Source organism: Actinoplanes sp. NPDC048967 (genome assembly GCF_040649415.1).
Taxonomy (GTDB): domain Bacteria; phylum Actinomycetota; class Actinomycetes; order Mycobacteriales; family Micromonosporaceae; genus Actinoplanes.
In genome coordinates, this window is sequence record NZ_JBEZFL010000017.1 from 1 (window position 1) to 57,671 (window position 57,671).

Genomic DNA, 57,671 nt, shown 5'->3' on the forward strand with positions numbered 1-57,671 from the left:
GACATCAGCCACGGAGACCTGGTCCGCACCAACCCGGACCAGACCAAGACCGTCGACCCCTGCAACCTGCAACTGCTCTACCAGGGCAAGGACCCCAACGCCGGCGGCGACTACAACAACCTGCCGTGGCGCCCGGGCGTGCTCACCCTGCGGCGATAAGGCTGTGACCCGGCGGGCTCGGCATCACGCCGAGCCCGCCGAGGGCCGCCAGAAGGTGTCGGGCAGGGTCTCGACGTCGGTCGCGGAGCGTTCGAGAAGTTCCGCGATGGGCAGCAGCGCGATCGACGCCGGATCCCCGGCGCCGGCCATGCTGCGGATCACCCCGGCCTGCCGCCGGGCCCGCTCCGGCACCACAGCACCGAACGCGAGCCGATCGCCGTCATACCCGTACGCGTCAAGCAGAAGATGGAGCCGCCGCGACCGCTCCCGAAGGTCCGGGCCGCTCAAGCCGGCGCCGTCGCGCGGCGACGCGAGCGGCACCCAGGTGAGCGCGGAGAACGCCAGGTCCCACTCCCGCGACGACGGGCCGGCGATGTCCCAGTCACAGAAGCCGACGAGCCGGTCGCCGTCGACCACCGCGTTGTAGGGAGCCGCGTCCTGGTGCCCGACGACGAGACCGGGACCCATCGCGCCACCGATGAACCAGCACTCTTCCGCCGGCGCCGTGAAGCCGGCGGTCAGGTCATGCAGCCCGCGCAGCCACCGGCCGACCTGGGCCAGCATCGAATCGGCCGACGTCCAGGCCGGCGATGGCTCCCGGTCACCGATCGTCTCGCCCGGCAGAAAGGTGAGCACCTCCCGGCCCTGGTCGTCAAAGCCGAGCGCGCGCGGAGCGCCGGCAAAACCGGCATCTTCCAGATGCCGCAACACAGCATGCACGGTCGCCGTCCACGGTGAGGCCCGCTTGTGGACAAACCCGTCGATGAGTACGGCACCAGTGGTGTTACCGCCGGCCAGGGTCTCTTCGCGCATCTACCGTGTGTATCGGGCCCGGCAAGATTGTGATACCGAGTTTCAGTCGCCCAGCGGGTACGCCGCGTAGTAGCCGAGCATGTTCGTGGCCACCATGAACATGGCGAACAGCAGCGCGGAAACCGTGACGGCGACCGCGGAACGGCCACGGATCCAGCCCGCGACGACGAGACCCACGCCCCACGGCAGCGAGTAGGTCAGGGTGGCGATCTGGGCCAGGCCGGTGATGTCGCCGGCTTCGTCGGCTGCGTTCCACAGCTGCGGCAGCAGGCCGAGCACCGCCACGCCGGCGCCGACAAGCATGGGCCGGGCCGGGACGAGGCTGCGCCACCCGTCGACGGGCTCGCGCCACACCAGGCCTGCGGCCGACACGGTGGCGGCGGCCGCGGCCAGCGCCGCGGCGGCCGCGCAGGTGATGTGCGTCGCGGTGAGGCTGCCCGATCCGCCGAAGCCCTTGATGGCGAACCAGGCCCGGATGGCGATCAGCCCGATGCCGGCCAGCTGCGCGGCCACGACGGCGGCGAGCAGCGCCGCGGCGCGCGCCCACCGGTGATGGGCCATGACCGTCACACCGGCGACTGCCAGTGCGAGCAGCAACGGCCAGGTCGCCGCCGGGTAGTCCAACCGGCGGGCCGGACCGTCGGGTGTCAGCACGTGATCAGTCGCTACCACCGCGCCGGCGATGACCACGGCGCACACCAGGATGAACGCGCCACCGACCGCGGCGGTCACCGGCCGCCGCGCCTGCGTGCCGGTCGTCAGGGACTCGTCGGTGCTCAGGTCGCTCACCGGTGATCAACGCTGCCACGACCAACTGGACGTGGTCGGGCAGTCAGGCGACCCGCGAGCGCTACTCTGCCTCGGTGGCTCACCCTCCGCTCACCGCCGAGATGGTGGTCGACGGCCGTGTGCCACGCACGGTGACGCTGTCGCCCGACGGCAGATGGGTCGCGTACGTGGTCGCGCCGGTCGGGCGGGCCGGTGACCACCCGATCGGCCAGCTCTGGGTGGCGGCGGCCGACGGCAGCGAGCCGCCACGCCGGCTGACGTCGGGGGAGAGCAACGACGCGGCACCGCGGTGGGCCGCGAACTCGCTGCTGATCTACTTTCTCTCCGACCGGGCTGAGCGCGGCACGACGCAGGTGTGCCGGGTCGGGCTGTCCGACGGAGTCGTGCAGACGGTCACGTCGTGGCCGGGCGGAGTGACGGCCCACCTTCCGCTGACCGATCCGGACCTGATCGTGGTGATCGCGGCCCCGGCCGAGGACGGGCCCGACCGGCTGCGGCTGCTCGACGTCCGCAGTGGGCAGATCCGGACACCCGCTGCGTTCGGCGATCGCCATGTCGTCGAGGTGGTCCAGCGGCCCGGCGACGGCATGCTGGCCGTGCTCACCTGGTCGACTCCCGACGTGGACCCGGGTCTGATCGAGCCGGCCCTGCACCTGCTCGACCCGGTCGGCGGCACGGTGCGGGATCTGGGTCCGGCCGCCGCGGACGCGTCGTCGCTGGTCTGGTGGTCCGCCGAGGACGGCTGGCACCTGGCGTACCTGGCGAAGACCCCGCCTTTGCTGGTGGGCGGGCAAGCGGTTCTGGAGGTCGCCGTACCGGTGGGCGAGCACCGCAGCGTGACCGCCGGCACCACCGTCTGCCCGATCGGCCTGGTCCAGGTGGACACCGGTCCGCCGCTGGTGTTGGTCGCCGACGGCCTCGACACGGCGATCCACCGGCTGGATCCGGCCGGCCACCACCTCGTCGAGGTCTCCCGGATCAAGGGCCACGCAACATCACTGACCACGAGCCGGAACGGCGAAACCGTTGCGGCGGTGGTCAGCACGTCCTACGAGCCGGCCGACGTGCACGCCGGACCGGTCGGTGGGCCACTGACCCGGCTGACCAACCTCCGCCCCGAGCTGGAAAACGTCCGGTGGGGCGTTCAGCAACGCTTGTCGTACAAGGCATCCGACGGCCTGGACCTCGACGGCCTGCTGATCCTGCCGCCCGGCCGATCCGGGCCCTTCCCCCTGGTGACGCTGGTCCACGGCGGCCCGTACGCCCGGCACGCCGACCGGCTCCAACTCGGCTGGGACCCGTCCGGCCAATGGCTGGCCACCGCGGGATACGCGGTGTTCCTGCCGAACCCGCGCGGCGGCATGGGCCACGGCCACGACTTCGCGGTCCGGGTCGCCGGGGCGGTCGGGCTGGCGGAGTGGACCGACATCGGCGCCGGCATCGACCGGCTCATCGCCGACGGGGTGGCCGATCCGGACCGGCTGGGGATCGGCGGCTGGAGCCACGGCGGATTCATGGCGGCCTGGGCGGTCGGGCAGACGAACCGGTTCCGGGCCGCCTTGATGGGGGCCGGCATCAGCGATTGGGCCATGCTGGCCGCAACCGGGGAGGAGGGCCGGTTCGAGGCCGCCCTCAGCGGAAGTAACGGCCGCCAGAGCCCGATCTCGTACGCCGGTGAGGTGCGCACGCCGGTCTTGATCCTGCACGGCGAGAACGACACCAACGTTCCGATATCGCAGGCAGAGCTCTTTCACCGGGCGCTGCGGGGGTATGGGGTAGAACACGAGTACGTGGTGTACCCCGGGGAGAAGCACGCGATCCGGGAACGTGGTCACCAGCTTGACGTGCTGCGGCGTACCCGTGCCTGGTTCGACCGGTGGCTTGCCTGACCCCGACGCCGAGCATCCGTCGGAGGCTCGGTTTGCGAAGCAACGTATGTCGGCGCATCGTCCTTGGCCACCGTGCGGACTGAAGCGGAATGCGAACGCCGGCTCTTCGCCGGCCGTCAGCAGCCACAACGCCCGGTGGGGGTGGCGACGCACCACAGTCGACGGCAGGGAATGAGGCGGCTTCGCGGCGTCCGTGCGGCCTCGGTGACCGCCGGTCCCTGTCCGCTGGATGGCGGGGTGAGCGGTCGATGTGGTCATTGACTGCTGTCTCATCGTCCGGGTGATCGGCAGGTGTGGTTATTTACTGGTTCGGCGTGGTTGTAGGAGTGTGGAGCGGTGCGGCCACGATGCGGGGTGGTGGGTGGATGTTGCGGCTTGAGGTGTTGGATTTCGCGGGGCCGACGCGGTGGCGGTGGCGGCTGAGCGACGCTGATGGTGGCCGGTTTCTGGCCGATCATGTGGTGGAGTTGGATGCCCGGGAGTGGCAGTACGAGGCGTTCACCGGCCTGGATGAGTATTTGTTGTGGCATGCGGCGCCGGATCGGCGGTTGGCCAGTGAGGCTCAGCTGACCGCGCAGGTGGGGGCGTGGATCGGGGAGCAGGTGCTGGGCCCGGTCGGGCCGGCGTTGGTGAAGGCTCGCCAGCCGGTGCGGCTGGAGGTGCCGGCCGGGGCGGAGGTGTTGGCCTACCGGCCGTGGGAGCTGGCCGCGGTGAACGGTCGCCCGTTGGCGATGCAGCGGGTCACGGTCGTCATCGATCAGGTCGGTGGTGAGGTGTCCGACAAGCTCGCGGTGGGTGAGCGGCTGCGGATGTTGGCGGTGTTCAGCCTGCCGGAGGATGCGTCGGCGTTGAATCTGCGCCGGGAGCGGTATGCGCTGGCGCAGTTGGTGCAGGAGTTTTCGGCGGCCAATGGCCGGGCGGTGCAGTTGCGGGTGTTGCAGTACGGCGCGACCCGGGCCCGGTTGGAGGATGTGTTGTTGGAGGAGCCGGGCTGGGACGTGCTGCATATTTCTGGGCATGGGCTGCCGGCCGGGTTGTTGTTGGAGGATGATGCCGGCCGCCGGGATTTGATCTCCAGTGCGGACTTGGTGGATCTGCTGGATCTGACCGGGGAGCAGTTGAAGTTGGTCACCTTGTCGACGTGTGAGTCGGCGGCGGTGACCGCGGCGGAGCATCTGCGCCTGCTCGGCCTGCGTCCCCCGGTCGCCGGGAACGGTGCCGACGGGCACGGCGCTGACGGCGTCGCGCCTGGCGACGGCTCGGACCAGTCGGAGGGGTCGTTGCCGGCGGTGGCTACCGAGCTGGTACGCCGGCTGGATTGTGCGGTGCTGGCGATGCGGTTTCCGGTGGTGGATGATTTCGCGATCGCTCTTGCGGGCTCGTTCTATCAGCTGGTGTTGGGTAAGGGGCAGCCGGTGGCTCGGGCGTTGGGGTTGACGATGCCGCGGGTGGTGCGGGATCCGCCGACGGCGGGGGCGCCGGCGTTGTCGGTGACCACGCCGGCGTTGTTCGGTGCGCGGGCTGCTGATCTGAGGTTGGACGCGCCGCCTGGTCAGCCGGTGGTGTTCCAGGCTGAGCAGCAGAAGTTGGCCCGATTCGACCCGCAGCCGCAGCGGTTCGTGGGCCGGGTGGGGCCGATGACGCGGGCTACCGCCGCGCTGGCTCCGCGTAGCGGCCGCAGCGGGGTGTTGTTTCACGGGATGGCGGGGGCGGGCAAGACCGCGTGTGCGTTGGAGTTGGCGTACACCCACGAGGACGGGTTCGCCCGGCTGGTGTGGCATCAGGCTCCGCCGGAGGGCCATGACATCACTGCCGCCCTGACGAACTTCGCACTGGACCTGGAGGCGCAGCTGCCGGGAATCCAGCTGGCGCATCTGGTCGACGACACTGCCGCGCTGGCCGGCTTCCTGCCGACCCTGACCGAGTTCCTGGAACGGCAGCGGGTGTTGCTCGTTTTGGACAACTTGGAGTCGTTGCTGACCGACACCGGCGGTTGGCGCGACCAGCGGTGGCAGCTGCTGATCGATGCGCTCACCGGCCACCGCGGCCTGTCTCGGGTTGTGCTGACCTCTCGCCGCCGGATCGCCTCGCTGCCGGCGGGGGTGTTGGTGGAGCCGGTGCACGCGCTGTCGCTGACCGAGGCGGTGTTGCTGGCCCGGGAATGGCCGCACCTGCGGACCCTGCTCGACGGCGCCAGTCCCGGCCTCGACCTGGGCACGGCCCGGGCGCTGGCCGCCCGCACCCTCGCCGTGGTGCAGGGCCACCCGAAGCTGATCGAGCTGGCCGACGGGCAAGCCGAGGATCCGGCCGCTCTGCTTGCCCGGCTGGAGGAGGCGGATCAGACCTGGCTGGACACCGGCACCCGCCTGGATACCTTCCTGCAGCACCAGGAGGCATCCGCCACCGGCGAGGACTATCTGCGGGTGCTCGACGGCTGGACCCGCGGCACCACCAGCACCCTGCCCGACGGGTCGGCGACCCTGTTCGGGCTGCTGTGCTGCCTGGAACAAGACGACCGCATCGGCCTCGTGGTCGAGGCCAACTGGGCCGACCTGTGGCAGCGGCTGAACAAACCCGGCCCACCCCCCGCCCTGGACGCCGCCCTGGCCCCGCTGCTGGAGCAGGCCCTCGTCGCCGTCGACCGCGACCCGGACACCGGCCAGCCCCTGCGATTCCACCTGCATCCCGGTGTCGCCGAGTCTGGCCGCACCACGGCCGGCCCCGATCTGTCCACCGCAGTCGACACCGAAGTCGCCGCCTACTGGCTGGCCCTCTTGAACGCTGCTCGGGAGCGGGAGGGGGAGGAGCTGGGCTGGCTGGTCCGCCGGGCGGCCCTGGCCGCCGCCCCCTACCTGATCCGGCAACGCAAGTGGCAGCAGGTGCTCTACCCGATCGAGACGCTCCTGTTCCGGGACCAGTCGCTGGGGACCGGGGCGGCGGTGCTCCCATGGCTGGACAAGGTTCGCGAGGGCGGCCGCGGCACCGACGTGGAACTTGAAGCGGGGCGGCTCCACGCTGGAGCCATGGCGTACATCCGCCCCCACGACGCCGCCAAAGAGATGCGTCACCTGCTCGACACCGCGGTCACCCGCCAGGACTTCCCGACGGCCTCGCTGGTCGCTTCGGACCTCCTCAACCACTACCGTAGGCGGGGTCGCTTTGACGAGGCACTCAGCCTTGCCGAGGACAAGAAGGAGTACACCCGTCGAGCCGGATGGGGCCCCTGGACCCAGCTCGGCGACGAGGGGCGGCGGCTGCAGATCCTCAACATGCAGGGAAACGCCGAACAGGTACTTGCCTCGGTGGAACAGCTCCGCCCGGCGATGGCGGCCCTCCCCGAGTCCTCCGATATACCCGAGGCCACAGCCCCCTGGAACGTCCGGGAAGCGATCTTCGACCTCGGCCGGGAGGCGGCACGGCGCCTCGGCCGGTGGGAGCGGGCGCTGGACCTCAATGCCGAACAACTCGCCTCCCTACGGGGGCGGGGGGCCAGCGACGCCGACCAGGCCTTCTCTGCATTCAACGACTACGGGCCGCTGCTGCGGCTGGGCCGCGTCGGTGAGGCCCGGACACTGCTGCAGCGGTGCCGGACGGTCTTCGACGCGGACCACAACGTCACCGTGCTGGGCAAGGTCCTGTCCGCGCTGGCCGACCTAGAGGACGAGCTGGGTCACGGCGGCCCGGCGATCGAGCTGGGCAAGGACGCCCTGCGGCTGGGCTACACCGCCGACGATCCGAACGGTATCCAGGTCAGCCACGCCAACCTTGCGATCTACCTGGACCGGTACGGCGGCGAGCCGCAGCAGGTGTGGGCCCACCGCCTGGCCACTGCAGTGATCGATTATCAGATGGGCGACGGCGATTTAACGCAAGACGTCCGCGCCCTCACCCGACTGCTCACCCGGGACGAGGCGCCGCCCCCGACAGCGTTCGCCGACGTGTGCCGCATCGTCGACCAGGTCGAAGGAGTACATCTGTCCGACCTCGTGGCCCGGCTACCCGCCCGCGCCCCGGACGGACAGGCGGCGATGGACGAGGTGCTCCGCCAGGCGCGCGCCCTAACTTCGGAGGAAGCCTTGGAGGTCCAGCGGCACCTGACCTGGTGGGAACCGGTGATCGCCGCCCTGGTTGCCGCCCATCGCGGTGACTCCGACGCCGCCGCCGTCGCCGAACAGGCCCTCACCACCCGCGGCGAGCAAAGCGACTGGCGGCAGCTGGTCGCGGTGCTGCGCGACATTGCCGCGGGCGACCGCACCCCATCCTTGGACGGGCTTGACCCGATCGACACCGCCGTAGTACGCCGCCTCATGGACGTTCTCGCCGGCACCGTCACCGTCGACCCCGACGCCTGGCACACCCTCACCGACCCCAACGACCAAGACGACGCGATCAACGCGCTCAACGCGCTGATCGAAGCCACGGTTGTCGCCGCCGGCGGCGACCCCGACATGAGCGCCGCGCTGCCACGGGCCCTCGACGCTCTCGCCGCCAACCCGCAAGCGGCGGCGTTCGCCGCGGCGCTACGCCGCATCCTGGCCGGCGAGCGCAGCGCCACCCTGCTCGACGGGCTCGATCCCGATACCGCCGCGGTGGTCACCGCGATTCTGGACCGGCTCAGGCCAGCCGCGGCACCGCCTACCGATCCGCCCACCTCGCCCGCTGCCCCTGAGGATTCATGACGGACCCCGCCGTCACCGACCAGGTCGGCGCCCGGCCCGACGAGCAGGCCGTCACCGTGCTCGCCCTGGTCCTCAACGCCGAGGGGCCACACCGTCGACCCGTTCACCTGGCCACAGACCGAGGGCCCTCCGCGGTCGTCAGTCGTACTCTTGATCAGCTACTGGCGGAGTGGGGAGTGGGGAGTGGGGAGTGAAACTCTCCCGGCTGACGAGCTCGTCTCCCCAGATTTCCCCAGTGGGTCCGGGCATAGAAATCGGGTCCCGTCCCGATGGGACGAAACCCGTTCTGACCTGCCATTTGCTTGGTGGACCATAGTTGGCAGAATAAGAACCGCATTTTTCCTGTTCAGGGCCCATCTGTAGCGGTAGCAGCGGTTCGTCAGCGCGTCGCGTCCGCATCGATTTGAGCGTCCGCCGAATGCGGTCACACTAGGTGACGCTGCCGCTTAACCCCGGCTGGGCTTCGGAGAGTCCCGCCCGGATCGAGGATCTTGGCCAGGACTCGAACCGCTGGGCCCGAACCAACAGGATGCGAAAGGTGATCTGAGCCTGGCCGGTGGTCCACTGCCGGTACAGTCCGCTAGATCGATCAAGCGCTAAAACCCTGAAAGGCCATGGCACCGGCGAGCGCTGGAGCAGGCGTTGCCGGGTGCTTCCGTGGTCCGCGAGCCGGTCCATCAGCTGGGAATTCGGCCGGACTCCGTCCGCCGTCCGGAAGATGGCGTGCTCGATGGTGTCGACGCCAGCGTCCAGTGCACGCTCGATAGCGCTGACGGCGTGGGCGTGGGCGGCGACCGGCACCCCGGAGCGGTGCGCCTCGGCGACCACCGAGCGCAGGTCGCCCACGGTGTACTGGGCCTGCCAGGACCGGCTGCCTGGGGTGATCTCGCCGCCGCTTGCCATGAGCCATTTTCATCCTGCGTAGCGGTTGGCTTCGACGTGGTGCAGAACGAGGATGGCCTGCACGATCGCGGTCGCGCGGCGCGGGCAGCAGCGCACCTTGGCCAGAATTTTCCAGGTCTTGAGCGTGGCGATCGCGCGCTCGCCGCGGGCGCGGATCTTCGCGTGTGCCCGGTTGACCGCCTTCTGGCGGCGGGACAGCTTCGGCCGGAAGCGGCGCCGCTTGAACGGGGTGCGCACGCTGCCACGGGCGCCCTGGTAGCCCTTGTCCGCGAAGGTCATCACGTCGGCGCTGGTTAAGGCGTCGATGATGCCGTGGCTGCGGGCGGCGGTCAGGTCATGCGTCGCGCCGGGCAGAGCGGCCGAGGCCCTGGTACGTCGGGAGGACCGCTCCGCGTTCCTCGATCGGGAGGCGGCCGAGCAGCTGGTCGATCATGGCGCCGCTGCCCGGCGTGTAGAACCAATCGTGGGTGTCGAGGGCGCAAGGGCCGAGCCGCTGAGCCACATGGATGCGCAGCTCGGCTTCGGGGTTAACGACTGGGCCGAGATCGTTCGCCGCAATCAGCTTCTCCACCCACGCGTGCCACTCACGCGGGTTGTTGCAGAGAGTCATCGGCAAAGTAGCGGATCATGACGCGGACGGATCCAATTGACCTCCCCGGGATCGGCGGTGGCAACGCCACCGCCCCGGGAACTCTTTCGCGGAGCGGTGAGTGTGTGGGGGTCGGGGCCGCGGTGATGCTCGGCTTCGGAGGCGTGAGCGTTCGCGCACGTGACGGTCACTCCGGATACAGCTCCGCGGGGTGGCGACGCGACCGCACTGACACCTAGGCGGTGACCGAGATTGTCCAGACGGGCGAGGGTCGGAGCGGGCGTCAAGCCCGGGCAGTTCCAGCAGTTGTGGGTGTCGCTCGACTCGCTGCCGGACGCCGACTTGATCGAGATCAAGGCGCTGCAGGCGTGTTCGAACGGCGAAATCGTCCGCTGGATCGACGACCCGCCCCCGGCCGGCCACGACGAGCCGGACCACCCGGCCCTGATCTTGACCCTGGTGAAGAGCGACGACGGCGACGTCGCGCCGGCCAGTTCGGCCCCGCCGTGGCCGTCCTGACAACCGCGGCCCGGCGCCGTGGCCGCCGCGCCGGTCGCCAAGACCGACAACGGGCCGGCTCTGACCGTGGGCGCCATCGGCCAAACGAGGATGACCGCACGCTACCCGTATCCACGCCACCCCGAGCACTTTGGATGGCTGCCGTCATGTCGGCTGAGGATCTACTGTGTACCTCGGGAAGGGGCCATCCCGAGGAGACGGTGTCCTTCAGCGTGGGCTCCGGATGTCCAGACTCCTCGCCGGTGTAGCGACAGATTGGGATGTCGCCGTTACACTACGCAATATCGCTAGGCAATTTGCCGGAGCGCGGATGCCTCTGGCCAGCGTGGACCGCGCTAGAGCATGGCTCGATCACCAGAAGCACAGAGATCTTCACAGACCAGAAGAAGTAGTGAGTTGAACTTAGGGGACGCACGCTTGTGAAGTCGATACAACAAGGGTCCATCGGAGTGATCGGCGCGGGCCGCCTGGGAACTGCCCTCGGCCAAAAGCTTGTTGCCATGGGAGACAATCTCGTCGGCGTCTCCGCGCGCTCGGAAGCATCTCGCGCCCGAGCAGGGGAGCGCCTGCCTGATGTAAAAATCATGGCACCTGCGGAGATAGCGCGCCAAGCTGACTGTGTAATCCTGGCGGTGCCTGACGACGCTATACGACCAATGGCCGAGAGGCTGGCTGCCGACGGCACGCTGGTTGCAGGGCAATACATTATGCACGTTAGCGGTGCGCACGGGCTAGCATCCTTAGAGCCTGCTTCCGCGCTCGGCGTTATGCCCGTGGCCATGCATCCGGCCATGACCTTTGCGGGCCAGCCTGATGATTTCGAGAAATTCGAGCAGACCCCTTTCGGAATCACGGCGCCGGAACAGTGCCGCCCGGTAGTTGAAGATTTCGTCCGGCATCTGGGTGGCGCTCCGGTATGGATTTCGGATAACAAGCGAACGTTGTACCACGCGGCCATGGTGTTCGGAGCGAATAATCTCATCTCTCTAGTAGCCGGCGCCATGGAAATTGTCGAGCAGGCGGGCGTCGAAAGTCCTGGGGATCTACTCGGACCCATCCTTCGTGCGTCATTGGAAAATACTCTAAAGTTTGGCGACGCGGCATTGACTGGGCCTGTGCGCAGAGGGGATCTTGGCACCGTTCGGGCTCACCTTTCCAGCTTGCAAAGTGATGCGCCTACTCTAGTGGGCCCGTATGCCAGCTTCGGCGCATATACGGCCGACAGGGCGATATCCCATAAGCTTAACGACGAGAAAACAATAGCACTGGTCCTTACTGAACTAGTCAATAGGGGCCCAGCGACGTAATAGGTAAGGCGCGCGGCGACGCAACTTCAGGGCCAAACGCAGGGGATTCGTATGATTCTGAAAAAGCCTAGCCTGTCCATCGCCCGTCAGAAATCGAGAGCGCCGGCCAGACTCGACTTCAGGATCGCAGCAGCCGGAACGCTCTGCGTCGTGGCAGCCATCGTGGCAGGAGGAGTCGAAGCGGCCGGTGTCACTCTACCGGCCGTCAGCTCAGTCGCAAGGCAATTGATACTGGGCGGCTTCGGCATCGTCCTTATCATTCTCAGTGCGATATTTCGTACGCAGGGGAACCAGAAAGAAGAGGTCACGGTGGTGGAGGACAGAATGCCGACTGGAATTCCGCGACCACGACTGACTACGCGGTTCACCGGCCGCGATCGGCTTATTGAAGAGGTGCGCGCGACCCTGACAACCGAACGGCGAATCGCCTTGGCCGGTTTGGGCGGTGTAGGGAAGACCCAACTTGCGCTCGCCTACATGGAAAGATTTCGTACCGAATACAACATCATTTGGTGGGTGCGTGCCGAGGACAGCGCTGTCCTGGGCGAAGACTTCGTGGAACTCGCAGGAGTCTATAACGTCGAACTGGCCGCAGGGCAGCCTCGCGATGAACAGGTAGAGATTGTCAGGCGCTGGCTGGCTAGCCGCACCGGCTGGCTGTTGGTATTCGACAACGTCGAATCGGAAGAAAGTATTCGTGAATATCTTCCTGATTCCAATGAAGGTCACGTCATCGCGACCACGCGCGGGACCTACTGGCGAGACTTCTCAACCTTGATCGTCAATCCATGGTCCCGGGCGGAGTCGGTTGATTTTCTGCGTCCTGGCCGGGGAGAGGAAAACGACGCCAGTGAACTCGCAGGATTCCTCGGAGACCTTCCGCTTGCGCTGGATCAGGCCCGTTCCTACATGGAGGAGACGTCAACCGGGTTCGGCGAGTATCTCTCTCTGCTGAAGCAGAGGACGTCTGAGGTCCTTGCGCTGGGATCAGTGTCGAACTATCCCCGCACGGTGGCTTCCACCTGGCTGATGGCCATGGAGGCTGTTCGCAAGGCGATGCCGGCCGCCCAAGACGTGCTCAACCTGTGTAGCTTCTTTGCGCCGGAGGGCGTTCCCCATGCTCTCCTGCGGACCGAAGTGCCTTCCCTGCCTCGACGCACACGTTCACTCAGCGAGGACCGGCTGGCGTACAACAAAGCCGTCAGCTTGTTGAGCCGATACTCATTGATTCAGGCCTCGCGTGACAGTGTCTCTTTACACAGGCTCGTACAGCTAAGCACCCGTTTGTCCATGACTGAGGGTGACCGCCGACGTTGGGCGTCGATTGCGGTAGGTATGGCACGCTCATTCTTCCCGGCCGAGCCGCACGCCACGCACAGCTGGCCCATGTGCGCTGTCGCCTTACCACACGTGTTGAGCGCCGCCCGCTTCGCAACGGAGCTGCGTGTCGCCTTGCACGAGGCCGCGGTGATTCTCGATCGTTCCGGAACCTACTTGCGGGTTACGGGTAGGTACATCGAAGCCCTCGCCATATTCGAGGAGTTGGTAGGATTGCTACGGCAACCCCACGACTTCGTGACACCGGATCTCGCAGATGTCCTCAACAAGACCGGCACGGTTCTGCGTGCTCGGGGCGAGCTGAGCCAGGCCAAGTTAGTTTTGGAGGAGGCCGTCGCGCTCCAGACGCAGAGCCGGGGCACTTCTCACCCCCGCGTCGCCGTCGCGCTCAATACCCTGGGTACGGTGCTGAGAGGCTTAGGCGAGCTGGAGCAGGCCAAGGAGTGTCACCAGCGAGCCTTGGACATTGAGTCATCAACGCTCGGCGACGAGCATGTGCAGCTCTCCGTCACGCTCAACAATTTGGGCAACGTATCTCGAGGGCTTCGAGACTTTGCGAGTGCCCGTAAATTTCATGAACGAGCCCTTACTATTCGGCAGACCTACCTCGAAGCCGGCCATCCCGACGTTGCGACGTCACTTAATAACCTAGCGAACGCTCTGGCTGATGCTGGTGATCTGCAGGGTGCCCGTGTGTCCTTGACACGAGCACTCAGCTTCGATGAGGACGCTCTAGGACGGTCACATCCCGCTGTTGCGTCCGATCTCATTAACATCGGCGCTGTGGCAGCTGATCTCGGGGACCTCGCTTTAGCGCGCGAGGCGCTCGACAGAGCGCTCGCCGTTAACGAGGTAGCCATGGGCCCAGCCCATCCGGATACCGGGGTGACCTTGAACAACCTCGCGGTGGTTCTGTTTGAACTAGGAGAATTTGACCGGGCGTCGGCGCTTCTGCGCCGCGCTCTAGCAATCAGCGAGCAATCGCTGTCACCCGACCACACCGACGTCGCATCGATCCTAACGAATCTGGCACAACTGGCCGAATCGCTCGGGGAAAGCGACCGCGGGCGTGACTGCCGAGAACGAGCAGCAAGGATTTGGTCAAGCGCTTATCCAGACGCACCAACATCAGGCGACATTCCTCGATGGATCCGGCTCGACAAGGACGTCGCCACCGCCGAAGTTGACATCGAAATTGACCACGCTGGCCCCTCAACGGCCTGACATGCCGCTCGCGTAGCTCGCTGTGGGCCGCTATGTCGATGCCTGGCGCCCAATTACATAGCGGTGTTGTAGTCAACACCCATGCGAGCGGGCCACGCCTCGCTACACACTCCCATGGGCGCTTAGGATCAGCTTGACGCATAGGTGGCGATCGTACGTGCAAATGCTGGAACCCGCGACATATGAAGTCCGAAAAACCGTACAGGAGCCACCGCCTCAACCTCGAGCAGGAGGAGTCCGGGATCGCTTTCTGGATCGATGATGAAATCCATTCGTACTGAGAATGGCGGTGGGGCGTTCGGCTTACGCTGCGCAAGGAAAGCTTCATACGCCTTGCTTGCCGTATCACGTTGCCGTGCAGTCAGTATGTGCGGCCGCGGGTCGGGGTGAAAGGCTCGTTCTTCGTTGCCGGGCGTAATAATCGCGCGTTTGGTAATGGCATGTGATATCTCACCGGCCAACGTCAAAACCCCGAGCTCACGGTGCTCATCAATGGCTTCGATGTACGGCTGTACCAGTGCACCGCTGCCTGCGGCAATAAGCCGTTGAGCATGCGCCACCGCGTCATCGATGCGATCGCGGCCGAACTCGCAGGTACCCATCGCGCCACCCGAAGAGAGTGGCTTGACGACGACAGTGCCACGGACGGAGGCCTGTGCAGGGAAGGCCTGTTCAATCTGTTGCGGTAGGTGTTCTACTTCGAGGATGGTCGTGGGCACAGTGGCGACTCCGGCAGCCGATAGCTTAGATAAGTAGCGCTTATCGCTGCCGATGCGGACGATGTCCGGCGGGTTGAGTAAGCGCTGACCACGTTCCTCGCAGTCAACTAACCAGCGGTCGAACTGACGCCGTTTCTGCCACATGCTCCATGGCGATTGCAGCACCAAGGTGTCGTACACCGACCAGTCGACAGGATTATTGGAGTCCCATGCCAGCATGGACGTTGTGATGCCTGCGCGCTTGAGTTCCGCGGCGAGCAGACCGGAGTCGCCGTCGTACCAGTGGGCCCGGGGCATACGCTCCGATGTGACGAGCGCAATATGCATGCCCCAACAGTAATGCTGCCCGGGCATTCCACCTCCGGAGAAGGACAAGCCGAGATAACCACGCCTCGATCCCGACAGCCCATCTCGGAGCGTCGTCGAACCCATGCCCGGCCAGCCTCGGACAGTGGGCCTACCCATACCTCGATACAGCGATCGTTTGCCGCTTCAGATGCCTGCGTAGCTTCCCCCAACGACTTCGGCGTTTCGGTCAGAACTTCCGTGTCGGCCAGCCGATCGAGCCCGAGGTTCAGTAGCCGCCCCTGGTCATCTCGCTCTGCCTGAGATGGAGGGTACGGACAACGCGGGTGACGAGCGTTTAGGCAGCGTCGTCGAGACGGATTAGCGCTCGGCTGAAGGCAGCCAAGATCCGCTGGTGGGTCTGGCGGGGCAGCGATCGTGATCCTGGTTCGCCCAGGGGTGTACCGGGGCGAGCCGATGCCCTGGCCAGCAGCTCGTCTAGTCCGCCGCGGGCGACCATGAGCAGGCCGTGCGTCGCCCGGGTGCAGGTGACGGCGAGGCGCCCGAAGGCGGAGTTGAACTCGTCGAGCTGCTCCGCTCCAGAGAGCGGGTGGATGGCGACGGTGATCGCGTTGGTCTGGCCTTGCCAGGAGTCGACCGTCGACGCGACGAGAACCCCATCTGGGAGGCCGTACTTCTCGGTCAGGCGCTCGACCATGTCGGTCGCGTCGTCGACGAGTTGGTTACGGGTGGCCAGGACGACGATCAGAGGGTTTCCCTGCGGGGCTGCGGCGTCGGTGCGTACCGCGTCGAGAGGAGCGCCCTGGCCGTCATAGCGGCGGGCGACGGTGCTGAAGCCGCCCTCGAGAAGCGGAGCGAGCAGGTCCTCGACGATCCCCAAGAGCGGCAAATCGACGTCGACCGCCTCAGGGGCAGGTAGACCGTCGACTTCGAGAAGCGTGGGGTTCCCGGTGGCGACGGAGTTCCAGATTGCGGAAGCTGTTCCGGTCAGCGGTGGTAGTTCCACCGAGCGGTCGCCTGGTGCCGCCACGCAGTTAAGCTGATCCCAGTCGCTGTAGAACGCTCGCCACAGCGGAAGCTGTTCGGCGGTGGGACGCCACACGGCTGGGAGATCGACGACGCACGTCGTTTCGCTGTTCTCATAGGCCGTTGGCCACGCCCGATAGGGGTTGTAGCCGATGTCGCCCCGCCACGGGTTCTGGCTGGGGTCGATCGGCGGAAGCTGGCCTACATCACCGACGCCGACGGAGAGGGGAGCCAGCCCCTCGACCGTCGAATAGCGGTGTCGCGGCAGCTGCCATGCCTCGTCGACGAACAGCACGTCGAAGGGACGCTCGCCGTTGGCGGCCTCGCCGAGTTGGTTGAGCAGTCGCTTACGCTCCCCGAAGGCACCGAGCTTGTGCGATGTTCCGAGGATGACCTCGCACGACGTGGGGATGGCGCTGGATGTCGTCGCCACGGAAACGTTGTCGCGCACCTCCTGCGGGACGTCCGCGAGCCGGTCCTGCGCCACGAACAGGCAAACCCGTGCGGCGCCCAGCGCCTTTCCGAGGTCGCCGGCCAGCGGGAAGATCTGCTTGTTGGCGAAGGCCGTGACCGCAACCCGGGTGCAGTGGGGGTGGTCGAGAGCCTCGCGGACCATGCGGACGAGCGCGTAGGACTTTCCGGCGCCCGCGGCGGCACGCAGCAGAATCTTGTCGAAGTCCGCCGAGCCGCTCAGGGCGGCCGTCAGGGCGGAAATGGCACGCTCAGCGGCGTTGAGGTTGCCGTGTGCGGCCTGCTCGTGGTGGATGGCGTTCTGAGCCGATGCGGCGGGAACGGAGAAGGTAGTCGTCACGGCGTCAGTCCAGGTCGTCGAGGGTCAGGCTGTCGGGTACGGGCGTGTCCGAGTTTCCCGTCGATTCGGCGGTCGGCCCGACGTCGAACCGCTCCTCGTCGACCAGCGGCGGCCACACCTCCGGGTTGAGCTCGCCGCGAGCCCGGCGCTGTGCCAGAAGGTCGGACCACTCGGCCTCCGCAACGGTGTGCGGCTTGCAGCACCATCGGTGGTTTTCGGGGTCCGCGGCGTAGGCGGCGGCACTGCAGCCGGCCTTGGGCGCGGATCGGTTGTCCAGGGAGGGCCGCGACACGGCGATCTCGTGATTAGAACGGAAGGCCGTCCCGAACCAGGCGGTGTCGGCCAAGATCACCTCGTCATCCACCGCCACGCTCGGCGTGACCCCTGGCTGCCACAGGAGCCCATCATCCCCCGGGACCTCCGTCAGCAGGCCGAGCGGGAACTGACCGAGCTTGAACGACGTTTTCTGGATCTTGAGAGTCGTCGTAGGGTCTTCGACGAGACTGCGACCGCCGATGTGCAGAGCGACGACCCGTGAACCGTGAACCAAACGCCGCGACCTCACCTCCAGCCGGATGGGATTCACGCTGATCACGGTGGCGAGTGCGATCTCGCGGACGCCGGCGTCGATGGCTTTGTCTCGCGCGACGGACGCGTCGGTCAGACAAGTGAGCTGGTCCAAGCATTTGCGGTCGGCGTCGAGCATCTCGACCTGCGCGTTGCGCCAATTGGGATAGGTCCGGGAGAACCGCACCAGGTCCGACGCCTGCAACGCCAGCCGGCGGCCCCACACCTCCTGCGCGTCGCCTTCGAGGACGCGGTGCACCCCTCGCAGCTGCGACGAGTTGAGGCCGTCGAGGACGGCCAGCGCCCGTTCGACCACCGTGACGCGGTAGTCCAGCGCCTCCTGCACGAGCGCGTCGTACGCCTGCCGCGTTTCGGCTTGGCGCAAGGCACGGTGAATGGCATCCGACGCCTCGTTGGACAGCCGCGCGCCCGGAGTTTCCGAGCGCGTCGCGATGTCGTCGGACACCGCACGGTGATCAAGCGGCTCGGCAGCTGCCGCCCACGTGACGAGGTAGTCCAACCGGCCCGCGTCCAGCGCGGGACCGCCCGGCACGACGTGCGAGGCGAGAACGGACCGTAAGTCGACGAGTGGCGTCCGCAGGCTCATCGCCCGAGCCCGGTCCTCTTCCAGCAGGAAGCTCACCGCGATGCGCTCGTCGTCGGCCAGCGGGTCGGGCAGCGTGGCGGGCTCACCGTCGAAGGTCAGCGCCGGGCGGCCGGAGTCCAGGTCGTGCTGCCAGCGCAGCCGGCTCAACTCGACCCCGGCCAGCGAATCCGCAGCCGTGGCCAGCAGATCAGCAGTCGGCCGGTCGGAGACGACCAGGTGAACCGGACCGAGTCCCGCTTCCAGGACCTCCTTGATGGCACGGCCGAGCAGGCGCATCACGGCCCGCCGCGTCAGCGGAGACTGCGGTTCGGCGAAGACCCGTCGCACCCACGTCCGGGACCCGTTTGCGTCAACGACCTGCAGGGCGATGCCATGCACCCCGAGGGCCGCGGCGTCGGACTTCGCGAGGACGACGTTGACGGTGCCGGGCAGCCCGCACGGGTCCGTGCGTAGCCGACCGGTCCGATGCGGCAGGCCGGTGACGGTGGCGGTGACCTGAGCGACGGTGCTGTGCGGCACGTCGTCGGATCGGTCGTCGCCGGTGACGATGCCCACGACGGCGGGGCGGGTGAGCCGCGCGATGCCGATCTCGGTTAGGAGCGCCAGCGGGTCGTCGTCCGCACGGAGCTCTTGCCGGCAAGCGGTGAACAGGTTGCAGGTGACGCAGCTGTGCGGATCGAAGTCGGCTTCGAGGCCGGCGACGTACGTCGCAAGCTCGTCCTCAGCCGGGGCGTCGTCGCCGAGCTTCGCCTTCACCGCCAGCCGCTCATCGGCGCGGGCGCGCACTTCATCCCGGTGATCGTCGAGCAACTCGACAACCGCCTCGGGTTGTAGGAAGGCGTTGCGCGGCACGGCCAGCGCACCGTACCGATGAACGTGCATCCCGTCGGGCAGCTTGCTCCACGCGGCGGCGGACTCGGCACCGAGAGCGACTTGCAGGAAGCCCTTGAGCATCCGGGAGTCGTCGATACGCGAGCGGACGCGCTCGTAGTCCTTAGCGTCCCCCATGATCAGCCAAGATCCGGACGGCTGGCCGTCGTCGGCCGGACGTGGGCAGACGATCGCGAAGTCTGGCTGGATCGCAGTGGCGCCGGCGACGTTCTCGAGGCTGAGATACGGCACGGCGAGCGCGGTCAGCATGGTTGCCTCGCCAGCGAGCAGGGCTTTCAGATGCGCCTGCGAGAGCTCCGTCGCCGTGATGTCGGTGGCGTTATGGCAGTCGCGCCGGCGTACCGCCCTCGGGCGGGCGATGCCCACCTGCCCAACGGTCTTGGTCAGCAACTCGGCGACGAACCGTTCCGAATGCACAAGCGTCTCGAAGGTCATCGCTCGCACCCAGCGTGCTTCCGGGATGCCGGCGCTGGCGTCAGGGTGGCCGATGTGCTCAGCGAGGGCCTTGCGCGTCTTGCGGGTAATGAACGGATCCGTCAGCCGGAACCGCTCACACCCAGCATGTGCCGACGCGGCTACCGCACTCGTTCCCCCGCCGGACTGCAACCCACCCATGTCCCGCTCCCTTACTTCCTCGCACTCTCCCGTGGTATCGGACGAAGTTCGGGAGACATAACTTCTTCCGACGTCTCAGCGGCGACGCTGCCGTGAAGTTGCCGTGGGAGATCAGCTGGGCCGCCCGTCACTTCTCGTCCTTTTCGCCCGACTACCGCCTCGTCGGTGGCGGTGGCGTTCGACGCCGATGGTCCGCGGCTTTGCGCCGGCTCTCGGCGCTGGTTGAGCCAGGCGGCATGCGCGGTCAGCGTTCCGGCGGTCAGCCGGCGCGGCGGCTTCGGGTGGTGGTCCATCCAGGCGTCGAGGTCCGCGCTCCACCCGACGCGCAGTCCGATTAACGCCGCGGCAACGTTCAACTGCCGGTAGTAGGCGTACCGACCGCCGGTGGATTTGTTCAGCTGGTGCCAGATCGCTTTTTCGATGAAGGCGTTCGGGTCCGGCAGTGTGTCGAGATACGCCGCGAGGTCGTCATCGAGGTCGACCTCGATCTCCACCATCGCGCGACCGTCTTCATCGACGTAGCGGCGCAGGACCCGGACCGATGTGTCGGGTGGCAGGGCACGGGTGGCGGTCGACTTGGCGGTTGCTAGATCGTCCAGCAGCGTGTGCGCGACGGCGGCATCGGCCTCGGCCTGCGCCAGTTGGGCTGCGGCGGCCTCGGTGGCGGCGTTCAGGTGCGTGAAGATCTCTGATGGCATGGGCGGGACCGTACGGCGAGGGTCCGACATGCAGACGCTTTGAATTCGGATGCCGGGACATGAACCGTACGCGGCATCGCAGAATTCGTCCGGTCGACCGAACCCAGACCCTCCGTTGAGAGAGGTGAGCCTCGCCCATCTGGACGCTGAGAGCGCGCTTCTATCAGCCGGTTAGCTGTAACCCGAATCCTCCGGCAAGGTTTCCTCGGCGTATTAAACGATCGGCGCGGCGAAGTAAGAATCAACAAAGCTGGCTGCAGCCGGCACACCGGTCGCGTCGGTGCATACAGGGCGGCGTTCTCAGACGTCACGGTCGTAATCGACTGCGATGTTAGAGAGGTAGTACTCGCTTGGCGAGCTTATGCCTGCCAGGACCGTCTCACGTACGTCTTCGTTCTTCATGTCAAGGATCCGCATGGCGCCGCCGATCTCAGTAAGGGCCTCGATCCGGTGGAACCGGTCACCGAACTTCGCAGCGAACTGCGCAAGCGCCCGAAGCTTCACCTCGGCGTCCGTGAGGTGGTGACCGTGCGGGTCGACGATCGATGCAACAAACTTGCCATCGATCTCGTTGAAGAAAATGAAGTCGGGGTGCATGGAGTGCCAGTTTCCCGCCTTATCGCGATACGCGATACCGAGCGAGTCGAATGCTGCCCGGGACGGATTTCGATACCAGCCGCGCGAGTCGGGTCGCTTGACCTCGGTCATGACGACCGTGCGCTCCCACTCGTTCAGCCCGGTTAGTGGGAACTGCCCGTCTTCGTCCGACATCAGGTGAAGCGGGGCGAGCGGGGCGGCCGCAAGTTGTCCGTCCCCCTGCTCGATCGTGAAGCCCTCGATGCGAGTGCGCGGGGGACGCAATGACCCGATCTGTGGCTCCGTGGCGAGCGCCCGGATGTCCTCATACTCTTGCTGGCGGACGTCCGGCAACCCCTTAATGGCGACGCGATGCTCCGCGAACCACTTGGTAGTCAGTTCGAGCGCGTCCGCGTCGACCTTCTCCCGTACTTCCTGCACAGTGGCCAGCGCGGCGGCGCGCACGTACGCCTCACGCAAGCCGTCGTCGTCGGAGTCCGAGTCGTCCGGGCCTGCGAGGTGGTTGACGTAGGACTGTGCGATGTCAGCGCCGAACGCCTTCTTGGCCGCCTGGAAGCCGGTGCGGATCGCGCGATCGTCGGCTCGCTCCACGAACTCGTTGTAGGACAGCCCAGTCTTGCCGTAACGTCCCGCGATCTCCTTGACGTGAACGTCCCAGACTTCCTGCACGGCGGCGTCCAGTTGCTTGGCGTACTTGATCGCGAAGGCGTCGAGACTTGCGTGGACCTCGTCTTCGCCTTCCTTGAGAGCCCTCGGACGAAGACCGTCAGCCGACAGCGCCTGAGCCAGCGCTACCAAGCGCTTTACAGGTTTGGCACCGCGCTGCGGCAGCGTCTGAGTGGGTAGTTGCTCCCACAAATCCCACACGGCCTTCGGCACGTTCGGGTTTTGGAAGAGCTCCTTGCCGTCGATGACCGCTTTCTTCTCGGTTCCGGGCATCGACTCTAGGTCGCCGGTCAGGTAGCGGACCACCTTGACGGCCGTGGTCCGGTCAAAGAACGGCAGGATGCAGTCGACGGCGTTCAGACGTTCGTCGCCAGGGACGCGGCGTGCGAGTGGGCTGCGGACCATCCGACCGAGCAGCTGTGTGATGTGCGTATTGTCTTTGGCCGGCCTGAACGACACGAGCACCTCTGCGCGCGGGCAGTCCCACCCCGTCGAGATCGCGTCCTTCGCGACAAGAATCCGGACGCGGTCCTCGTCCTGTACGCGTTGCGGCTCGATCCAATCGACCTCCCAGGCCCCGAACCTCTGCGTTGAGTGGTCTCCCAGAACGTGGCGGACCGAGGCCGCAGTGAGGCTTGGGTACTCTTCGAAAATTGTGTCGAGCGCCAGGCCAACGTCGTCGGGATTCGGGGTGTTTGGAGTCTGGAGCACGAGTAGCGGCTTGACCGTCTCGTGGAGACCCTGCGACTGGGTGTAGGCCGCCCAGCGTTCGGTGGACTCCTTAAGCTTTCGCGCGGCGCGCCTGACGAGCACGGAGTCGAAGTTGCCGGCCTCGTCGGGGATATCGAGGACCAGCGTGTCCTTAACGAGGCCGGACTCCTGGACTCGTGACGCGTCCACCTGCACAGGCTTGAGCGCCTGCCGGTTCCTAGTGACCTCTGCTTGCTTCATCGCATCATCGAAGTGCGTAATCGTGGCCGAGATTCCCCACACTACGGGGATCGCTGGGCGCACTTTAGTCCCGTTGACCAGCTTGCGCACAATGGTGGGCTTGTCTGAATTGGTTTTGGTGTTGAACCCACGGTGCGCTTCGTCGAGGACGAGATAAAGCGTCAGGTTGGGATCCTCAATCGTGTTGGCGAGCGTCTCCCAAATCGTCCAGCCCTGGAGGTCCGGCGTGGCCATCTCCTGCAGCCCAGTGATCTGTTGTGCGCCGTTGACGGGCTCAACGTGGCCGCGGGTGAGCTTACTTGACTTGGTGAGCTTCTGGGTGTTAAGGAAGTAGACCTTGCCCGGCTCCAGGCGCGGCTTCGCGAACGGTGGCTCGATGCGCACGAGGTTGGCGTGCGTGAACTTTTCGGACGCGTCCATCAGACGGTTGCGTGTCTGTTCGTTCAGTGCCGGGTCGTCCGAGAACCAAACGACGACGGCACCTGGGTCGGGGTCGAAGTCGAACGCTTCGTTGCCCCAGAAGAGGGCCTCGATGGCGGCGGCGGCCATAACGGTCTTGCCCGCACCAGTCGTAGCGGCGAGAGAGAAAGACGAGGGGACGGGGGCCTCGGATTTTTGGTAGAGCGTGCGAGCAGACGAGAGGTTCCCGAGGACCTCGGCAACGGCATCCGCCTGGTAGTCCTTGAGAGTGAACTTCACAGCGCACCACGTCCGGACTCGATCTCGAAGTTGCGCAGGTACGCCTCATATAGTCGGACCGGCTCGATGTGGCCGGGTAGCTCTTGTGATACGGCCTCAAAAAGACGATCCTCGTCCGTCACGATGTACGCGACTGCGACTCCCTCATTCGCGGCGACGGCATTCAAGAAGTCCTCGGTGTGGTCGAGGTCTACAAGTACGCCGTATGCGTCGGCGACAGCCCAGCCGGTTGTGACGTCTTCGATCCGTCGGCCACGCGAACCGGCGCGAATCCAGAGGAGCGGAGAGATCTTGAAGAACTCGCGGTTGCTCGCAACGCGTAGAGGGGCCTCGTAGGTGAGAGTGAAGAACTCGACGTTCTCACTGAAGCCGCCAGAAATGGGGAATTCGTCAGTAAACTTGTAGTCACCTTTTACCGACTCTCCACCCGGTGTTACACCCGTGATGGCCGCAGCGATCCGGGGTTTCGTGATGTAGTCACAGATACCCCAGTACTCCCACTCCTCGTCGCCTGGACGGAATCCCTTTTTTCGCAAATTTCGTTGTTCGTCTGCGCCGACCTCGTTGTTTGTGACGGCTATCGAGCGTCTACGTCCGCCATCTTGTTTGTTCAGGCGCATGACCGCATGGGTGGTCGTTCCCGAACCTGAGAAGAAGTCCAGAACTACTGCCTGTGGCTTGTCCTTGATGAAGAATCGAAGCGTGTCCTCGACGGCGAATAGGGACTTCGGGAAAGGGAATCGACGCTCGGGGATAAGGCGAGACAGGAGGACGGTCCCACCGGTCTCCGCGTTATGCGAAGCCACGTTCCAGACCCTCTTCGGTATGACTCCCTTGGCGGCGCGATAAGTAGCGATCACTGCACCGTCCGGGTCGTGGCCGCTCACCTCAATGTCGCCATTCCGGATTGCAGTGACGGTGCCACTCGGCAGGTACTGGATCGCTACGTATTTCGTGGCAGGCTTGTAGTTCCGGGCCCTGAGGTACCCGCCGGCCAGGTAGTTACGCGCGGTGTCGGGCGTGATGCCCCATAGACCCTCAGTTCCATTTGGCAGAAGGGGCCACACGGCGAACGTGCCAGGGGGTGCGGTCACCGTGTTGCGGTCAACTTCGTTGGTGATCTCATCGCCGACGGAGTGAATGTGACCAGTACTCTGATCAATGAAGACTGGATAGAACTGCTTGGGACGGGCACCTCGGCGGGCAGTTGGTTCGCGTCGCCGTAGACCGAGCCAGTCGACTTGCTTCCCGACTTTAGCTGAAGCAGAACGCGACTCATCGAGCATGTTAGTCTCGCTGAGCGCGACCTGCTGTGAACCGAGTCGAACGGTGTAAATGTATTCCTCGACTCTGGAAAACTGCCCGAACCGTGCGACGCCCTTGGAGCTAATTACCGTCGTCACCATCTCTATCTCGGCGTCAGGAAAAACCTGCTCAAGCAAGAGGCCTAGGCGCAGGTATTCCTTCTCGTCGATCGTCACGATAAGGGCCGAGTCATCAGGGTCCAACAGCTCTTTCGCCAGAAGTAGCCGTCGCTCCATGAAGGCTAGCCATTTCGAGTGCCGATATAGGTCGTCTCGCTCGACGTAATCGTTGCTGTACTTCCAGTCGCGCGCACCCGAATTGTAGGGTGGATCAATATAGATACAGTCGACTTTGCCGCGATGAGTGAATAGCAGCGTCTGAAGGGCATGGTAGTTCTCGGCGTTGATGACGGCGTGGTAAGGCTTGTCGCCGCCTCGCTCAACCTTGCCGGTCGACACGAGCCCGGGGTAAATGGGATCGCGGAATTCGGCAACGACGACCAAGTCCTCCACGGCGCTGTCCGCGTGTCCGTTTCCGTCGAGCGCCTCGAGAGCCGCGACCGCCGTGCCACCGCTCCGGTCGATTGACGTCACGGTCCATAGCTTGTCGTCAGTAGGCTTCGGCGTTTCACCCCTGGCCGGCAGTGCGCGTACCTTATCGCCCTTGCGGACCCTACGGCCGGGAAGTTCGACGACTTCCGGGACATGGCGCTCGAAGTTCAGGCCGAAAGCCCGCCGGTCTGCGAGCGCCTGCACCTCCCGCTCGATGTCACCTGCAAGGGTCTCGTTCTCAGAGCGGAGCTGGCGGAGGAGATCGTTCAGGCGCGACACGGCGACAGTGTTGCATACAGGTCCGGCAAAGTGAGCGCACGCCGAGCCATGGTCACCCGGGGCGGGCGAAACTGCTCGATCTCGTCACCGGTCCCTGCCAAGATGATCCTGTGACGACGTACACGGGAGCTCAGGCCCGGGCGATCGCGGTCCTCGACGAGCCGCTGCAGATCATCGCCTGCGCCGGATCGGGCAAGACCCAGGTCATCTCCCAGCGGATCGCTAAGATCCTGGCCAAGCCTGGAATCGAGCCGCGCAACGTTGTGGCGTTCACATTCACCGAGAAGGCGGCCGCCGAACTGAAGGAGCGCATCCTTGGACTGGTCGAGGCGGAACTCGGCGATGTGACCGGTCTTGCCGAGCTGTATGTCGGAACGATGCACGGCTACGCGCTCGACCTGCTTCAGCGGCTTGTGCCGGACACGTTCAAGTACTCGGTGCTGACCGACGTCACGAACCAGCTCTTCATCGACCGTTACAGCGGGAAGTCGGGTCTGACTTCTTGTCCGACGACTGCCGCTCAGGGGAAGCTTCGGCGCTACCAGAACTCGAGGCTATACATGCAGGTCCTCAGCGTGCTGCGCGAGGACAAGATCGACTTATCACAGGTGCCGGCCGGCGTCATCGAGTCTTTCAACAAGTACATGACCCTGATCGACGAACACGCTCTCTTCGACTACACCCAGATGATCAACCTCGCGGTGCACTACCTCGAAGGTGACCCGTACGAGGACGACGACTACGTCCGCGTCCAAGACCACGTTCGGGACGACATCAAGTACGTCGTCGTTGATGAGTACCAAGACGTCAACCCCCTTCAGGAACGATTGGTCCAAGGTCTCGTGCAGTTCGGCGCGAACCTGTGCGTCGTCGGTGACGACGACCAGACCATCTACCAGTGGCGGGGCAGCCAAGTGTCGAACATCGTCACGTTCGCCGACCGCTACGCCGACGTCACGCAGGTCACCCTCGACGACAACTTCCGGTCCAGCCGTGGGGTGGTCGCGGTCGGCCGTTCCGTCGCCGAGCGCATTCCGATCGGGCAGCGCCTCGCGAAGACCATGGTCGCCGCCGGCCACCAGCAATGGGAGCGAGGCGACCTTCTCGCGCTCGAGTTCGACGACCCAGACGCGGAGGCCGTCTGGATAGCGGACCGCATCGAGGCGATGCGCGGCCTGGCCTTCACGGATAAGCCCACCGCCGACCCGCGCGGCATGTCGTGGTCGGACTTCGCCGTCCTTTTCCGCTCCGTCGCGAAGGACTCTGGGCCGCTCGTCGACGAACTCCGAAAGCGGGGCATCCCATTCATAGTCAAGGGGCTAAACAAGCTCTTCGACAGTCCCGAAATCCAGGCCGTCGTCGGCATCTTCCAGTTCATCGTCGGCTCCATCGACGCGGAAGCGCTGAGACTGATGTGGGATGACGCCCAACTCATCCCTGACGGCGCCGACTGGCCAAGATCGCTCAACGTCCTCGAGAACGGTCGCGACTTCACCGCCGGCAAGCGCCACTCGGTCTACAACATTCAGCGCCTGTACTTGGACTTCCTCGAAGCTCTAGACATGCGCGAGGACAACCTGCCCGGAGACCCCGTCCGAGCCGAACTCACCTTCTATCAGTTGGGCAAATTCAGCCAAGTCATCTCTGACTACGAACAGGTCTACTTCACGACTGACCCGCAGGCGAAATACACCGGCTTCGAGCAGTGGCTCCGCTTTCAGGCGCCCGGCTACTACGCGGACGCGGACGCGGACGCGGGTTACGCCACGCCCGACGCCGTGATGATCGCGACGGTCCACCAGTCCAAAGGGCTCCAGTGGCCGGCGGTGTTCCTTCCCGCCCTCCGCCGGAACCGGTTTCCCGCACGCGTCATGGGCGGCGTGACCATGCGCCACGTCATCCCGGACGCCGCCATCGACGACGCCGACCGTTACCGCGGCACCGTCGAGGACGAGACGCGCCTCTTCTACGTCGCCGTGACGCGCTCGCAGAAGTACCTCTTCTCCACATGGGCACCCATCCAGTCCAATCAGCAACAGCGCCGGCGCTCGGAGTTCTGGGACCACGTCGCCGCGCAGCAGTGGGTCTCAACCACCGCCGGACCCATCGCGGGAGACCGGCTCAAGGCCCAACCGAGGCATGAGACGCCGCAGGTGACCCTCTCGTTCTCCGAGCTCAAGTACCTCTTCGAGTGTTTCTACCAGTTCAAGCTTCGGTTCCTTTACGGCTTCAACGCGCCAATCCACGAGGCCTTGGGCTACGGCAAGGGCCTCCACGACGCCTTGTCCGAGATCCACAAGCGCGCCCTCGAGGGCGACGTGCTCACCAAGGACGTGGCGGGCGCTCTCATCGACCGCCACCTTCACACGCCGTTCGCCTACCCGACGCTGCGCGAGCAACTCAGGCGTGCTGGCGTGAAGGCCATCGAGCGCTACTTCGACACCCACGGCAAGGAGATCCCGCAGACCGAGTTCTCCGAAAAGCAGATCCGCGTGCACGTGGCGCCCGGCATCACCGTCGACGGCCGCATTGACCTGATCCGGCGCCTCGACACTGGCGAGACCGCCATCGTCGACTTCAAGTCGAGCGAGCGAGCGCAGGCCGAAGACGTCACGCGGGATCAGCTGCACGTCTACGCCGTCGGCTACAAGGAACTCACCGGTTCCTCTGCCGACGTCGTCGAGGTGCTGAACCTCGACGATAGAGGCAAGACGACCCGCGAGCCGGTCGACGAGCCTCTGCTAGACGCTGTGCGCACCAAGATCGGCACCGCTGGGGAGTCGTTGCGCCGCAACGACCTGCCGCGTCTGTTGGTCTGGGACAACCACAAGTGCGGCTCGTGTGACCTCGTCGGCCTGTGCCGGGCTCGTCCGCCAGAATAAGGTCCTTCCGATCTCACCTTGACCGGACTTAGCGTAGATGTCACGCCGGACTTCGGGATGGACGGCGGCTGCATCGACGGACTCGGTTGTCCGCCTGGGCGCTGGCACCGCTACTCAACGGGGCACGACGATCACGACGCAACGGTCTCGCAGGATCAGCCGAGTCGACGCTGACTGTGCTGGCACGTGTTTGCCGATGCGAACCGGCCCGCGCGCCCGCCGAACGCGGGAGCATGCACGCGGCGTCCGCTGCGATTGACGGCTACCGATAGTGTTGGCCTACTCGCAGAAAGGTTTCCGTGTGGGTGAGTTGGCGGAGCGGTTGCGCCTCGTGGTTGCGGAGGCGGTCTCGCCTGACGGCTACATCACGGCGGTCGCTCGTGGCCCGGCTGAGGTGCGGCTCGACTTCGCGGCGGGCGCATATCCGCGTTATCGGGCGGCCGTTCTGGTCGGCCAGTTGGAGGCCTTGGCGACCACGCTCTGGGTGCGTTACCGCAGGCAGTACCTCGAAACCGTGTCGTCGTGGGCGGACCACGACGAAGAAGCCGCTACAACGGACAACGACCGTGAGTTCGAGCAGCGCCTCGCACATCTACAGGTCATCGGCGTGTCAACGCACGGCCGGGTGACCGTGCGAAGCCGCGCTCTGGTGTCGTGGCACGTCGAAATCGCGAGGGAGCCGGTAGGGTCGCTGACCGAATCGGAGTTTCTGGCTGAGGTGGGCAGCGCGGTGGCTGCGTTGCTGGCCGACCACCGGGCGAAGGTAACTCTGCTGACGGACGCGGTCTATGACATCGGCCTGCCCCGTTCGATGCGGACCGCTGGCTAGGGAGTGTCATGACCGACGACCGGCGCGGGTTAGCCCGTCTGCAGGCGGGCCACTGGCTGCTGATCGGCATCGCCGTCGTGCTCGTCGCCGCCGGCATCGCCGTCGTCGTCGCCCGTGGCAACGCGAACCCGGTCGTGGCGGGCCCCACCGGCACAGCAGCCGCGAGCGCGTCGGCGACACCCCGTCCGGACTGCTCACCGGAGATCACGGCGACGTGGGCGGACGCGGACAAGGCCAAGTTCGGGTTTGTGTATCGCAGTCGCTGCGATCAGGTCGTCCGGGAGCTACGTTTCCGAGTGACGGTGCTCGGCCCGGCTGGGGAAGAGGCTCCGGACGGCGAAGAGACCGCGTACGGGGGTGTGCTCTTCCCCGGCGGGGAACTCGCTGCCGCCGGCGGTCTACATGTGAGCAAGGAGCAGAAGATCGGCAGCCTCCGGGTTGAGGTGATCAACTTCGGGGCTTATCCGCCGGGTGACTTCTCCGCATGGGCGCAGACCCAGGTGACTGAGCTGACCCGCGGCAAGCCTGACGCGTTCGGTCGTTTCGACGTCGGGGGCACCGTCGAGGCGCAACCCGCCTCGGCGCGGGTTTGTGTCGCTGAGTTCGTGCTGGTCATGCGAGATAAGGCAGACCAGGTCATCTACGCCGATGTGGACCCGACGACCGGGCAGACATTGCTGAAGCCGGAGTTCTCCGTCGGCGCGCTGCCGGACCTCGACTTCGCACGTACCAAGATCTACGCACCGCAGACGCCGCGCACCGAGCAGCCGCCGCGCGCCGGGATGTCCTGCAACGGCTCCTGACTCGGGCCGGACGAGAAAAAAGGGGGTTTGCGATGGAGGGGTGGCAGTTCGCCGCCGAGTTGTCGCAGCTGCGGATCGTCGGCCGGGTCGATCTGCCGGCGCTGAGTTCCACCTTCGCGGCGATGAACCGGGCCGTCGACAGCACCGCCGGCGGTGAGACCTCGGCCTTCCAGGCGCCCGGCGGTGGAAGCGCGGCGAGTCACGCGGTGTGGACGGCATTGCGCGACGACTTCCAGAACGTCCTTGGCAACACCGCCACGAACATCCTGGACGCGGGCGTCACGATTGAGCACATCGTGGACGCCTACCTCACCACCGACGAGGCCGCACGCACGAGCTTGGAAGCAGCGTGGGCGAACGGGCAGACACCGAACCTGCAGGAGGCCGAGGAGAAGTTCGCCCAAAACACGCCGCCGACCGTGGTGATCAAAGACGACGGGGTGTAGCAATGGCTTTCGCCTATCACAGCCCCGCCGAGCTGCAAGCGCTCGGCGAGAGGATCCGCGACAAGGCCGTCCAGGTGACGATGGACCAAGCCGCGTCCTACGCCGCCGCCCAGCAGGCCGCGAACAACGACGCCACCCGCTCGGACACCGGGCAACTCCCCCAGGTATCCGGCTACACGACACCAGCGCAGGGACGCCCGGACGACGAAGGCAACCTTCAGGCGTACGTGGGTCAGGCCTACGCCGGGATCCCAGCGATGTTCGCCGTTTTCGGCCTGCCCAATCCCGACGACAGCCGGTCGATGCTTGAAGCGCTCTACTCGGTTGCCGCGACCGTGCAGGTCGACCTGCAACTCACCAGCCGCGACAACTCGATCGCCGCACCGAACGCGGTCACCCCGATTACCGGCACCGCCCCGGTTGCCGAAGTGGTCGACCTGATCGGCGGGCACATGAAGGAGTGGACCGGCGACGCAGCCCTCGCCTTCGAGCTGTATCTCAAGAACAACGTCCGGGCCGCCGCCCTGCACCGCGAGATCGCACTGTCGCTGGCCCTCGGCCTGGAAGCCCAACTGGAGATCAACCGGCGGATCAACACCGACATCTGGGAGATCGGCCAGAAGACCTACAAGGCCCTGGACGGGCTCGATGCCTGGTGCCCCGGCGCGAACGCCTCCAAGTCGGTGGCTCTACTGACCATCTCGGGAGCCATCGCAGCAGTCATCTTCGCCGGTGCCACCGCGGGCGCCGGCGGAGCCGCCTTCGCGGCGGCCGTGGGCGTCGAGGGCCTGCAAAGCCTCGCGACGACGCTCTCCAACACCGGCCCGCTGCAGAACAAGAAGGTCGACATCGGCGGCATGACCGTGCCGCCGATCATCACCGGTATGCAGAGCGCCATGACGGAGCTGACCAAGTCGATCGACGCGCAGCAGCAAGAGTTGGCGAACGGGCTCAGCAGTTTCACGGAGGACGTCCACGCGAACTGGAACAGGATCCTGGTCCGAAGTCCGCGCGAAATGAACGACGTCCGAAACGCCGACGGCCCCTCCCTGAAGGCGTCGGACAGCTTCCGCGTGCGCTGAGCGGCATGCCCGGTCAGCCCATGGCGGCTGCCGCGTGCGGCTCGTCCAGGTTGTTCACCGGGATACCCGTTACGGTCAGGAACGTCTGGAGGACGGCGGCCAGAGTCTGGACGTTGTCGTCCTCGACGAAGGCGTAGCCGGACTCCGAGAAACAGTCGGCCACTTGCTCGGCGATGCGCATCAGCGGCTCGTCAACCTGAGTGATCATTGCACCCTCCCTCACGATGGATCATCGGCTCGGCCCTGCGAGAGTCCTCCTTCCAGCTGAGAGCTGAAGCTGACCGGCCGGACGAAACAGTGACGCCCGGCCGGGTACAACGCGGACGTGACGGGTCACCCGCCACGCCGGTCGTTCACGGTTTGCGGACCAGGGAACGACACCAGGAACCTAACCCAACCTTATGCATAAGGCAACCCTTAGATACACGCTAATGCCCCCTTTTGCTTGCGGTTGACGCTCTTCGCATGGTCCACTGGCTTTGCGGACCAGGGAGCAGAAGACGTGGCCAGATCAAAGACGCAGCAAGTCATCGACGACATCACCGGCCAGATCGAGTCTGGACAGTTGCAGCCAGGCGATCGCCTGCCGAGCACCGCCGAGCTGCGTACCCAATACGGGGTCTCGATCACGGTCGTGCGCAACGCCGTGCAGTGGCTGAAAGCAAAGGGCCTCGTGGAGGGCCTCTCGGGTGTCGGTGTCTTCGTCACCGAGCGGAACGGCGAGACGAGCAACTGACCGTCTCACCGTCACGCTCGGCGGTGCGGTGGCCGGAGCCCTGGTTGGACCCCGCCCACCGCTCGATCCGCTGACGATCAATTGTCGTCCTGCTTGAGCGGGCCGTCGCTGAGGATGCGCACGGTCGTGCTGAGCTTGATCGGCGCGTCTTCGGGACCGCGGAGGAATGGGTGGATGTAGGTGGGTCGGCGTAGGGCGCGGCGAGGCCCGTACGGCTGGTTTCGCCAGTGACCGGTAACCCAGACCCGCTCGGCGGGCGCGCGCCCTTCTGTCTGACTCTGCCGCCGAGGATCTCCGGGCGACACCTGACCCGAACTGCGGAGCCGCACGAGCCGAACTTCGGGTAGGCGCCGGTTCTGGCGGACGTACCGCTTCCGGGTCGGCTTATCAATCTCGATGGCCGACGTTTCGGCAGCAGCTTGCCCGATGAGAAGCCATGTCGCCAGCACGGCTGCGACGCCAGTTGGCTGTTTGTCATTCAGCCGGGAGCCGACGGGTAGAACGTGTGTCGCTATCGGTGCGAGCCATCCGACATCGTGCCGGACAGTTTGCAGTAGTTGTTCGTCGAGTCCCCCGCCGATGTTGCGATACCGGACGAGGTGGATGGCGGCATCGGTCGTCGTCCAGGTGACCGCGGCGGAGTCTCCGATGGGCGCCGCCCAGGCGAGTAGTCCGGTTTCATCGGGAGCCAGGTCAGCGTGCACCGTGACGGTGGGCAGGTTGGTCGCCGCGATGGTGGCCAGGTCGGTGAAGGTCGGATCAACCCAGTAGAGACGGCCTCGTTCCAGCTGCCTGCCGTGATCGTTTCGGTCAATGTCGAGATGTCCTGGGAGTGTGATCGAGCCGTGTAGGAAATCCGCGAGCCGGTCTCGAATCCTCGGCAGGTCGCGCGCGGTGGTGGCTGTGGCCGGCCATGCGGTGGTGGTGATCAGTGCGCGGCCTGGCTGGAGCCCGGCGAGAAACTGTCGGTGCAGTTCGGCCACCTTGGACCGGGCGGCGGGATCGAGGGCGCGAAGCGTTCGGAGAGCTCGCTCGGTGAGCCGGTCGTATCGGCGCTGGCGAATGTGCTGGTAGCAGGGAGTGCAGGCGGCCCAGCGATCACCGTAGTTCTGTACCAGTTCGCCACCAGTGGTGGTGGAGGTGATGACGGCCGCGAGGTCGCCGCCGGTAAGCGTCCAGATCGGGTGCGGGTCGCTGCAGAAGTCGCAGGTGCGGCGCACGGTGTCGAGGCTGGTCGCGGGGACGGGTACCGGCTGGTGCCTCCGGTCGGTGCGGAGGCCGAGAGGGTGGATGTAGGTGTCGTCGAGGGTGTTGAGCGGGGTCAGGCAGACGGCGCAGGCCATCTCCGTAGGTGGCTGCATCATTCGGTCACGCCCCGGTCGCGCAGGTGGCGACGTTGGTGAGGCCGCCGAACAGGCATAGGCATGTCGGGCCGATATGCGGTCGCCAGGCCGTTGCCGGACTGCTTGGCGTGATACATGGCGATGTCGGCGGCGTGCAGCGAGGCGCTGAGATCCGCGGACCCCACCGTGTAACCGATGCTGGCGGAGACGCTCAGCGTGAGCGCCGCGGTGGTCACCGGCTGGCAGACGACCGCGTGAACGGCCTCGGCGATGCGGATCGGGTCGTGCTCGTTCGCGGGGATGAGTACGGCGAATTCGTCACCGCCGAGTCGGGCTGCGACACCGCCGTACAGGTCCGTGAGCTCGGTGAGGCGGGCGGCGAACGCAGTCAGAAGTCCGTCGCCGGTCTGATGTCCGTAAGTGTCGTTTACGGCCTTGAACCCGTCGACGTCAATGAGCAGGGTCATCAGGGCGTGCCCGCTGCGGGCGAGGTCGTGGTGGCCGGCGATCAGGCCGGTGCGGTTGCGGAGGCCGGTGAGCGGATCGCGGAGCAACGCGGCCCGTGCACAGCTCAGCTGGGAGTGCAGGCGGTGGGTGACGAGCCAGAGGGTGAGCACGCCGAGCAGATAGCCCGCGGCGCCCGTGGCGATCATCGTGCTGGTCGGAGACACTGTGGTCCTCCTTCACAGGAGAACCCGGGACGCGTCGTTTGGTAGGCGGGCGTCCCGGGTCCATTACGTGGAGACGGCCCGCCGCACGGCAGGCCGTCTGTGGCTTGTCGGGCTGGCGATCGAAGCACTGGCTTACCGGCGTCTTGCCGCTCGTTTGCGCCGTTCGCGTTCGGCGACGTCTGCGGCTGCCGCGAGGTCGGGATGAGCAGCGCGCAGTTCGACGTAGACCTGGTCGAGGAGCCGGTAGGTGTGCGGGTGCGCCGGATAGGGGCAGTGGTTCGGCGTTTCCGGACCGAGAGTGAACGGACCAGTGGTCAGCGCCCACCGGCCGTCCAGCCATCGGCCGGCATCAGCCTGAGCGTCAGTGATGGCTGCGCTGGAACAGCTCGGATACGGACAGACAGTCGGCACGAGCGGTGCTGCGGCGGGCCGGAAGATCTGGAACCAGCGTGGCCGGATCGGGCGGCGTCGCGTCGCCGGGATGATGCGGAGCCCGACCTCGATGGTGCCGCCGTCGCTCCACAGGGCGACTGTTCGGCGGCACCAGGAGCAGCTCGCTCCGTGCCAGACGAACCGCACCGCACTGATGACCGAGGTGAGGCCGGTGGTCTCGAGTGTCGGGAGGGGTGCGGAGGCGACGTAGGGGTGAAGGCCTCCGTGGTCGGGCGGCGCCGTCACCGGAGATCGCCGTCGTCACTCGTTGTTCCGGCGAGGCAGAGCAGTTGGCCGAACCAGCGGCGGAGCTGCGTGGCGGCGAGGCGATCGACGTCGGCGGGCAGGACGGTGATCTCGACGTTCTCCGAACGAACCCCGAGATCCAGGCAGTACCCGCCAATGCGGGACGTGATGGTGACCGGCCGGTGGACGGGCAGCCCTGTTGCCACGCTGAGATCGCGGAGGCCGCCCAGGGTCTCCCCGGCGGGCGTAACCGTGTTGATGGACAGGATGAGGGAGCCGTTCGCCGTGGCATGTGGCACTGCCGCGAGCTCGACGATGGTGAGCATGAGAAAGATTTCCCTTCTTCCAGACGGCAGCAGGCCCGCATCCGGATGTGTCCGGGTACGGGCCTGCTGTGGTGACCGTGGTCAGTCGCGATAAGGGTCGAGGCAGTGGTCGGCGTGCTCACCCAGGTAGTCGATGTGCAGCGGTGCATCGGTGATGCCGGGGACCTCGTCGGCCAAGAGGCTGAGCTGAATGCGAACTGCGGCTTCGGCGAGCCGCCGCGCCGGGATGCTGCCGCGTAGGCAGACCAGGTAGGTCTCGTACCAGACGACCCGGTAGCTGCCGGTTTCCTCAGCGGTGATGACCGGCTCCCGGAAGGTTTCGGCGACGATGACGGGCATCCCGTATTGGGGGGTCGTCGCGGACGCATCGCGCAGCAGCCGCCAGGCGGCGATCCGCGCCTGCGCCGGGGACGGAGCGTTCACGATTGTCGGGATCGTCGCGGTGATCTCGTATAGGTGGGCTTGAGGCAGAGCGGGCAGGCCGAGGCCACGGATCAGATCGTCGATCATGGCGTACGGGCCGTGTGCGCCAGGCCGGGAATCGATGCCTCCGTGGTAGAGGGCGGCAACCAGCGCTTTCCGGATCTGTGCGGCGTGGCGCAGGTATCTGGCGCGCTCCCACTCGCGTGTGGTGCCGATTGCCGCGACAGATCCGGCGCCGAGGGCGGGAGGTTCGAGCCCCGTGTCGGCGTAATGGTCCGGTTCGGCTGAGCTGCCCATCGGCTTCTCGCAGTCGAGCCCCAAGGAGTGGAGACCACTTGCCTGTAGGACTTCTTCGGCGGTTTCCAGCGGCAAGATTTCACCGGTGACCAATGCGAGCAACCGATGCCGTAGCTCTACTTCGAGCGCGTTCGTCACGATCCGCCACGCGTTTGCCTCCGGATCGGCGCTGGTCACTTCGGCGGCCGGCCGCATAGCGCCATCTGTCGACGTTTGCCCGGACTCGAGTTGGTGGCTCAATCCAGCGGCTGCTTGTTCGTAGACGGTGCGAGAGGTGAATGCGCTACCGGCGCGGTTCGCCGGTTCCTCGATGTGCCGCCAGCCGACCGGGTCGCACGCCAACCAGGTGCTTCGGCCGCCGGTGGTAATCGAGACGACGTCGCCCACCGACATTGATCGCAGACCCAGCATCCGGTAGGTGCAGGCGTACAGGAAATCGGTCTCGCCGCCGGGCTGGGAGCGGCTGACCTCGAGGTGGTCGAGGTCGGCGTTGAACACGTGGAACGCCCAGTCCGCGTTCTCCTCCGCCGTGGTGTTCGGGTCGCGGTAGCAGGAGATGACCTGGGTGAGTTCGTGGCCTGGCTCGTACGGCCGGAACGGACTCTCGACGTTGTGATAGACGACGATGACGGATGGGATGGGCGGTTGAATGCGCTCGGGTGCCATGAGATTCCTCCACTGAGGGGGCGAATCCGGGCACGGCTGTCAGCCGTGCCCGGAGGGATGCGCGATGGGTCCGCGGTCCGGCCGGGCATCGGCCGGGAGTGGCGAGCTGCTGCTCAGCCGCTATTGCGTGGTGAACGTGCGCAGAAGCAGGTGGGCTTCCTTGAGATGTCCGGCGAGGATTTCGCCGCTCGCGCCGGCGGCGCCGAGGTGGTCGGCGAAGGCGTCGAGGGCACCTCCGGACGCGCGATCCAGACCGCGGATCGACCGATCGTCGGCGTGTCCGGCGATGCGCTGGACGGTCTGGGTCAGGTGGGCGACGGCAAGGTTGAGGCCGCACAACAGCCTGACCACGTCGCCCAGGTCGTGGACTCCCGCGGCGTGCGCCATGGCGTCACCGAGATGCTCAACGCCGAGCAAAATCACGTACGTCGCAGCGACAGTCTGGTCCGGTCCGAAGGCCGGCTCATCGCGGAGAAGGTGGTCGAGCCGGTCGAGGACAGCGCGTGTTTCTCCGGCGGGTTGAGGAGCGTCGCGGAGCTGAGCGAACCAGTCGGTGTCGGGTAGGTACCAGGCGGGGACGAGCATGTGGTCCTCCTGCGGACAGCAGAAGGCGGCCACCGAGCGGTGGCCGCCTTCAAATGGGTTTGGGTGATGCCGCATCCGTAGTTGCGAGCGACGGGCGTGGAGCCTTATGGATGCCGGATTCGAGGCTGGCGATTGGCGGCCGACCCGAGGGGTGGGCGCAATGCCTACGCGGAAGGCGTCGAATTGGGCAGCGGATATAAGAAAGAGGTTCCAGGTTAAGTGCGCTGCAGCGATGCGTCTTCGTGTTGTCAGGTCGGCAGATCTGTCACGGTCTGACAGCTCGGGCCGAGGCCGGTCGAGGTTAGGAGCGGCGCAGGACCAGGACGTCCTCGTGCGCGATGAGGTGGACGGGGACGCCTTCGGTGCGGGCACGACGGACTGCCATCAGCCCGAACATGGAGGCGCGGTGGATGATCTGCCCGTCGCGGACCGCCGCGAGCATCGCGGCGCACCGCTGCACCGGAACGAGTCCGACGGACTGCGCGACCGCGAGCAGTTCGCCTGGAAGGTCGATCAGGTCGTCGCGCTGGCGGCGTACCGGCCGGCAGGTGATCACCACGGACCCGCCGGGGCGCAGCAGTTCGTAGGATGCGGCCAGGATCGTGGCGAACCCGTCGAGGAGTCGGGACCATCCCGCATAGGCGAGGTTGCCGCGTTCCCGGTCCCCGTACAGGTGGTCCCGCTTGCGTACGCCGGTGCTCGTTGCCTTGACGAGGCCGTGAGTTCCGCGTCCGTACGGCGGTGAGGTGAGTACGAGCCCGACCCGGCCGACCGCGGACGCGGGCACCAGATCGAGCAGAGCAGTGGCGTCGCCGGTGAGGACCTTCGCGGTGCCGGCCGCGCCCTGGGACGCGGCCAGGTCGACGTTGGCCTCGGCCAGGTCGGCGTACCGCGGTTCGATGTCGATCCCGATGGCCTCTCTGCCCAGATGCATGGCTTCGACCAGGGTGGTGCCGGAGCCGCACATCGGGTCGAGCACCAAGTCGCTCGGTGTCGTGAACGAGTTGATCGCGTGCGCGGCCAGGTTCGGCAGCATCTTGCCGGGGTGGCTGGAGGTCTGTGGGACGTAGCGGCCTCGCCGCTGGTCGCGGGCTAGCGTCTGGCAGGTCAGCCAGACCGACGTGACCGGCATGATGTGGTCAGACGTCATCAACGCCTCCGTTCCCCGAAGCGCTGCGAGTCACGATCAGCACGTCGGTGTGAATGTCGAGGTGGGTTTGCTCGCCCCGGCGGGGCGTCCGACCCGCGGCCACGATGTGCTGCAGGTACGCCAACCCGGCCTTCCTGGCGGCGACGATGACGTCGACCGGCAGAACGACGTCGCCGTGCGGCAGGAGCACCGCCATGCAACCGCCCGGCACGAGGCTGCTGCCGCAACGGACAAAGAACTCGCCTACCGCTGCGGGCTCGTCTGCCGGCCATCCGGTGACGATCAAAGTCACCTCCTGCCATCCCCACCCGAAGGGCCGGGGGTCTTGGAGGTGGCTGCGGCGTCCGGCGGCGATGATGGCGCGGGCCAGCTGAGGCCCGGTGGTGAGGTCGATGATCAGATCGGTCGGGTGGGTGAGGTTGTGGACGATCCGGATGCCCATTGCGTTGGACATGGTCTCGCCCTGTTTCGGGGCGGGTACCGGCCAGACGGTGATCGGCACGGGCGGGTCGCCGGGCACCACATCCCCAACGGGATCCGGTGCTTGGTGGCGGTTTCTGTCGGTCATCGGCATGGTGGCCCCCGGACCGGCGGGCGTACTGACGATCCCTAGATCGCATCTGTCAGGCCGATCGAACCCGGCCCCGCCCTGACAGAACCGGTCACCCAGGCCGCCGGACAGCAACCCAGGCTGTCCGAACCGGTCATGACCTGCACCGTTCTGACAACCGGCCCTGGTGTCAGCACCGGCTGTCCCAATCGACGTCTCGGAGCCGTCGCACCAGGCGAAGCGCTCCCGTCGAGGGGACAACGATCATGGCAACAGCCCAGATCCGGACGGCAGGCACCGCGCTGACCACCGCCGAGAAGGCTTTCGACCTGCTGACGTGCGAACCGGCGCCACTGGTCTTCGACGCCCGCCCAGTGCCGGGACTACCGGACACCACGCTGCCACTCAACGAGCTGCGCATGCTGCTGGTGTACGAGCGCTTCGACAGCGACACCACCGACATCCTGTGGCGTCAGCTCGCCCGCCACGCCCGCGAGTGGGGGCCGGCCTGGGTTGTGGGCGCGATCGGCGTCGCTCTGCCAGCGCTGACGCACTTGGCGGCGAAGGTCAGCCGCGGCCAAACCCGGCTCGCCGAGGACGTCGACTCGGAAGTCCTGGCTGCCTTTCTGCAAGCGCTGCGGACCATCGACCTCGACGCCCCACGGCTGTGGCTGAGGATATGCTGGACGGCCTGGCGGGCTGGAGCTGCCGTCATCAAAGGCGACGACGGTGAAGAGCTGCCGACCGATCTACCCACCGGCTCGCGGACACCGCGCATGCCGTACGGGCATCCGGACCTGTTGCTCGGCCGGGCCGCCGCCGCCGGCCTGATCACGGACGAGGCCGCCGAGTTGATCAGTGCTACCCGGTTCGGTGACGCACTGATCGAGCAGCTCGCCGCCGAGCAGGGCACCACAGCGTCGGCACTGCGGATGCGACGGCGCCGCGCCGAACGAGTCGTGGCCGCCGCCGTCATCCGGGGTAATCTATCCGGCTCATACCGGTCGACGCACCTCACCGACGACCTGGCCGCTTGAGCCGCTCCCCCGCGGCACGGAGGCCGCACCGGAGCATTCAGGCGGCGCCGAGGATCGTTAGAGTCATCCGGTGGTGACGTTCCGGGACTTGGCTTTGCCGTCGCGCGCCGAGGTGTGGCGCCAGCTGAGGGGACTGCGTGTGTCCCCGCCAGGTGCCGCCGTAAGCCGGGACCGGGCTGCGGTCTTCCAGGCCGCCTTGGAGCAGTCCCAGCAGCTCATGGAAGCTGCGGAGATATCCGGGTACGCGAGCCGACCAATTCAGCTTTTCTACGCTTTGGCGCAAGGCGGCAGAGCGATCGCCGCTGCCTCGCCACTTCTTCCCCTCAGCATCGAGATTCCTGACGAGCAGAACTCCGGCCAGCAGGTGTTTCGCGAGATTCCATGGCGGCTCGAAGGCCACGGTATCAAGGCCCCCGGCATCAAAGTGCGTAGCGTCGGGAAGGTTGTCATCAAGGCCGAAGGCACCGGCCTTCTCCCAGGTGTAGCGCGGGCGCTCGGCGCCGAGATCATGCCCCCAAACGTCAAAATCACCCTGGCGGATATCTGGGACCTAATCCCCGAAGCGAAAGCCGTCCCGCTGCGAACTCGCACGAGTACTCCGGTGCTGTGCGCTGAAGGAGGAGCGGAGAAACCTACCCACGACGACGGCTACTACACGATGACCCTCGGCTACGTGCCGCCCATGGTGCAGAAAAACTGGGTGAACGACCCGCAGGAATTGCAACGGTTCCTGGCCAGCTACCCAAGTCTCGCTGGCTGGACCTTCCCGCTCGCCGACTCGACGCCGCAGTGGCAGCCATACGGGTCCACCGATGCGCTGAGCCTGTCCTTAAACTGGCGCTGGCCGGCACCCGGCACACCCGAGTACGAACACACCGCCCGCGAGCTCAAGGCCACCCGGTACCGAGGCTTCGACGACTGGTGGGTCTTCCCGGCGCTGCCGGGCATGACGGCACCGCTGCATCCGATCATCGCCTGGTGGGGCACGCTGTTCGGACTGTCGATGCTGGCTCGGTACGCGCCCGACACGTGGGCGCACTTGATCCGCATCGACGACGGCGGCGACGCCAACGCTACCGAGCACCTACTCGACGCTGCCCTCGACGTAGTTCCGGCGCTTGTCCTTGAAGCGATCATGACAGTCTCGCCGTAGACAAGCGCGAGCGCGAAATCGCGAAATGCCGACCGATCGCAATGGTCGACCACCCTCCATGAGGCTCGTTCGGCTACGCAGGGTGGCGCTCAGTGCCTCTGGTGGCGTCCGCATTTGCCGAAGATGGTGCACGCAGGGTTCACTGGTACGCGTCAACTCGTATGTAATCGGTCCGAGCTCGAACTTTTGGCCAGCCCAGCTTTGGGCTCGGACAGATTCTCCGCGCCTTCTCGACTTGCGGCGCGAAAGGGTTGCTTGAGGGGATAACAGCAGACCTGCCGACTGGGCTATGCTGTCGAGCCGGAAGTGACGTTTTTCCTGGAGGCGCCGCATGGTGTACACGAACGAAGCCGACGTGAAGAAGGCCCTCGGGATTGACACATGGAGAAACCTATCAAAAGATAAAGTGTTCCAGTTTGCAGCGATGATGCCGGACATGGACAAAGAGGTCGCTCTTAAAGTCATCGAGCAACTCCCCGAATATACGAAATTCCTCACCGCGTCGCTAGAGATTCTGCAGCGGGAGCACGAGTCCACGCTGAATGCCAACTCGCACAGCCAGGACCAGGTGCACCAGGCTTTCCGAGATATTAGAGAGGTACTGAAAGCGAAGCTTTTGCACGACGACCTGGACTGGGAGCAGACTCAGTATCTCATCGCGCAAATGATGGAGACGGCGAGGCAGGAGTCCGCAAAGGACTCCGAAAATAAGCATTTCCTGGATGGGGTTTACAAGAAGGTTGTACTAGGGGCCGGCGCTGCCGCCGCGGCTGCTATCGTATTTGTTGGTGGCAGGTATATTCTACAGAACGGGGATGCCTCTAAGGTCACCTAAAGCGCATTCAGTCCATTGTGATCCGATCGAATTATTTCAAGTCTTGAGTTTACTCTCATGCCGCTGTGCGTGCGCTGACTTAAGTCATCACCAGTTGATAGCGAGGTCGTCAGCAGCGACGACGACCACCCCTCCTCCTCCTCCTCCTCCTCAACCGGGGACCTCAGTCCACCAGTCGTGAAGGTAAGCGTCGTGGATGAACCCACTTACCTGTCTGACGAATACGTCTCGCTGGCCAACGGGGTCAGCGGTCAGCGCTGTGACGAGATCGTAGGCGGCATCGAAACACTTGCTACCAACCCTTCCGAGGGGTTGGGTGGTCGTATCCCAAGCGATGTAGTGATCGACCCACGAGTGCAACGGCCGACCTCGTTCCTCAACCGGATTGTCGCTTCCCGGGAACCAGTATGTGTCGTAGATCCAATAGCCAATCGTTCGAGTCAGTTGACTCCGGCGCGCTGCTTTAGGGCCAGACAACAGGTCGTCTGTGAGGCGCTCGGCCTCGGCGAGAGTGCCACGAGTCAGCGGTGAGGGCGTTGGCTCAGCCACGGCTTTGACTGCCAGGAAATCCAGGAGCCATGGGTCGAACGGCCAATCGATCCACTCTCCGTCGTCGCCGACGCCTTCCATCTCAGCGGTCATGACCGCTGAGGGTACCCTTGTCGAGGATTCCTTCTCGCAGACGTGAATGCCGGGATGTACGCTCGTCGCACACTTTCGGACGCACAGCCGCCGTCGCAAACCATGGCGTCCGTCCGGCGGTGGCGGCCTACGCCTCAGAGTGGTAAAACGGCGTTGGCGCCGATGCTCTCGACCGGGAGCAGGGGAGTGACTCGGCCGCGTAGAGGACAGGCGATGGCTGGCTACGGACGTACCGAAGAGGAGTGGGACGACTTGACCTCTGCCGGCTTGGCGTTCCTCGTCGAGCGCGCACGGCTTGAGAAGACGACGACATATACGGAGCTCGACACCACCTTACGCCGGCGGACCGGCATACGCGGGTTTGACTTCGAGCAGGACAGCGAACGTGCCGCGATGGGACACTTGCTCGGTTTGATCGTCGAACGCAACCGTCCAACGACCGGCCTTCTGATATCGGCCTTGGTGCAGTACCTGAACATCAACGATGCTGGCCCCGGCTTCTACGCCTTGGCCGCGGATTTGGGGCTGTTGCCGCATCGGTCCTCTGCAACGGTGAAGCAAGCATTCTGGGTCGGACAACTCAACGCGCTGTACGCCTATTACGCCACTAGTCGTCGGGACGCCTGACACTCGCATGAGTCGCTCAAAGTCAACGTCCTCTTCTAATAGGTTCCGTCAGCCTGTAGGTGCAGGATGGCTCCAGTAGCGGCTGGCGGGTCAGCACTCCACTCTTCGGACCCTGTTGAGGTCTTGCGGCAGACCGTGCGCCCGCTGGTCGTGAGGAGATGAGACAGCTGATGAGATGACGTGCCCCGCGGTCGTGGTGAGCACTTGACTATTAGATCGCTGGCGTCTCCTCCGCGCTGCTACCAGCAGTTTTCGGAGTTGGAGGTGCGAGATGATCTGGATAGGTGACGACTGGGCCGAGGACCACCACGACATCGAGATCCTCGATGAGGACGGCCGACGGCTGGCCCGGGCGAGGCTGCCCGAAGGGCTGGAAGGCATCACTCGGCTGCACACGTTGGTCGCCGAGCACATGCCCGATTCGTGGTCCGATCTGGACCCGGCGCAGGCGTCGGGCCGGGTGGGCATCGGGATCGAGACCGATCGCGGCACCTGGGTGCAGGCCCTGCTCGCCGCCGGCTACCAGGTCTATGCGATCAACCCGATGTCGTCGGCCCGATACCGGGAACGGCATTCCACCTCGGGCGCGAAGTCCGACGCCGGTGACGCCCACGTGCTGGCCGAGATCGTGCGCCTGGACCACGACCGTCACCGGCAGGTCGCCGGCGACAGCCCTGCGGCCGAAGCGGTGAAACTTCTGGCCAGAGCCCATCAAAGTCTGGTCTGGGACCGCACCCGGCAGGTCCTGCGACTGTGGTCGGTGTTGCGGGAGTTCTTCCCCGCCGCCCTGCAGGCCTTCGACGATCTGGCCGCCGGCGACGCCCTCGAACTGCTGGACCGTGCTCCGGACCCGGACCAGGCCGCCCGGCTTGCCAGGTTGACCGTCGTCGCCGTGCTGCGCCGGGCCGGCCGGCGTGACCTCGAAGGCAGGGCCACCACGATCCAGCAGATCTTCAAGACCCAGCAGCTTCGCCAGCCGCGGCCGGTGCAGACGGCCTATGCCGCGATCGTGTCCAGCCAGGTCCAGCTGATCAACATCTTGAACAACGAGATCGATGAGTTGGGCCGGGTGATGGCCGAGCATTTTGGTCGGCACCGGGACGCTGAGCGCTACCTGAGCCTGCCCGGCCTCGGCATCGTGCTCGGCGCCCGGATCCTCGGCGAGTTCGGCGACGACCCGGACCGCTACGCCGATGCGAAAGCGCGCCGCAACTACGCCGGCACCTCGCCGATCACCCGCGCTTCCGGGCGCCGTCGGGTGGTACTGGCCCGCTACGCCCGCAACCGGCGCCTCGCCGACGCCGTGCATCAGTGGGCGGTCTGCGCGATGCGCGGCTCACCCGGCGCCCGCGCCTACTACCAGGCGCTTCGCGAACGAGGCATCGGTCACCAAGCCGCGTTGCGTCAGCTCGGCAACCGTCTGGTCGGCATTCTGCACGGCTGCCTCAAGACCAAGACCGCCTACGACGAAGCCATCGCGTGGGCCCATCTGCAGCCAACCACTTGACATCGAAAAACACGGGATGTCTGCCGCCGATAAAGCGCGGGTGCCAACCAAGGCCGCATATGCAGCGTCATGAAGCGGCGAACCTCAGAGGCACTCGTGGTGGGGCCACTTGAGGCTGGCCGGGCGGGCTCGTCAGACCGTCAGGATCACCTGCTCGGAGAGCCGGCGCCGGGTTGCTGATGGTCCGTGTCAGGGCGTGACAGGTGCGGGCCGAGTTCGATCGGCCTGACAGCCGCGATCTGGGCGGTGCATGTCATCCACGGCATGCCCGCCCGGCGGGGACCACCGTCGCGGCGAAGTCCTCGGTCCGGCACGGCTGGCGCGGCGTACTGACACTGCGATCCCTCGCCTCACGCAAGGGAGGAGCGCCCCCACCGGACCACCACGTCTTCGCCCGGTCCCCGCCGCGACGGCCCGCAGAGCCTCTGTGGAGCGCCGCCATGTCAACGACTATCTCCGTTCTGTCCGACCTCGCCACCGCAGCCGCTGGGCAACCACTGGCAGCGCCCAAGACCATCCCTCAAGTCATCGACGGCCTTACCGGCTGGATCATGGGCATCATCGCCGTGGTCGCCACGCTGTTCCTGACAGTCGGCGCCTTGCGTTACATGTCCGCCGGTGGGGACCCTGCCCAGGCCGAGCAGGCCAAGGGCAACTTCAAGTCCGCGCTGATCGGCTACGCGCTCGCTGTCCTGTCCCCGGTCATTCTGCAGGTCCTGCAGAGCATCCTCGGCGGCTGATCGCGATGACCGATTGGCTGATGGACGGCCTGGTCGGCTGGCTCGCCGAGAGGGTCACCGACCTTCTCGGCGGCTTGCTGGCCTTCCTGGCGTCCTCGCTGTTCCTGTCGCCGGACGTCACCGTCCTGCCGCAGGTCGCGTCGATCGCCGGCAAGAGCGCGCTGGTGGTCGACGCTTGCTTGATCCTCGCCATCATCGCCGTGGGCATCGCCACCATGATCGGCGACTCGCTCGAGATGCGTTACGGCATAAAGGAAATGCTTCCAGGGCTGATCGTCGGATTCGTCCTGTCCGCCTTCTCCATTCCGCTGACCAGTCAGCTCATCACCATCGCCAACGCCCTCACGGTATCGATGACCCGCGCCTCAGCGCCGACCACCGAGACGATCAACTTCGTGCGCGTACGGGTCACCGCGGCGTTGACCGACGAAGGCTCGGCCTTCCTGGTTGCCGTGATCGGCGTGCTGATCGTCGTGTTGATGTTCACGCTCGTCGGCACCTGGCTCACTCGCATCGGCGTCCTGCTTGTCCTCGCCGGCATCGCACCGGCGGCTTTGGCCTGCTACGCCACGCCGTGGACGCAGGGTGCCGCGCAACTGTGGTGGCGGACGCTCCTGGGCTGCCTGGCGACGCCGGCGTTGCAGGCCGTGGCATTTTCGGCGGGTATCGACCTGCTGATCGGCCCGGAGGCGAATCTGCCGATCCTGCTCGGCCTGCCGGGCTCGGACACGTTGAACCTGATACTCGTCGTCGGTGTGCTCTGGGTGACCGTCAGGATCCCTTCGATGATGCGGCGGTTCGTGACCAGCAGGGGTGCACCAAACATCGGCGGAGTCCTGCTTCGGGCCGTGTTCATCCAGGGCATCACCCGCCGGATCCCGGTACTGCGGGGTGTGCGATGACCGAGCCGGACAGCGTCCCACGCGCCGTGGTTCCGGCGAACGTCGCAGAACCGGACCGGATCGCGTTCGGCCTCACTTTCCGGCAGCTCGCCATCCTCGGCGGCACCGGCCTGGCTGGGTTCGGTTGTTACCGCACCTTCGGGCCGTTGCTGCCGCCCGCGGTGTGGGTCGCCGCCGGGATCCTGACGTTCGCGGTCGCCGCGGTCGTGGCGCTCGGCCGTCGTGACGGTCTGCCGTTGGACGTGTGGCTTCGGCACGGGTTCACGCTGTCGCACAGCCCGCGCACGCTCACCCCGGGCACGGCGCGAGCCAGCGCAGTCGCGGTAGTGGCCGGCAAACCGAGTGTCCCGGCGCCGTTGCGCTCACCGGTCACCACGATCAGCCCGGCTGGAGTTCTCACCAGCGAGGGCCGTGACAAGGTGCTGATCGCCTGCGGCACCACCAACATCCATCTGCGAACCGGCAGCGAGCAGGCCGCTTTGCTGGACGGGTTCGGCCGGTTCCTCAACAGCCTGACCGGACCCGCGCAGCTTCTCGTAGCCGCGCAACGACACGACCTGACCGCTCACGCGCAGGCGACGACCGACTTCGCGCCGCGGTTGCCGCATCCGGCGTTGCAGATGGCCGCCGAGGACTACGCAGCGTTCCTGATCGACCTCGACGCCGAGCGTGATCCGCTGCACCGCCAAGTCCTCGCCGTCGTCACCGGCGAGCACGCGGCGGACGGTGCCGTACGAGCCCTGTCCGGCCTCGGCATCGAGGCCACACCGCTGGACGGACCAGCCGTCGCCGCAGCCCTCGCCAACTCTGTCGATCCGTTCCGTCCCCCGGTGCCCGGTCGCCGCGCGGTACCCGGCACCCCAATCACCTTCCGGAGCTCATCGTGAACCTGACAAAGAACACAACGGCGGTCGCAAGCGGCATGCCCTCTCCGGCCGCTCTATCGGTCAGCCCGGCACACGTCCAGGTCGGCGACGGATACGCCGCCACTTTCGCGGTGTGCGGATACCCGGCCGAGGTCGGCCCGGCCTGGCTTGACCCGCTGCTGTCGTACCCCGGCCGGGTTGACGTGGCCGTCCACCTGAACCCGGTGGCCGGGCAGCTGGCCGCGCCGATGCTCAAGCGCCAACGCGCCCGCCTGGAGTCCTCGCGCCGGCTGGACGCCGACTCCGGCCGCCTGGGCGACCCGATGACCGAGGTCGCAGCCGCCGACGCCGCCGACCTCGCCGAGCGGGTTGCCCGAGGCGCGGCGAAGCTGTTCGAGGTCGGCATCTACGTCACCGTCCATGCCCGCACCCTGGACGAACTCGCCACCGTCACGGCCGGAGTGAAGTCAGCCGCCGCCAGTGTGCTGCTGGATCTGCAACCGGCGACGTTCCGTCACCAGCAGGGCTGGATCTCCACGCTGCCGGTCGGGGTGGACCCGCTTCGGATGCGCCGCGTCCTGGACACCACCGCGTTGGCGGCGGCGTTTCCGCTTGCCTCGGCGGACCTTCCCGCCCCGGTCCCGGGCGTCGTCACCGCGCCCGACGGCGTGCTGTACGGAGTGAACACCACCAGCAACGGGGTGCTGCTGTGGAACCGGTGGGCGCAGGACAACCACAACAGCGTGGTCCTGGCCCGTTCCGGCGCCGGCAAGTCGTATTTCGTCAAGCTGGAAGTCCTGCGCAACCTCTACCAGGGCATGACGGTCTCGGTCATCGACCCCGAAGACGAGTACACGGCCCTGGCCGAGCATGTCGGCGGCACCGTCGTGCAACTCGGTCTGCCGGGCGTACGGGTCAACCCCTTCGACCTGCCCGACGACAAGCGGGCGGACACCCTGACCCGGCGCGGCTTGTACCTGCACACGCTGATCGCGGTCATGCTCGGCTCGACACCGCCGCCGGCCGAACGAGCCGCCCTGGACCGGGCCATTACCGCCACCTACAACAAGGCCGGGATCACCGCTGATCCGGCCACCTGGAGCAAGCCCCCACCGCTGATGCGTGACCTTGCTGACGCCCTCTCCGTCGACGCGGATCCGGCGTCCGGGCAGCTCGCTGCCCGGCTCGTCCCGTGGACGGTCGGAAACTTCGCAAGCCTGCTCGACGGGCCGACCACCACCAGACCCAGCGGGCACCTCATAGTCTGGTCGCTGCGGCACCTGCCCGATGAGCTGCGCACGGTGGGTACCCTGCTGGCGCTCGATGCGATCTGGTCGGGCATCGACAACCCAGCCACGGGATCACGCCGGCGGCAACTCGTCGTGGTCGACGAAGCGTGGCTGCTGATGCGCGACGGCGAAGGCGCCCGGTTTCTGTTCCGCATGTCCAAGGCAGCGCGCAAACGCCTCGCTGGACTGTGCGTGATCACCCAGGACGCCGCTGATGTGCTGTCCACCGACCTCGGCCTGGCCGTGGTGTCGAACGCCGCGACGCAGATCCTGATGCGCCAATCCACCCAGTCCATCGGCTCCGTAAAGGAGGCGTTCAACCTCACCGCGGGGGAAGCGCGTCTGCTGCTGTCGGCACCGCGCGGCGAGGGTCTGCTCGTCGCCGGTCGCAGCCGGATCCCGTTCCGCAGTGTCGGGTCGGCGGCCGAGCACCGAATAGCCGTGACCGGGCTCGGGGAGGACGAATGACACCCTCAACGTGGCCCGCCGATGTCGGTCACTGGATCATCTTCCGGCCATGGCTGGGCTTGATCGCCGCCGCCGCGATCGTCGCGGCGGTGTTCGGCCATGACCAGATCCTGGCCTGGCGGCACCGCCGATTCGTCACCGGCGCGCGGTGGGTAGTCGTCGCCGCGCCGCCGGAGGTCACGGCCGAAGCCGCCGCCGCGTTCTGGACGACCCTGGTAGGGGTGCTCACGCCGTCGGTATGGCGGCGCAGGGTGTACGGCTATCCGCACGTCGGGTGGGAGTACACGTGGACCGGCCGAGCGCTTTCGATCCGGGTATGGGTGCCCGGCACGGTGCCGCCCGGCGCAGTCGAAGCCGCCGTCCGGGCGGCGTGGCCCGCTTCCACCATGACCATCGAGGAAGTTGGCCCGCCGATCCCCTTCACGGTGGCTGAGCAGGCCGGCGGGGCGCACTGGCCGCAGCACTCTGACGCGCTGCCGTTGCGTGTCGAGCACGACGTCGACCCGCTGCGGGCCTTGCTGTCAGCCGGGGCCGAGGTCCGGCACCGCGAACACGCCTGCGTCCAGGTGCTCGCTCGCCCGGCCTCGGCCCGCCGCGTCCGCGTCGCCCGCCGATCGGCCGCCACGGCGAGCAACCATCCGCACGGTCGGCCTGACGTCGCCACCCAAATGGCTTCCGGTGTGGCGAGGCTGATCATCGAGCCGCTGCTGTGGCTGCTCGAGGTATTCCTGCCTGGACCCTCCCGGCCGGCCGGGACCACCCGGAGTCTCTCGCGCCCGGAGGTCCGGGATCCGGTCGCCGGCGCCGATGCGCGCACGGTCGTGGACAAAGCCGTGCGGGTGCCGCACTTCGAGATCGCCCCGCGTTTCGCTGTCGCCGCTGACCCGGCGAAGGCTCCTGTTGACCCAGAACGGGCCGTTCAGATCCGTGAACGGCTGGCGGCTCTGAGCCACACGATCGCCTCGGCCGCTGCTGCGTACACCGGTCCGAACCGGCTGCGCCGGATGAAGATGCCGCATCCGGTCGCGACTCTCGCCGGGCGTCGGTTGCGGCGTGGCTTCCTGGCCACTGTGCCGGAGCTCGCGGCTCTGGCGGCGCTGCCACAGGACCTGGCGGTGCCGGGCTTGGACCGGGCTCGGGCGAAGGCGGTGCCGGCCCCGGTGCAGGTGCCGTCCGGCGGTCGTGGGGTGAAGGTGCTGGGCCGCTCGCAGGTCGGCCATCACAGCGTCGGCCTCAAGGTCACCGACGCGCGGCAGCACATGCACGTGGTCGGCAAGACTGGTGTCGGCAAGTCGACCCTGCTGCTAAATCTGATCCTCGGCGACATCAAAGCCGGACGCGGGACGGTGGTCATCGACCCGCGCGGGGACCTGGTCAACGACATCCTCGACCGGCTTCCCGCCTCGTACGCCGACAAGATCGTCATCATCGACCCGGATCAGGAGAATCCCGGCTGCTTCAACCCGCTCGACGATCAGGGCGATCCGCACCTGGCGGTGGACAACCTCGTCGGGATCTTCGCGAAGATCTTCCAAGGGCAGTGGGGGCCACGCATGGACGACACCATGCGGGTCGCCTGCCTCACACTAATGCGGCACGCCAAACCCACCCTGAGCTTGGTGCCGTCGCTGTTGCAGGACCGGCAGTTCCGCGGCCGGTTCACCCACGGTTTGGACGATCCGGACGGGCTCGGCGGGTTCTGGATGTGGTATGACGGCATCAACGAGGCCTTCCGTGGCCAGGTCATCGCCCCGGTTCTAGCGAGGCTGCGGGCGTTCCTGCTGCGCGACTTCGTCAAGAGCGTGATCGGCAACGCCCACAGCTCGTTCGACATGCGCAAGATCCTCGACGGTGGGGTGCTGCTGTGCCGGCTCCCCAAAGGCACCCTCGGGGAGGAGACCAGCCGGATCCTCGGCTCGCTCATCGTCGCCCGGGTCTGGCAGGCCGCCATCGCCCGCGCCGCCATTCCCGAGGACCAGCGCAAAGACGCCTGCCTGTACGTGGATGAGGTCCAGAACTTCCTCACCTTGCCCGGCAGCGTCGGGGACATGCTGGCCGAGGCACGCGGGTACCGGCTCGGCATGGTCCTGGCCCATCAGGACCTCGCCCAACTACCGAAGGACATCGCCGCGGCCGTGTCGGCCAACGCCCGCTCGAAGGTGTTCTTCAACGTCGACCCGGCCGATGCGCGGGAGCTGTCGCGGCACACCAAACCCGAACTGGACGAACACGACCTCGCCCACCTCGACGTCTACACCGCCACGGCCCGACTGCTGGTCGGCAACCGGGAACTGCCGGCGTTCACCTTCGTCACCAACCCGCCCGCAGCACCGGACGGGGAACCGACCGCGATCCGCTTGGCATGCGCCGCCGCCAACCTCCCCGCCGGGGAGGAACCGCCGATGCAGCAACTCGCTCGCACGGCGATGAAACGGCGGATGGCCGACCGCGACCGCTGAAGGGCGAAGCGTCCAGGGGCTCGTCCGGGTGCGGCATCAGGGGCTCGTCTGGGGGTGTCTGCGACACGAGGCCCCAGACGAGCCCTGTCTCTCCCGCCTGTCAGGCACCTGGCCTGCACAGACACCGGTGACGGCGGCCTCATTCTCAAGATCCACACGTCCAGACTCCCTACAGGGTGTCCTCTTCACCGGGGGTGACCACCATTGCCGTTCCCACGTACAGCCAGTCTCCTGGCCATCTATCCCCACATCACCAATCGTGATCGGCTCCTGCTCCAGCTCCTCGACGACCACCAGGTCCTGACCACCGGCCAGATCCATCGGATGCTGTTCGCTGCGAGGCGTACCTGCCAGCTACGCCTCAACGAGCTAGCCGCGCTCGACCTGGTCGAGCGGTTCCGCTTCCATCGCGACGGTGGTGGCAGCCAACCGTGGCACTGGACGCTCGGCCACAACGGACACCGCTTCCAAGCCGCCGCCCACGAACGGCCCGAGCCCACCGCGCGATCCAGCAACCAGACGGTGCAGCGGCTGTCGGCGAACCCGCACCTGGCCCACCTCGTGCTGACCAACGAGTTCTTCGTCCGCCTGACCGAGCACGCCCGCCGGCACGACGAAGCCCAGCTCGACCGATGGTGGTCCGAGCAGATCACCCACAAGCAGTTCCGGACCATCACCGCCGACGGGCACGGCCTCTGGACCACAGACGGCATCACGGTCGGGTTCTTCCTGGAGACCGACGCCGGCACCGAAGCCCTCGGCAGCCGGGTGGTCGCCAAACTCAAGAAGTACGGCGATCTCATCCACCGGGGCGGCGCCCGATACCCGGTGCTGTTCTGGCTCGGCAGTGAGCAACGCGAGGAGCATCTGCACCGGTTGCTGCCCGGTCAGCACACCGCCGTCCCCGTGGCGACGGCCACCCACGCCAGCGATCCCACCGCCCGCGTATGGCTGCCACGAGGCTCCACCAGCCGGGTAGCGCTGGCCGAGTTGCCCAGCGATCACGGCGAGGCCCTAGCGGAGAACCCCAACTACACCGACGGCGTCTTTCTCTTCTGACAGGCGCTGACAGCTCTACAGCCGAACCTGTCAGCGCAGGTCACAGACATGATCACGAATCCTGACAGGAACGGCGCTGTCAGGTCACGAAGCTACGGTGCAGCTTCTTCCTTTCTTTGTTCGCACCGCCGCCCGTCTCGACCCGCCGCGCGGGACTGCCCCGCGCCCGGCCCAGTTCACCCATAGCCCACCGTCTCGGTCGGCTCGTGATCTGCGCTCCGCGCATCTCTCTCGGCAGCTTCCCGCCGGTCCAGACGCCGCGATCCGGTGGCACAACCCAAGCACCACCTCACCCCTATTCCGCTTCGCGAAGGGAGCACCCCGTCATGCCCAAGCCCACTCCGCTCACCGACAAGATCGTCACCGTCTGCTTCAACCCCGACGACGACGCCGACTGGTTCGCCGCCAGCGAGAAGGTCAACGACCTCATGGACGCCAACGGCACCCCTGCCCGCCGCTTCCGCGTACGCCACCGCCGATTCATCGGCTGGCTGACCCGATTCCTCGGCTACTACCTGCTCGACGCAGCCCGCAAGTTCGGCGCCGTCACCTTCGCCGCCGGAGGCCGCAAGAGCCGACTGGACCTGTCCGGCATGTCACAGATCGCCGCGAACGAAGCCATCACCCGCTGGCGCGCCTGGCACCTGCACATCAACGCCACCACCAAGCCCGCCCGCGTCTGGGAGGACTTCCTCGCCCAGCACCACGCCGACCCGGCCAAGGTCAGCCTGAGCGAGGCACGCCGCCGGTTCGAGCAGCAGCCTCGCGTGCTCGCGATGCTCGCCTACGCCGGCGGCTACGTCTTCGACCCGTACGAGCTGTCGCTGTTCCAGGCCGGTGAAGCCGCCTACGCCGGGCTCTACTGGCGCACCGCGCTCATCGGCGACGCGCTGATCACCACCGACGGACGCGTCATGCGGCCCGCCACCGATTCCCTGGCCGACCGGTTCCGGTTCCTCAACGACGCCTGCATGTACCTGCGTTCCTTGAACGACCGCGCACGGTTGTGCGCCGTCACCATCGCCTGACAACTCCCCGTACCCGTGAGACCGGTCGCGGCCCCCGCCGCAACCGGTCTTCGGCGTGTCCGCACAAACGAAAGGAGATCCCGTGCCGTACCTCGACCCGGTCGAGAGGTGGATCGTGCAGACCACCGGCCGCACCCTCGACCAGCACGCCGCCGACCCCGTTCCCGCCGCCGCGCACCTCCCGGCGTCCGCCGACCAACTGCGCTACGCCCGCGACCGCCTGCTGCTCGCCGTCGACGCGCTCCGGACCCAGCTCATCAACACCGACGACCTGGCCGGCTCCGCCCAGGCAGTGAACAACGCGCTGAGCGAGATCAGCGGCTATGCCAGTGACTACGAGAGCGCCCGTATCCACATCGGCACGCTCGTCGACGATCCCGACCGCGCCGTGTACGTCGCCACGAACCCCGTGCAACCGGTACGGCGGCGCTTCGTCAACCCCGGCGACACCGTCCTGATCGTGCTGCCCCACACCGAGCTCTGCCGCAGGCAGCAGATCGCCGGCCGATCGATGCGGGTGCAGATCAACGAATCCGATGTCGAACTCGACCCCGCCGTCCATCCCGGCCCGGTCCGGCTTCCGCACGCCGCCGCGGGGATCTACCGCGATCCCGTCGAGTCCAGCCTCTACATCCTGCGCGCCACCGGTGAGCGGCGGATCTCCAGCCGCTGACCGGCCCGTACGGCATCGCACCCGAACTCCGGACCGCACGTACGCGGCATCCACTGGGCGACGCGGCTCCATGCGCTCGCCCGCAAGCCGCACTGTCTGCGCACCGGAGGCACCACCGTCCCGCACATTCGCGTGCCGGGCGCATCCCACATTCCCGAGGAGGGAAACCCATGGAACTCCAGTCCCTGACACCTGCAACGCAGGCCGTCCTGAAGGCGCTGGTCGAACTCGGCCAAGGCAACGTCCACGAACTGGCCGACAAATCCGGCAAGGCCCGCTCGACCACCGACAAAGCCATCCGGACCATGTCCGAGGCCGGTCTGATCGTCGAGGTCGACCTCGGCGCGGACCCGGCCGAGGGCACGCCCACCCGATGGGCCCTGTCAGACGACGCAGCCGTCGCGCTGGACGCCACCGACCTCAGCGACGAGCCCGCCACCGGCTTGGGCGAGACCGACGACGACCCGCAGGCCAACTCGACGGACGAGCCAGACACCGGCGACCACGAGCCATTCGGCGACAACGGCCAGGCCACCGACACCGGTGAACACGACGACGAGACTGCCGACCGGCAGGAGCCGTCCGACGACGACACGGACGACGGTACGGACGACATCGACGCCCCGGCCAAGGTGGGGCCGCATCCGACCGTCATCGCGCCGACGCGTCCCGGCGACCGCAAGGTTATGGCCATCAAAGGCGTCCTGGCCGAACACAACGTCGACGGCGCGACCGTCGACATGATCGTCGCCGAGAGCGGCATCAGCCACCCGACAACCATCCGGCTGCTGGCCGCGATGGAGCAGGCCGACGCCGCCCGCCGGCTGCCCGGACTGCAACAGCGGTGGATCGCCGGACCGACCAAGGCCAGCGAGGTCGACCCGAACCCCGAACCGCCGCGCTGCGCGCTGTGCCTCCAGGTGATCCGCGGCGTCACGAGCACCCCGGCCGCCGTGGCGGCGGTGCAGAGCCTTGTCCGGCCGGACGGAACGCTGCACATCATCGGCCCGGACGACGGGGTCCATGTAGTCACCCTGCCCACCAGGCTGCCGCCGCGCCCGCTCAACAACAGCCCGAGCACTCTGGGCCACGGCAGTGACGTGACCATCAACGCCGACGGCAACCAGCCGTTCGCCCGCGGCGAGCTGGAGAAGCTGACCATCGCAGTCCTGGCCGCCAATCCCGGCCGGCCGATGACTCCGCAGGAGATCGCCACCGCGATCAGCGCGCAGCTCGGCGGCCGCAACGTGAGCTCCGGCGCGGTACGCAACAACTGCACCAAGGCCGCCGCCGCGGGCAGCATCCTGATGGTCTCGGACGCACCGCTGACGTTCATCCTTCCGGCACCCGCCGACGTCGCCGACGCGGCCGACAAGCAGCCCGACACCAACGACGATGCCGAGGGCGTTGCGGACATCGCCGTCGATGCGACGGACGCCGACGGCCCCGAGCAGTCCTGACTATCTCCCATCCCATCCCATCCCATCGCGGGGCCGGGCGGCTGCTCGGCCCCGCACACGTTTGGAAGGAGCACCCTGTGCCACACGAACTCGAGCAATTCGCCGACGGCACGACCGCTTTCGCCAGTGCCCGCCTGTCGGCTTGGCACCGGCTGGGCACCGTCACCCAGCACACGATGAAGGCCGAAGAGATCATGGCCGCCGCCAAGCTCGGCGGCTGGGGCGTGCGGACCATCCGTACGGTCGGCATCGACCTCGTCGACGGCGTCGAGGTACAGATCCCCACCGAAGACAAGCGGATGACCGTACGCCGCAACCCGGTCACCGGACAGACGGAGTATCTGGGCATCGTCGGCACCGACTACACCGTGGTCCAAAACGAGCAGTGCGCCGAGATGCTCGACCGGCTCGTCGACCAGGTCGGCGGCGCCCACTTCGAAACCGCCGGCAGCCTGCGACGCGGCAAGAGCGTGTTCGTCACGATGAAACTGCCGGACGCGATGGAGATCGCCGGCGTGGACCGGATGGACCTCTATCTGATCGGAACGACCTCGCACGACGGCACCGCCGCTCTGCGGGTGGACGCCAGCCCGATCCGGGTCGTCTGCGCCAACACCCAGCGCGCCGCGTTCGAGCACGCCATCGGGCACTACACGTTCCGGCACACGAGCAACGTCGGCTCCCAGATCAGCCAGGCCCGCGAAGCCCTCGGCCTCATGTGGAAATACCTGGAAAAGTTCGAGCAGGCCGCCGAACGGATGCTGAACGAGGCGCTGACCACGCGCGAGTTCGAGCACATCGTCGGGCAGGTCTGGCCGGTCAAGGACAACGCCTCCGACACCACGAAACGCAACGCTAAGCAGCGGCTCGGCACGCTGAAGTACCTGATCCGTGAGGCCGACACCCAGAAGGCCATCGAGGGCAGCCGGTGGGCCGGATACCAGGCCATCACTGAATACCTGGACCACTACCAGCCCGCCAAGGACGAGACCGTCCGCGCCAATCGGGTGCTGACGGGCACCACCGGCGATCTCAAGCTGGCCGCCTTCGACCTGCTGAAGGTCTAACAGCTCTACCCATCAACCCGCCCGGGGCACGTTGACCCGCGCGGGTCAACGTGCCCCGACTCGTATAGGAACGGGCTTTGATAAGCGCCCGGCCTGCACGAGGCCATTGGAACGGGCGCAACTCGACCTTGGCCGTCGGGCAGTCACCCGCCGTCGAGACCGGCGAGCTGATCACCGACTTCCTCAACGAGACCCACGAGGGCCTGATCCGGGTCGTTCACCGCCTCTGACCAGGCTCATCCATTGCCGCCGGCCGGCCGCGCCCCTGGCGCGTAGCCCGGCCTTTCTTGCTGCCATCGAAGGGTCGACCTATGACCAAGGCCTTCATCGGCATCGTCACCGTCGTCATCATCGCCTGCCTCGGCCTGCCCACGCTCCTGCTGTCGTCCCTGTTGGGCAGCGGCTCAGGCGCGTGCAGCCTCGCCGCCTCACCCACCATGAGCTCTTCCGGGCAACCGGCTGACACCGGGCAATGGGATACCGAACAGCTCGCCATCGCCACGACAATCATCGAGGTCGGCGTCACCAAAGGTGTCGACAGCTGGGGGCAGACCATCGCACTGGCCGTCGCCATGCAGGAGTCCCGACTGCAGAACCTGCCGCACCTCGGCAGCCGGAACAACTTCGACTCTCTCGGTCCGTTCCAGCAACGACCGAGCCAGGGCTGGGGGACACCCAGTCAACTGGCGGATCCCGCCTACCAGGCGGGCAAGTTCTACGACAAGCTCAAGACCGTGCCCGGTTGGCAGACGATGCCTCTCACCGAGGCAGCCCAGAAGGTCCAGCTCTCCGCGTACCCGCAGGCCTACACGAAGTGGACCAGCGACGCCATCGCACTATTTGATCAGCACCGGACCGGTGAGAGCGCGCTCGACTGTTCGGATATGCCGTTCGG

48 protein-coding genes and 1 pseudogene (1 of these 49 running past the window's edge) are annotated in these 57,671 nt (G+C 66.6%); 28 read left to right on the forward strand and 21 right to left on the reverse strand.

Going from position 1 to position 57,671, the window contains the following annotated elements:
- A partial coding sequence (locus AB0C12_RS42910) for a non-reducing end alpha-L-arabinofuranosidase family hydrolase (RefSeq protein WP_360557038.1) occupies positions 1–159 on the forward strand: 159 nt, incomplete at its 5' end.
- 24 nt (positions 160–183) lie between these two features.
- Here the strand turns inward: AB0C12_RS42910 and AB0C12_RS42915 are convergent.
- Positions 184–972, reverse strand: a complete 789-nt coding sequence (locus AB0C12_RS42915) for an aminoglycoside phosphotransferase family protein (RefSeq protein ID WP_360556873.1) — start codon at positions 970–972, stop codon at positions 184–186.
- 42 nt (positions 973–1,014) lie between these two features.
- The gene (locus AB0C12_RS42920; protein WP_360556875.1) at positions 1,015–1,761 is read right to left on the reverse strand and encodes a hypothetical protein; all 747 of its coding nucleotides are present in this window, start codon (positions 1,759–1,761) and stop codon (positions 1,015–1,017) included.
- 101 nt (positions 1,762–1,862) lie between these two features.
- Between AB0C12_RS42920 and AB0C12_RS42925 the strand changes: the two genes are divergently transcribed.
- Together AB0C12_RS42925 and AB0C12_RS42930 are read left to right on the forward strand one after the other, a co-directional pair.
- Positions 1,863–3,650, forward strand: a complete 1,788-nt coding sequence (locus AB0C12_RS42925; RefSeq protein WP_360557039.1) for a prolyl oligopeptidase family serine peptidase — start codon at positions 1,863–1,865, stop codon at positions 3,648–3,650.
- 365 nt (positions 3,651–4,015) lie between these two features.
- A complete protein-coding gene (locus tag AB0C12_RS42930) occupies positions 4,016–8,329 on the forward strand; it encodes a CHAT domain-containing protein (RefSeq protein ID WP_360556877.1) in 4,314 nt (1,437 codons plus the stop codon).
- 429 nt (positions 8,330–8,758) lie between these two features.
- Here AB0C12_RS42930 and AB0C12_RS42935 read toward each other — a convergent pair whose 3' ends face one another.
- From AB0C12_RS42935 to AB0C12_RS42945, 3 genes and pseudogenes are all read right to left on the reverse strand, one after another.
- On the reverse strand, positions 8,759–9,232 hold the full coding sequence (locus AB0C12_RS42935; protein ID WP_360556879.1) for a hypothetical protein: 474 nt from the start codon (positions 9,230–9,232) through the stop codon (positions 8,759–8,761).
- 9 nt (positions 9,233–9,241) lie between these two features.
- A pseudogene (locus AB0C12_RS42940) lies at positions 9,242–9,598 on the reverse strand (transposase family protein); the annotation flags it as partial.
- On the reverse strand, positions 9,567–9,803 hold the full coding sequence (locus AB0C12_RS42945) for a hypothetical protein (protein ID WP_360556881.1): 237 nt from the start codon (positions 9,801–9,803) through the stop codon (positions 9,567–9,569). The gene AB0C12_RS42945 and the pseudogene AB0C12_RS42940, both read right to left, overlap by 32 nt.
- Before the next feature lie 270 nt (positions 9,804–10,073).
- Between AB0C12_RS42945 and AB0C12_RS42950 the strand changes: the two genes are divergently transcribed.
- The 3 genes from AB0C12_RS42950 (at position 10,074) to fxsT (ending at position 14,209) form a co-directional block, all read left to right on the forward strand.
- Entirely contained in the window at positions 10,074–10,340 is a 267-nt protein-coding gene (locus AB0C12_RS42950) for a DUF1775 domain-containing protein (RefSeq protein ID WP_360556883.1), read from the forward strand.
- 419 nt (positions 10,341–10,759) lie between these two features.
- Positions 10,760–11,647 (forward strand): DUF2520 domain-containing protein, encoded by an 888-nt coding sequence (locus AB0C12_RS42955; protein ID WP_360556884.1) that lies wholly within the window; start codon positions 10,760–10,762, stop codon positions 11,645–11,647.
- Positions 11,648–11,797: 150 nt separating this feature from the next.
- Positions 11,798–14,209, forward strand: a complete 2,412-nt coding sequence (fxsT, locus tag AB0C12_RS42960) for an FxSxx-COOH system tetratricopeptide repeat protein (protein ID WP_360556886.1) — start codon at positions 11,798–11,800, stop codon at positions 14,207–14,209.
- A 128-nt stretch (positions 14,210–14,337) separates the two neighbouring features.
- Here fxsT and AB0C12_RS42965 read toward each other — a convergent pair whose 3' ends face one another.
- The 6 genes from AB0C12_RS42965 to AB0C12_RS42990 form a co-directional block, all read right to left on the reverse strand.
- Positions 14,338–15,255, reverse strand: a complete 918-nt coding sequence (locus AB0C12_RS42965; protein ID WP_360556887.1) for a hypothetical protein — start codon at positions 15,253–15,255, stop codon at positions 14,338–14,340.
- A 316-nt stretch (positions 15,256–15,571) separates the two neighbouring features.
- Positions 15,572–17,071 carry a hypothetical protein gene (locus tag AB0C12_RS42970; protein WP_360556888.1) on the reverse strand — a complete coding sequence of 500 codons (1,500 nt, stop codon included), beginning with the start codon at positions 17,069–17,071 and terminating at the stop codon, positions 15,572–15,574.
- Positions 17,072–17,075: 4 nt separating this feature from the next.
- A complete protein-coding gene (locus AB0C12_RS42975) occupies positions 17,076–19,751 on the reverse strand; it encodes a hypothetical protein (RefSeq protein WP_360556890.1) in 2,676 nt (891 codons plus the stop codon).
- Positions 19,752–19,762: 11 nt separating this feature from the next.
- Complete coding sequence (locus tag AB0C12_RS42980; RefSeq protein WP_360556892.1) at positions 19,763–20,449, reverse strand: hypothetical protein; 687 nt, start codon at positions 20,447–20,449, stop codon at positions 19,763–19,765.
- Positions 20,450–20,749: 300 nt separating this feature from the next.
- On the reverse strand, positions 20,750–23,362 hold the full coding sequence (locus AB0C12_RS42985; RefSeq protein WP_360556894.1) for a DEAD/DEAH box helicase family protein: 2,613 nt from the start codon (positions 23,360–23,362) through the stop codon (positions 20,750–20,752).
- The gene (locus AB0C12_RS42990; RefSeq protein WP_360556896.1) at positions 23,359–25,497 is read right to left on the reverse strand and encodes a DNA methyltransferase; all 2,139 of its coding nucleotides are present in this window, start codon (positions 25,495–25,497) and stop codon (positions 23,359–23,361) included. Before AB0C12_RS42990 ends, AB0C12_RS42985 begins: the two co-directional genes overlap by 4 nt.
- A 110-nt stretch (positions 25,498–25,607) precedes the next feature.
- Between AB0C12_RS42990 and AB0C12_RS42995 the strand changes: the two genes are divergently transcribed.
- From AB0C12_RS42995 to AB0C12_RS43015, 5 genes are all read left to right on the forward strand, one after another.
- Positions 25,608–28,379 (forward strand): ATP-dependent DNA helicase, encoded by a 2,772-nt coding sequence (locus AB0C12_RS42995; RefSeq protein ID WP_360556898.1) that lies wholly within the window; start codon positions 25,608–25,610, stop codon positions 28,377–28,379.
- 301 nt (positions 28,380–28,680) lie between these two features.
- Positions 28,681–29,208, forward strand: a complete 528-nt coding sequence (locus AB0C12_RS43000; RefSeq protein ID WP_360556900.1) for a hypothetical protein — start codon at positions 28,681–28,683, stop codon at positions 29,206–29,208.
- An 8-nt stretch (positions 29,209–29,216) separates the two neighbouring features.
- Entirely contained in the window at positions 29,217–30,011 is a 795-nt protein-coding gene (locus AB0C12_RS43005) for a hypothetical protein (RefSeq protein ID WP_360556901.1), read from the forward strand.
- Between the two features lie 32 nt (positions 30,012–30,043).
- Positions 30,044–30,457 carry a hypothetical protein gene (locus AB0C12_RS43010; RefSeq protein ID WP_360556903.1) on the forward strand — a complete coding sequence of 138 codons (414 nt, stop codon included), beginning with the start codon at positions 30,044–30,046 and terminating at the stop codon, positions 30,455–30,457.
- Positions 30,458–30,459: 2 nt separating this feature from the next.
- Positions 30,460–31,539, forward strand: a complete 1,080-nt coding sequence (locus tag AB0C12_RS43015) for a hypothetical protein (RefSeq protein ID WP_360556904.1) — start codon at positions 30,460–30,462, stop codon at positions 31,537–31,539.
- A 13-nt stretch (positions 31,540–31,552) separates the two neighbouring features.
- Here AB0C12_RS43015 and AB0C12_RS43020 read toward each other — a convergent pair whose 3' ends face one another.
- Positions 31,553–31,747 carry a hypothetical protein gene (locus AB0C12_RS43020; RefSeq protein ID WP_360556906.1) on the reverse strand — a complete coding sequence of 65 codons (195 nt, stop codon included), beginning with the start codon at positions 31,745–31,747 and terminating at the stop codon, positions 31,553–31,555.
- Between the two features lie 294 nt (positions 31,748–32,041).
- On the opposite strand from AB0C12_RS43020, the gene AB0C12_RS43025 reads away from it, so the two are divergent.
- The gene (locus AB0C12_RS43025; protein WP_360556907.1) at positions 32,042–32,275 is read left to right on the forward strand and encodes a winged helix-turn-helix domain-containing protein; all 234 of its coding nucleotides are present in this window, start codon (positions 32,042–32,044) and stop codon (positions 32,273–32,275) included.
- A 77-nt stretch (positions 32,276–32,352) separates the two neighbouring features.
- On the opposite strand, the gene AB0C12_RS43030 is transcribed toward AB0C12_RS43025, so the two are convergent.
- The 8 genes from AB0C12_RS43030 to AB0C12_RS43065 all read right to left on the reverse strand — a co-directional run bounded on the left by AB0C12_RS43030 (position 32,353) and on the right by AB0C12_RS43065 (position 38,982).
- Positions 32,353–33,618: a hypothetical protein gene (locus tag AB0C12_RS43030; protein ID WP_360556909.1), complete on the reverse strand. Its 1,266-nt coding sequence runs from the start codon at positions 33,616–33,618 to the stop codon at positions 32,353–32,355.
- Positions 33,619–33,635: 17 nt separating this feature from the next.
- Positions 33,636–34,289: a GGDEF domain-containing protein gene (locus AB0C12_RS43035; RefSeq protein ID WP_360556910.1), complete on the reverse strand. Its 654-nt coding sequence runs from the start codon at positions 34,287–34,289 to the stop codon at positions 33,636–33,638.
- A 132-nt stretch (positions 34,290–34,421) separates the two neighbouring features.
- Positions 34,422–34,967 (reverse strand): hypothetical protein, encoded by a 546-nt coding sequence (locus AB0C12_RS43040; protein WP_360556912.1) that lies wholly within the window; start codon positions 34,965–34,967, stop codon positions 34,422–34,424.
- Positions 34,964–35,293: a hypothetical protein gene (locus tag AB0C12_RS43045; protein WP_360556913.1), complete on the reverse strand. Its 330-nt coding sequence runs from the start codon at positions 35,291–35,293 to the stop codon at positions 34,964–34,966. The genes AB0C12_RS43040 and AB0C12_RS43045 overlap by 4 nt, the downstream gene beginning before the upstream one ends.
- Positions 35,294–35,374: 81 nt before the next feature.
- Positions 35,375–36,679, reverse strand: coding sequence for a hypothetical protein (locus AB0C12_RS43050; protein WP_360556914.1), 1,305 nt, complete (start codon positions 36,677–36,679; stop codon positions 35,375–35,377).
- Between the two features lie 120 nt (positions 36,680–36,799).
- Entirely contained in the window at positions 36,800–37,264 is a 465-nt protein-coding gene (locus AB0C12_RS43055) for a hypothetical protein (protein WP_360556915.1), read from the reverse strand.
- Between the two features lie 301 nt (positions 37,265–37,565).
- Positions 37,566–38,414: a DNA methyltransferase gene (locus AB0C12_RS43060; RefSeq protein ID WP_360556916.1), complete on the reverse strand. Its 849-nt coding sequence runs from the start codon at positions 38,412–38,414 to the stop codon at positions 37,566–37,568.
- Complete coding sequence (locus AB0C12_RS43065) at positions 38,404–38,982, reverse strand: hypothetical protein (RefSeq protein WP_360556918.1); 579 nt, start codon at positions 38,980–38,982, stop codon at positions 38,404–38,406. Before AB0C12_RS43065 ends, AB0C12_RS43060 begins: the two co-directional genes overlap by 11 nt.
- Before the next feature lie 248 nt (positions 38,983–39,230).
- Between AB0C12_RS43065 and AB0C12_RS43070 the strand changes: the two genes are divergently transcribed.
- The 3 genes from AB0C12_RS43070 (at position 39,231) to AB0C12_RS43080 (ending at position 41,989) form a co-directional block, all read left to right on the forward strand.
- Positions 39,231–40,001, forward strand: coding sequence for a hypothetical protein (locus tag AB0C12_RS43070; protein WP_360556920.1), 771 nt, complete (start codon positions 39,231–39,233; stop codon positions 39,999–40,001).
- A gap of 70 nt (positions 40,002–40,071) precedes the next feature.
- Positions 40,072–41,154, forward strand: a complete 1,083-nt coding sequence (locus tag AB0C12_RS43075) for a hypothetical protein (protein WP_360556922.1) — start codon at positions 40,072–40,074, stop codon at positions 41,152–41,154.
- A gap of 331 nt (positions 41,155–41,485) precedes the next feature.
- Positions 41,486–41,989 (forward strand): hypothetical protein, encoded by a 504-nt coding sequence (locus AB0C12_RS43080; RefSeq protein ID WP_360556924.1) that lies wholly within the window; start codon positions 41,486–41,488, stop codon positions 41,987–41,989.
- A gap of 150 nt (positions 41,990–42,139) precedes the next feature.
- Here AB0C12_RS43080 and AB0C12_RS43085 read toward each other — a convergent pair whose 3' ends face one another.
- Complete coding sequence (locus AB0C12_RS43085; protein WP_360556925.1) at positions 42,140–42,631, reverse strand: hypothetical protein; 492 nt, start codon at positions 42,629–42,631, stop codon at positions 42,140–42,142.
- A gap of 213 nt (positions 42,632–42,844) precedes the next feature.
- On the opposite strand from AB0C12_RS43085, the gene AB0C12_RS43090 reads away from it, so the two are divergent.
- The 13 genes from AB0C12_RS43090 to AB0C12_RS43150 all read left to right on the forward strand — a co-directional run.
- Complete coding sequence (locus AB0C12_RS43090) at positions 42,845–43,258, forward strand: hypothetical protein (RefSeq protein ID WP_360556927.1); 414 nt, start codon at positions 42,845–42,847, stop codon at positions 43,256–43,258.
- A 271-nt stretch (positions 43,259–43,529) separates the two neighbouring features.
- Positions 43,530–44,765, forward strand: coding sequence for an IS110 family transposase (locus AB0C12_RS43095; RefSeq protein ID WP_360556928.1), 1,236 nt, complete (start codon positions 43,530–43,532; stop codon positions 44,763–44,765).
- Positions 44,766–45,205: 440 nt separating this feature from the next.
- Complete coding sequence (locus AB0C12_RS43100; protein WP_360556930.1) at positions 45,206–45,505, forward strand: pilin; 300 nt, start codon at positions 45,206–45,208, stop codon at positions 45,503–45,505.
- A 5-nt stretch (positions 45,506–45,510) separates the two neighbouring features.
- On the forward strand, positions 45,511–46,407 hold the full coding sequence (locus AB0C12_RS43105; RefSeq protein WP_360556931.1) for a conjugal transfer protein TrbL family protein: 897 nt from the start codon (positions 45,511–45,513) through the stop codon (positions 46,405–46,407).
- On the forward strand, positions 46,404–47,294 hold the full coding sequence (locus AB0C12_RS43110) for a PrgI family protein (protein WP_360556932.1): 891 nt from the start codon (positions 46,404–46,406) through the stop codon (positions 47,292–47,294). The genes AB0C12_RS43105 and AB0C12_RS43110 overlap by 4 nt, the downstream gene beginning before the upstream one ends.
- Positions 47,295–47,329: 35 nt before the next feature.
- Positions 47,330–49,030 carry a DUF87 domain-containing protein gene (locus tag AB0C12_RS43115; protein WP_360557040.1) on the forward strand — a complete coding sequence of 567 codons (1,701 nt, stop codon included), beginning with the start codon at positions 47,330–47,332 and terminating at the stop codon, positions 49,028–49,030.
- Between the two features lie 59 nt (positions 49,031–49,089).
- The gene (locus tag AB0C12_RS43120) at positions 49,090–51,489 is read left to right on the forward strand and encodes a type IV secretion system DNA-binding domain-containing protein (RefSeq protein WP_360556934.1); all 2,400 of its coding nucleotides are present in this window, start codon (positions 49,090–49,092) and stop codon (positions 51,487–51,489) included.
- 204 nt (positions 51,490–51,693) lie between these two features.
- Positions 51,694–52,548, forward strand: coding sequence for a replication-relaxation family protein (locus AB0C12_RS43125; protein WP_360556935.1), 855 nt, complete (start codon positions 51,694–51,696; stop codon positions 52,546–52,548).
- A gap of 326 nt (positions 52,549–52,874) precedes the next feature.
- Positions 52,875–53,576: a hypothetical protein gene (locus tag AB0C12_RS43130; protein WP_360556937.1), complete on the forward strand. Its 702-nt coding sequence runs from the start codon at positions 52,875–52,877 to the stop codon at positions 53,574–53,576.
- Positions 53,577–53,658: 82 nt separating this feature from the next.
- Positions 53,659–54,249, forward strand: coding sequence for a hypothetical protein (locus AB0C12_RS43135; protein WP_360556939.1), 591 nt, complete (start codon positions 53,659–53,661; stop codon positions 54,247–54,249).
- Between the two features lie 170 nt (positions 54,250–54,419).
- Positions 54,420–55,709 carry a MarR family transcriptional regulator gene (locus tag AB0C12_RS43140; protein WP_360556941.1) on the forward strand — a complete coding sequence of 430 codons (1,290 nt, stop codon included), beginning with the start codon at positions 54,420–54,422 and terminating at the stop codon, positions 55,707–55,709.
- A 77-nt stretch (positions 55,710–55,786) separates the two neighbouring features.
- Entirely contained in the window at positions 55,787–56,776 is a 990-nt protein-coding gene (locus tag AB0C12_RS43145; RefSeq protein ID WP_360556942.1) for a DUF932 domain-containing protein, read from the forward strand.
- A gap of 311 nt (positions 56,777–57,087) precedes the next feature.
- Positions 57,088–57,671: the 5' portion of a hypothetical protein gene (locus tag AB0C12_RS43150; protein WP_360556943.1), read on the forward strand. It continues 430 nt past the right edge of the window; the window shows 584 of its 1,014 coding nt (coding positions 1–584); the start codon lies at positions 57,088–57,090; its stop codon lies off the right edge, out of view.

Coding starts and splice junctions, on each gene's coding strand:
- AB0C12_RS42915 (WP_360556873.1), bottom strand. CDS start 972: ATGCGCGAAGAGACCCTGGCCGGCGGTAACACCACTGGTGCCGTACTC.
- AB0C12_RS42925 (WP_360557039.1), top strand. CDS start 1,863: ATGGTGGTCGACGGCCGTGTGCCACGCACGGTGACGCTGTCGCCCGAC.
- AB0C12_RS42930 (WP_360556877.1), top strand. CDS start 4,016: ATGTTGCGGCTTGAGGTGTTGGATTTCGCGGGGCCGACGCGGTGGCGG.
- AB0C12_RS42935 (WP_360556879.1), bottom strand. CDS start 9,232: ATGGCAAGCGGCGGCGAGATCACCCCAGGCAGCCGGTCCTGGCAGGCC.
- AB0C12_RS42965 (WP_360556887.1), bottom strand. CDS start 15,255: ATGCATATTGCGCTCGTCACATCGGAGCGTATGCCCCGGGCCCACTGG.
- AB0C12_RS42975 (WP_360556890.1), bottom strand. CDS start 19,751: ATGGGTGGGTTGCAGTCCGGCGGGGGAACGAGTGCGGTAGCCGCGTCG.
- AB0C12_RS42980 (WP_360556892.1), bottom strand. CDS start 20,449: ATGCCATCAGAGATCTTCACGCACCTGAACGCCGCCACCGAGGCCGCC.
- AB0C12_RS43005 (WP_360556901.1), top strand. CDS start 29,217: ATGACCGACGACCGGCGCGGGTTAGCCCGTCTGCAGGCGGGCCACTGG.
- AB0C12_RS43010 (WP_360556903.1), top strand. CDS start 30,044: ATGGAGGGGTGGCAGTTCGCCGCCGAGTTGTCGCAGCTGCGGATCGTC.
- AB0C12_RS43015 (WP_360556904.1), top strand. CDS start 30,460: ATGGCTTTCGCCTATCACAGCCCCGCCGAGCTGCAAGCGCTCGGCGAG.
- AB0C12_RS43020 (WP_360556906.1), bottom strand. CDS start 31,747: ATGATCACTCAGGTTGACGAGCCGCTGATGCGCATCGCCGAGCAAGTG.
- AB0C12_RS43030 (WP_360556909.1), bottom strand. CDS start 33,618: ATGGCCTGCGCCGTCTGCCTGACCCCGCTCAACACCCTCGACGACACC.
- AB0C12_RS43045 (WP_360556913.1), bottom strand. CDS start 35,293: ATGCTCACCATCGTCGAGCTCGCGGCAGTGCCACATGCCACGGCGAAC.
- AB0C12_RS43050 (WP_360556914.1), bottom strand. CDS start 36,679: ATGGCACCCGAGCGCATTCAACCGCCCATCCCATCCGTCATCGTCGTC.
- AB0C12_RS43055 (WP_360556915.1), bottom strand. CDS start 37,264: ATGCTCGTCCCCGCCTGGTACCTACCCGACACCGACTGGTTCGCTCAG.
- AB0C12_RS43060 (WP_360556916.1), bottom strand. CDS start 38,414: ATGACGTCTGACCACATCATGCCGGTCACGTCGGTCTGGCTGACCTGC.
- AB0C12_RS43065 (WP_360556918.1), bottom strand. CDS start 38,982: ATGACCGACAGAAACCGCCACCAAGCACCGGATCCCGTTGGGGATGTG.
- AB0C12_RS43070 (WP_360556920.1), top strand. CDS start 39,231: ATGGCAACAGCCCAGATCCGGACGGCAGGCACCGCGCTGACCACCGCC.
- AB0C12_RS43080 (WP_360556924.1), top strand. CDS start 41,486: ATGGTGTACACGAACGAAGCCGACGTGAAGAAGGCCCTCGGGATTGAC.
- AB0C12_RS43085 (WP_360556925.1), bottom strand. CDS start 42,631: ATGACCGCTGAGATGGAAGGCGTCGGCGACGACGGAGAGTGGATCGAT.
- AB0C12_RS43090 (WP_360556927.1), top strand. CDS start 42,845: ATGGCTGGCTACGGACGTACCGAAGAGGAGTGGGACGACTTGACCTCT.
- AB0C12_RS43095 (WP_360556928.1), top strand. CDS start 43,530: ATGATCTGGATAGGTGACGACTGGGCCGAGGACCACCACGACATCGAG.
- AB0C12_RS43100 (WP_360556930.1), top strand. CDS start 45,206: ATGTCAACGACTATCTCCGTTCTGTCCGACCTCGCCACCGCAGCCGCT.
- AB0C12_RS43105 (WP_360556931.1), top strand. CDS start 45,511: ATGACCGATTGGCTGATGGACGGCCTGGTCGGCTGGCTCGCCGAGAGG.
- AB0C12_RS43110 (WP_360556932.1), top strand. CDS start 46,404: ATGACCGAGCCGGACAGCGTCCCACGCGCCGTGGTTCCGGCGAACGTC.
- AB0C12_RS43115 (WP_360557040.1), top strand. CDS start 47,330: ATGCCCTCTCCGGCCGCTCTATCGGTCAGCCCGGCACACGTCCAGGTC.
- AB0C12_RS43130 (WP_360556937.1), top strand. CDS start 52,875: ATGCCCAAGCCCACTCCGCTCACCGACAAGATCGTCACCGTCTGCTTC.
- AB0C12_RS43140 (WP_360556941.1), top strand. CDS start 54,420: ATGGAACTCCAGTCCCTGACACCTGCAACGCAGGCCGTCCTGAAGGCG.